Annotated in this window: 44 protein-coding genes (1 of these 44 only partly in view); 21 read left to right on the top strand and 23 right to left on the bottom strand. The window is 73.1% G+C overall.

The genetic code is table 11. The annotated features are described in order from the left end of the window. Positions 1 to 416 precede the first annotated feature (416 nt). From ACWEF6_RS17765 to ACWEF6_RS17745, 5 genes are all read right to left on the bottom strand, one after another. The gene (locus tag ACWEF6_RS17765) at positions 417 to 1,598 is read right to left on the bottom strand and encodes a phosphotransferase (RefSeq protein WP_449683926.1); all 1,182 of its coding nucleotides are present in this window, start codon (positions 1,596 to 1,598) and stop codon (positions 417 to 419) included. 79 nt (positions 1,599 to 1,677) lie between these two features. After that, entirely contained in the window at positions 1,678 to 2,625 is a 948-nt protein-coding gene (locus ACWEF6_RS17760; protein ID WP_449680298.1) for a DUF389 domain-containing protein, read from the bottom strand. After that, complete coding sequence (gene aspS / locus ACWEF6_RS17755) at positions 2,625 to 4,400, bottom strand: aspartate--tRNA ligase (RefSeq protein WP_449683925.1); 1,776 nt, start codon at positions 4,398 to 4,400, stop codon at positions 2,625 to 2,627. Before aspS ends, ACWEF6_RS17760 begins: the two co-directional genes overlap by 1 nt. 96 nt (positions 4,401 to 4,496) lie before the next feature. Next, complete coding sequence (gene merB / locus ACWEF6_RS17750; protein ID WP_449683924.1) at positions 4,497 to 5,099, bottom strand: organomercurial lyase; 603 nt, start codon at positions 5,097 to 5,099, stop codon at positions 4,497 to 4,499. Between the two features lie 146 nt (positions 5,100 to 5,245). Beyond that, the gene (locus tag ACWEF6_RS17745) at positions 5,246 to 7,135 is read right to left on the bottom strand and encodes an intein-containing Rv2578c family radical SAM protein (protein WP_449683923.1); all 1,890 of its coding nucleotides are present in this window, start codon (positions 7,133 to 7,135) and stop codon (positions 5,246 to 5,248) included. A gap of 200 nt (positions 7,136 to 7,335) precedes the next feature. Here ACWEF6_RS17745 and ACWEF6_RS17740 point away from each other — a divergent pair, with 200 nt between their 5' ends. Next, positions 7,336 to 7,659: a hypothetical protein gene (locus ACWEF6_RS17740; RefSeq protein ID WP_449683922.1), complete on the top strand. Its 324-nt coding sequence runs from the start codon at positions 7,336 to 7,338 to the stop codon at positions 7,657 to 7,659. 3 nt (positions 7,660 to 7,662) lie between these two features. Here the strand turns inward: ACWEF6_RS17740 and sthA are convergent, their stop codons facing one another. Then, entirely contained in the window at positions 7,663 to 9,075 is a 1,413-nt protein-coding gene (gene sthA, locus ACWEF6_RS17735) for a Si-specific NAD(P)(+) transhydrogenase (protein ID WP_449683921.1), read from the bottom strand. Positions 9,076 to 9,254: 179 nt separating this feature from the next. On the opposite strand from sthA, the gene ACWEF6_RS17730 reads away from it, so the two are divergent. Together ACWEF6_RS17730 and ACWEF6_RS17725 are read left to right on the top strand one after the other, a co-directional pair. After that, positions 9,255 to 12,239 carry an ATP-binding protein gene (locus ACWEF6_RS17730; RefSeq protein WP_449683920.1) on the top strand — a complete coding sequence of 995 codons (2,985 nt, stop codon included), beginning with the start codon at positions 9,255 to 9,257 and terminating at the stop codon, positions 12,237 to 12,239. A gap of 81 nt (positions 12,240 to 12,320) precedes the next feature. Next, positions 12,321 to 13,712, top strand: coding sequence for an FAD-binding oxidoreductase (locus ACWEF6_RS17725; RefSeq protein ID WP_449683919.1), 1,392 nt, complete (start codon positions 12,321 to 12,323; stop codon positions 13,710 to 13,712). Between the two features lie 113 nt (positions 13,713 to 13,825). On the opposite strand, the gene ACWEF6_RS17720 is transcribed toward ACWEF6_RS17725, so the two are convergent. The 4 genes from ACWEF6_RS17720 to ACWEF6_RS17705 are packed head-to-tail and all read right to left on the bottom strand — an operon-like array spanning position 13,826 to position 19,648. After that, positions 13,826 to 15,130 carry a glutamine synthetase gene (locus ACWEF6_RS17720; protein WP_449683918.1) on the bottom strand — a complete coding sequence of 435 codons (1,305 nt, stop codon included), beginning with the start codon at positions 15,128 to 15,130 and terminating at the stop codon, positions 13,826 to 13,828. Further along, complete coding sequence (locus ACWEF6_RS17715; protein ID WP_449683917.1) at positions 15,127 to 16,857, bottom strand: IucA/IucC family protein; 1,731 nt, start codon at positions 16,855 to 16,857, stop codon at positions 15,127 to 15,129. The genes ACWEF6_RS17720 and ACWEF6_RS17715 overlap by 4 nt, the downstream gene beginning before the upstream one ends. Continuing rightward, a complete protein-coding gene (locus ACWEF6_RS17710; protein WP_449683916.1) occupies positions 16,854 to 18,131 on the bottom strand; it encodes a lysine N(6)-hydroxylase/L-ornithine N(5)-oxygenase family protein in 1,278 nt (425 codons plus the stop codon). The genes ACWEF6_RS17715 and ACWEF6_RS17710 overlap by 4 nt, the downstream gene beginning before the upstream one ends. Beyond that, positions 18,128 to 19,648 (bottom strand): pyridoxal phosphate-dependent decarboxylase family protein, encoded by a 1,521-nt coding sequence (locus ACWEF6_RS17705; protein ID WP_449683915.1) that lies wholly within the window; start codon positions 19,646 to 19,648, stop codon positions 18,128 to 18,130. Before ACWEF6_RS17705 ends, ACWEF6_RS17710 begins: the two co-directional genes overlap by 4 nt. A gap of 146 nt (positions 19,649 to 19,794) precedes the next feature. On the opposite strand from ACWEF6_RS17705, the gene ACWEF6_RS17700 reads away from it, so the two are divergent. Both ACWEF6_RS17700 and crcB read left to right on the top strand, forming a co-directional pair. Next, entirely contained in the window at positions 19,795 to 20,202 is a 408-nt protein-coding gene (locus tag ACWEF6_RS17700) for a fluoride efflux transporter FluC (RefSeq protein ID WP_449683914.1), read from the top strand. Beyond that, positions 20,199 to 20,573 (top strand): fluoride efflux transporter CrcB, encoded by a 375-nt coding sequence (gene crcB / locus ACWEF6_RS17695; protein ID WP_449683913.1) that lies wholly within the window; start codon positions 20,199 to 20,201, stop codon positions 20,571 to 20,573. The genes ACWEF6_RS17700 and crcB overlap by 4 nt, the downstream gene beginning before the upstream one ends. Positions 20,574 to 20,576: 3 nt before the next feature. Here the strand turns inward: crcB and ACWEF6_RS17690 are convergent, their stop codons facing one another. Genes ACWEF6_RS17690 through ACWEF6_RS17670 form a run of 5 tightly spaced genes read right to left on the bottom strand, consistent with a single transcriptional unit; the run spans position 20,577 to position 25,294 of the window. Further along, complete coding sequence (locus ACWEF6_RS17690; RefSeq protein ID WP_449683912.1) at positions 20,577 to 21,527, bottom strand: LLM class F420-dependent oxidoreductase; 951 nt, start codon at positions 21,525 to 21,527, stop codon at positions 20,577 to 20,579. Next, positions 21,524 to 23,623 (bottom strand): prolyl oligopeptidase family serine peptidase, encoded by a 2,100-nt coding sequence (locus ACWEF6_RS17685; RefSeq protein WP_449683911.1) that lies wholly within the window; start codon positions 23,621 to 23,623, stop codon positions 21,524 to 21,526. The genes ACWEF6_RS17690 and ACWEF6_RS17685 overlap by 4 nt, the downstream gene beginning before the upstream one ends. After that, positions 23,620 to 24,483 carry a PPK2 family polyphosphate kinase gene (locus ACWEF6_RS17680; RefSeq protein WP_449683910.1) on the bottom strand — a complete coding sequence of 288 codons (864 nt, stop codon included), beginning with the start codon at positions 24,481 to 24,483 and terminating at the stop codon, positions 23,620 to 23,622. The genes ACWEF6_RS17685 and ACWEF6_RS17680 overlap by 4 nt, the downstream gene beginning before the upstream one ends. Before the next feature lie 17 nt (positions 24,484 to 24,500). Continuing rightward, positions 24,501 to 24,968 carry an SRPBCC family protein gene (locus tag ACWEF6_RS17675; protein WP_449683909.1) on the bottom strand — a complete coding sequence of 156 codons (468 nt, stop codon included), beginning with the start codon at positions 24,966 to 24,968 and terminating at the stop codon, positions 24,501 to 24,503. After that, positions 24,965 to 25,294: an ArsR/SmtB family transcription factor gene (locus ACWEF6_RS17670; RefSeq protein ID WP_449683908.1), complete on the bottom strand. Its 330-nt coding sequence runs from the start codon at positions 25,292 to 25,294 to the stop codon at positions 24,965 to 24,967. Before ACWEF6_RS17670 ends, ACWEF6_RS17675 begins: the two co-directional genes overlap by 4 nt. Positions 25,295 to 25,438: 144 nt before the next feature. Between ACWEF6_RS17670 and rocD the strand changes: the two genes are divergently transcribed. The 3 genes from rocD (at position 25,439) to ACWEF6_RS17655 (ending at position 29,603) form a co-directional block, all read left to right on the top strand. Then, the gene (gene rocD, locus ACWEF6_RS17665) at positions 25,439 to 26,671 is read left to right on the top strand and encodes an ornithine--oxo-acid transaminase (protein ID WP_449683907.1); all 1,233 of its coding nucleotides are present in this window, start codon (positions 25,439 to 25,441) and stop codon (positions 26,669 to 26,671) included. 201 nt (positions 26,672 to 26,872) lie between these two features. Beyond that, complete coding sequence (locus tag ACWEF6_RS17660) at positions 26,873 to 28,231, top strand: DUF2252 domain-containing protein (protein WP_449683906.1); 1,359 nt, start codon at positions 26,873 to 26,875, stop codon at positions 28,229 to 28,231. A 73-nt stretch (positions 28,232 to 28,304) separates the two neighbouring features. After that, the gene (locus ACWEF6_RS17655; RefSeq protein WP_449683905.1) at positions 28,305 to 29,603 is read left to right on the top strand and encodes a glycoside hydrolase 5 family protein; all 1,299 of its coding nucleotides are present in this window, start codon (positions 28,305 to 28,307) and stop codon (positions 29,601 to 29,603) included. On the opposite strand, the gene ACWEF6_RS17650 is transcribed toward ACWEF6_RS17655, so the two are convergent. Next, a complete protein-coding gene (locus ACWEF6_RS17650) occupies positions 29,593 to 30,468 on the bottom strand; it encodes an FAD-dependent oxidoreductase (protein ID WP_449683904.1) in 876 nt (291 codons plus the stop codon). The genes ACWEF6_RS17655 and ACWEF6_RS17650 overlap by 11 nt on opposite strands. A 66-nt stretch (positions 30,469 to 30,534) precedes the next feature. On the opposite strand from ACWEF6_RS17650, the gene ACWEF6_RS17645 reads away from it, so the two are divergent. Continuing rightward, positions 30,535 to 31,092 (top strand): phosphatase PAP2 family protein, encoded by a 558-nt coding sequence (locus ACWEF6_RS17645; protein ID WP_449683903.1) that lies wholly within the window; start codon positions 30,535 to 30,537, stop codon positions 31,090 to 31,092. Here ACWEF6_RS17645 and zapE read toward each other — a convergent pair. Continuing rightward, complete coding sequence (gene zapE, locus ACWEF6_RS17640; RefSeq protein WP_449683902.1) at positions 31,046 to 32,074, bottom strand: cell division protein ZapE; 1,029 nt, start codon at positions 32,072 to 32,074, stop codon at positions 31,046 to 31,048. The genes ACWEF6_RS17645 and zapE overlap by 47 nt on opposite strands. Before the next feature lie 89 nt (positions 32,075 to 32,163). Here zapE and ACWEF6_RS17635 point away from each other — a divergent pair, with 89 nt between their 5' ends. The 11 genes from ACWEF6_RS17635 (at position 32,164) to ACWEF6_RS17585 (ending at position 39,091) form a co-directional block, all read left to right on the top strand. Further along, on the top strand, positions 32,164 to 32,904 hold the full coding sequence (locus tag ACWEF6_RS17635; protein WP_449683901.1) for a pyrimidine reductase family protein: 741 nt from the start codon (positions 32,164 to 32,166) through the stop codon (positions 32,902 to 32,904). Further along, positions 32,901 to 33,455 (top strand): RNA polymerase sigma factor, encoded by a 555-nt coding sequence (locus ACWEF6_RS17630; protein ID WP_449683900.1) that lies wholly within the window; start codon positions 32,901 to 32,903, stop codon positions 33,453 to 33,455. Before ACWEF6_RS17635 ends, ACWEF6_RS17630 begins: the two co-directional genes overlap by 4 nt. Continuing rightward, a complete protein-coding gene (locus ACWEF6_RS17625) occupies positions 33,455 to 33,868 on the top strand; it encodes a hypothetical protein (protein WP_449683899.1) in 414 nt (137 codons plus the stop codon). Before ACWEF6_RS17630 ends, ACWEF6_RS17625 begins: the two co-directional genes overlap by 1 nt. Before the next feature lie 114 nt (positions 33,869 to 33,982). Then, positions 33,983 to 34,420 carry an Asp23/Gls24 family envelope stress response protein gene (locus ACWEF6_RS17620; RefSeq protein ID WP_310974946.1) on the top strand — a complete coding sequence of 146 codons (438 nt, stop codon included), beginning with the start codon at positions 33,983 to 33,985 and terminating at the stop codon, positions 34,418 to 34,420. After that, the gene (locus ACWEF6_RS17615) at positions 34,417 to 34,680 is read left to right on the top strand and encodes a hypothetical protein (RefSeq protein ID WP_449683898.1); all 264 of its coding nucleotides are present in this window, start codon (positions 34,417 to 34,419) and stop codon (positions 34,678 to 34,680) included. The genes ACWEF6_RS17620 and ACWEF6_RS17615 overlap by 4 nt, the downstream gene beginning before the upstream one ends. A gap of 26 nt (positions 34,681 to 34,706) precedes the next feature. Further along, positions 34,707 to 34,883, top strand: coding sequence for a hypothetical protein (locus ACWEF6_RS17610; RefSeq protein ID WP_013224542.1), 177 nt, complete (start codon positions 34,707 to 34,709; stop codon positions 34,881 to 34,883). Further along, positions 34,880 to 35,230, top strand: a complete 351-nt coding sequence (locus ACWEF6_RS17605; protein WP_449683897.1) for an Asp23/Gls24 family envelope stress response protein — start codon at positions 34,880 to 34,882, stop codon at positions 35,228 to 35,230. Before ACWEF6_RS17610 ends, ACWEF6_RS17605 begins: the two co-directional genes overlap by 4 nt. Before the next feature lie 2 nt (positions 35,231 to 35,232). Then, a complete protein-coding gene (locus tag ACWEF6_RS17600) occupies positions 35,233 to 35,769 on the top strand; it encodes a DUF6286 domain-containing protein (protein ID WP_449683896.1) in 537 nt (178 codons plus the stop codon). After that, on the top strand, positions 35,766 to 36,365 hold the full coding sequence (locus tag ACWEF6_RS17595) for an alkaline shock response membrane anchor protein AmaP (RefSeq protein WP_449683895.1): 600 nt from the start codon (positions 35,766 to 35,768) through the stop codon (positions 36,363 to 36,365). Before ACWEF6_RS17600 ends, ACWEF6_RS17595 begins: the two co-directional genes overlap by 4 nt. Positions 36,366 to 36,392: 27 nt before the next feature. Beyond that, positions 36,393 to 37,472 (top strand): ATP-dependent DNA ligase, encoded by a 1,080-nt coding sequence (locus ACWEF6_RS17590; RefSeq protein ID WP_449683894.1) that lies wholly within the window; start codon positions 36,393 to 36,395, stop codon positions 37,470 to 37,472. Positions 37,473 to 37,543: 71 nt separating this feature from the next. Continuing rightward, on the top strand, positions 37,544 to 39,091 hold the full coding sequence (locus ACWEF6_RS17585; protein WP_449683893.1) for an alpha/beta hydrolase: 1,548 nt from the start codon (positions 37,544 to 37,546) through the stop codon (positions 39,089 to 39,091). A gap of 129 nt (positions 39,092 to 39,220) precedes the next feature. On the opposite strand, the gene ACWEF6_RS17580 is transcribed toward ACWEF6_RS17585, so the two are convergent. The 4 genes from ACWEF6_RS17580 to ACWEF6_RS17565 all read right to left on the bottom strand — a co-directional run bounded on the left by ACWEF6_RS17580 (position 39,221) and on the right by ACWEF6_RS17565 (position 41,609). After that, positions 39,221 to 40,369 (bottom strand): RNA polymerase sigma factor, encoded by a 1,149-nt coding sequence (locus ACWEF6_RS17580; RefSeq protein ID WP_449683892.1) that lies wholly within the window; start codon positions 40,367 to 40,369, stop codon positions 39,221 to 39,223. Between the two features lie 4 nt (positions 40,370 to 40,373). Beyond that, positions 40,374 to 40,811: a VOC family protein gene (locus ACWEF6_RS17575; protein WP_449683933.1), complete on the bottom strand. Its 438-nt coding sequence runs from the start codon at positions 40,809 to 40,811 to the stop codon at positions 40,374 to 40,376. Positions 40,812 to 40,822: 11 nt separating this feature from the next. Continuing rightward, positions 40,823 to 41,233, bottom strand: coding sequence for a YciI family protein (locus ACWEF6_RS17570; RefSeq protein WP_310974938.1), 411 nt, complete (start codon positions 41,231 to 41,233; stop codon positions 40,823 to 40,825). Positions 41,234 to 41,366: 133 nt separating this feature from the next. Further along, on the bottom strand, positions 41,367 to 41,609 hold the full coding sequence (locus tag ACWEF6_RS17565; protein ID WP_310974937.1) for a DUF2630 family protein: 243 nt from the start codon (positions 41,607 to 41,609) through the stop codon (positions 41,367 to 41,369). An 85-nt stretch (positions 41,610 to 41,694) separates the two neighbouring features. On the opposite strand from ACWEF6_RS17565, the gene trxA reads away from it, so the two are divergent. After that, on the top strand, positions 41,695 to 42,066 hold the full coding sequence (gene trxA / locus ACWEF6_RS17560) for a thioredoxin (protein ID WP_072480358.1): 372 nt from the start codon (positions 41,695 to 41,697) through the stop codon (positions 42,064 to 42,066). 51 nt (positions 42,067 to 42,117) lie between these two features. Here trxA and ACWEF6_RS17555 read toward each other — a convergent pair whose 3' ends face one another. Beyond that, positions 42,118 to 43,047, bottom strand: a complete 930-nt coding sequence (locus ACWEF6_RS17555; RefSeq protein WP_449683891.1) for a proline dehydrogenase family protein — start codon at positions 43,045 to 43,047, stop codon at positions 42,118 to 42,120. Between the two features lie 13 nt (positions 43,048 to 43,060). Further along, positions 43,061 to 43,190: the 3' end of an L-glutamate gamma-semialdehyde dehydrogenase gene (gene pruA / locus ACWEF6_RS17550; RefSeq protein ID WP_449683890.1), read on the bottom strand. The gene runs 1,499 nt beyond the window's last position; only the last 130 of its 1,629 coding nucleotides appear in the window; its start codon lies beyond the right edge, outside the window; its stop codon occupies positions 43,061 to 43,063.

Genomic DNA, 43,190 nt, shown 5'->3' with positions numbered 1-43,190 from the left:
CGGCTCGGCTCGGCTCGGCTCGGCTCGGCTCGGCTCGGCTCGGCTCGGCTCGGCTCGGCTCGGCTCGGCTCGGCTCGGCTCGGCTCGGCTCGGCTCGGCTCGGAAAAGAATCGCACGCCGGCAACACCAACCCAAACCGAATCGCACGCCGGCAGCTCGAGCCTCACCCCTCCGGCCACACCCCCCTGCCGACCCGATACGCAGCCGCCTCAGCGGCCGGCAGGTCGTGTCAAGGCACGCTTTCCCGCCTTGACACGACCTGCCGGCCGTTGAACAATCCGGCGTTCGGGCCGGCGGGACCCGCCCTCCCTGGGGGCCCGCCCCGCTTCCAGCGTATCGGCCCCAGCCGACAAAACCGCCGGCTCAGCCGCCAATCCACCCGGCCATCAACACCGCGGCCAAGTTGTGGACAAACCTCACCGGAACGCCGGATAAAAAGCCAAATCGGCATGCGGCCCCAACCGGGCAGCCAAAGCCGCAGCAACCCGCGCCGCGAACTCCGAAACAGCCGTCATCCGGACATACCCGGCATGCTTCGCCAAATCCCGCCACCAGGTCACGAAAGCCGCCTCCCGGCTGACCGGGGCGGCGTGCCGGGACAGGTTCAACGCCCCCAGCTCCTCCCCCGTGATCAGCCAGACCCGCAGCAGCTCGCTCGACGTCAAATGCCCGGCCAGCGCCTCGTCATCGGCAAACGCCGGCCAGACCCCGACCACCTCGGCCCGCCATGCCGCGATCATCGCCTCGCTCATCCCCGCCGGCAGCGCCAGCGCGTCCGGCCAGCCGGCGAACGGCAACCGCAGGTGAGCCGCGTCGACCAGGGCCGATCGGACGCAGCCGTTCTCGAAGTCCAGGAAGCGGACGCCCTGCCCGGTGACCAGGTTGTTGTCCGGGCTCAGCTCGACCGGGCTGAACGCCCGGAATCCCGCCGCGCGCGACTGCTCCACCGCCGCCATCACCTGCGCGAGCACCTCGTCCGGCACCGGGATCCCGAGGCGCTTCTGAATCAGCGAAGGCACCTGCGCGCACAACGCGTCGACTCCGTCGGAATCACCCTTCGCCGGCCCGCCCAGGCGCCGCAGCAACGCGTTGAAGTCCGCCTCGCGGCCGGCCGTGCTCGCGTGCAAGCGGCCGAGGGAGCGGGCCCAGGACAGCAGCGCCCTCTCGGCCGCGCGGGAGTCGCGGGCGTAGAGCTTGTCCTCCAGCGTCGGCGTGCGGCCCAGGTCCTCCAGCACGAGCACGCGGTCGCGGCCGTCGTGGGCCACCAGTTCCGGGCACATCCGCTCGTCCGCGGCCAGCGCCGTGAACAGCTGGTAGCTGACCGCCTCCTGGGCGAACGGGTCGGCGCCGGACTCCGGCCGGTCCGGGTAGTGCTTGATGACGAGCGTGCGCGGGAGCGCGAACGACGACACCACTCGCGCGCGGACCACCGTGGCCGGCCCGCTCCCCGCGAGGTCCTCGGGCCCGACCAACGTGATCGCGCTGCCGAACCGGCGTGAGAGAACGGACTCGCCCGCCGCGACCGCCGCGGCGATGGCAAGCTGCTCGGCTCCTGCCCCGACTCCAGCGTCGCCGGCGGAGGAGGTGTCGACTGTCATTGTCACCGACCCTACTCGTGACTGAGCAACCATGACTACTGACATCCGGACAAAAAGGGGCATCCCGCGTGAAGACGGGTCACCCGCGTGAAAGCGGACGCGTTCCTACCCGTGAACGTTGCCCATTCCGGCGCACGATCAACACAATGGCCGCAGCTGCAACGATTCCGAGAAGGTTGACCAGCAGCTGCCCGACCGACTGGACGCACCGGCTCCACTCCCCCGCCACGGCCGCGACGACCGCGTACCCCGCGGCCGGCACCGTGGTCACGGAGATGAACACGCCCACCAGCGCGGCCGACTTCGCCGACGTCATCGCGAGCATCCCGGCGGCGCCGGCCAGCATCGCGACGACCAGGGAAGGCACGCCGACGGAGAACACGAAGTCGACCTCGTGGTTCTTGTCCAGCCGGAACGCGTCCGCGCCGAAGACGTCGGTCGCGCGCACGAGCAGCGCGCCGCCGAGCGTCACGACCATCGCCAGCGGGAAGCCCGCCCCCAGGGCGGCACCCGCCCGCCGGACGAGGTCCCAGCGGCGCAGCACCAGCCCGACCGCGAGCGCGGCCAGCGGGCCGAACTCCGGGCCGACCACCATCGCGCCGACGATCGTCACCGCCGAGTTCGTCAGCACGCCGACCGCGGCGAGCAGGCAGGCGATGGTGAGGAAGGCCAGGAACGTCACGTTCAGCCGGGATTCCTCACCGGTGCGCGCGACCAGTTCCTCCCACACGACGGCGTCCGCGGCTTCGCCCGGCGCGGCTTCTTCCGCCCGGTCGGCGGCGTCGGACAGCGCGGTGTCGAGCGCTTCGAGCGTGATCCCGCCGGTGTGATCGAGACCGAGGCCGCACAGCGCGTCGATGATCTCGTCCGCCGCCTCGCGGGCGATGTCGGCCTCGACCAGGTCGCCCTCGGGTTCCACGGCGGCGCCGCGGTGCACGACGAGGTGCGCGGTGCCGGCGTGGGCCCGCAGGATGTCGAGCGCCGAAGCGGTCTTCTCCTGCGGGCACACGGCCCTGAGGTGCAGCACTAGTTCTGCGAGGCGGCGGCCGGTTTCGCGTCGATCCCGGCTTCCTTGCGCTGCTGCGCGGTGATCGGCGCGGGCGCCGCGGTCAGCGGGTCGTACCCGCCGCCGGTCTTCGGGAACGCGATCACGTCACGCAGCGAGTCGGCCTTCGCCAGCAGCATGACGATGCGGTCCCAGCCGAACGCGATGCCGCCGTGCGGCGGGGGGCCGAACTGGAAGGCGTCGAGCAGGAAGCCGAACTTCTCCTGCGCCTCCTCCTCGCCGAGGCCCATCAGATTGAAGACGCGCTTCTGGACGTCGCCGCGGTGGATACGGATCGAGCCGCCGCCGATCTCGTTGCCGTTGCAGACGATGTCGTAGGCGTAGGCCAGGGCGTTGCCCGGGTCCTGCTCGAACTTGTCGATCCACTCCGGGGTCGGCGAGGTGAACGCGTGGTGCACCGCGGTCCACTTGCCGGAGCCGACGGCCACGTCGTCGCCGATGTCCTCGACCGGCGCGAACAGCGGCGCGTCGACGACCCACACGAACGACCAGGCGTTCTCGTCGATCAGGCCGAGGCGCTTGCCGATCTCGTCGCGCGCGGCGCCGAGCAGCGGCTGCGTCGAGGCGGCCTTGCCCGCGGAGAAGAAGATGCAGTCGCCGGGCTTGGCGCCCGCCGCGGCGGCGACGTTCTCGCGCTCGGTCTCCGACAGGTTCTTCGCGACCGGGCCGCCGAGCGTGCCGTCCTCGTTCACGAGGATGTACGCGAGGCCGCGCGCGCCGCGCTGCTTCGCCCACTCCTGCCACGCGTCGAGCTGGCGGCGCGGCTGGTCCGCCCCGCCGGCCATGACGACCGCACCGACGTACGGCGCCTGGAACACGCGGAACGGCGTGTCGGCGAAGAACTCCGTCATGTCGGTGATCTCGAGGTCGAAGCGCAGGTCCGGCTTGTCCGAGCCGTACTTGGCCATCGCCTCGTGGTAGGTGATGCGCGGGATCGGCCGCGGGATCTCGTGCCCGATCAGCTTCCACAGCGCGGAGACGATGTCCTCGCCGAGCGCGATGACGTCGTCCTGCTCGACGAAGCTCATCTCGATGTCGAGCTGCGTGAACTCGGGCTGGCGGTCGGCGCGGAAGTCTTCGTCGCGGTAGCAGCGGGCGATCTGGTAGTACCGCTCCATGCCGCCGACCATGAGCAGCTGCTTGAACAGCTGCGGCGACTGCGGCAGCGCGTACCAGGAGCCGGGCTTGAGCCGCGCGGGCACCAGGAAGTCGCGCGCGCCTTCGGGCGTCGAGCGGGTCATCGTCGGGGTTTCGATCTCGACGAAGTCCTGGGCGTGCAGCACCTCGCGCGCGGCGCGGCTGACCTCGCTGCGCAGCCGCATGGCCGCGGCCGGGCCGCTGCGGCGCAGGTCGAGGTAGCGGTGCTTGAGCCGGACCTCTTCGCCGACGTCGACCCGGTCGTCGATCGGGAACGGCAGCGGCGCGGCCTCGGACAGCACCTCGAGCTGGGTCGCGAGGACCTCGATCTCGCCGGTGGGGATCTCGGCGTTCGCGTTGCCCTCGGGGCGCTTCGCGACCTCGCCGACGATCTTCACGCAGAACTCGGAGCGCAGGGCGTGTGCGCGCTCGGCCATCTCGCCTTCGCGGAAGACGACCTGGGCGACCCCGCTGGCATCGCGGAGATCGATGAAGATGACGCCGCCGTGATCGCGCCGCCGGGCCACCCATCCGGTGAGGGTGACGGTCTGTCCGGCCTGTCCGGCACGCAGGGTGCCGGCGTTGTGAGTGCGGAGCACTGCGACTGCTCTCCTTCGACATGGGGTGGTTCGCCTGTTGAGAAGGCTAACGAACCACCCAGCGTACGACGTCGGCAGGCTCGGGAGACGAAGTGGTCAGAGGACGTACTTGGGCCGGGTCTCCAGCGCCGCGACCAGGCGGTGGGCCTGGGACAGGTAGGCGGCGACCTGGTAGATGCGCCCGCCCGGGTGCGCCACCAGCCAGCCGGCGGCCGCGGTGGCGGAGGCGAAGAACGGCTGCCCCGCGCAGGCGACCGCGTCGACGCCGGCGAGCCCGAAGCCGAGGTCGACCGCCGCGACCACCGCGGCGGGCGGGTCGACCAGGAGGATCCCGTGCGGCATCAGTTCGATGCGGATGCGCGTGCCGGTGACCGGGCAGATCGCCGCCGCGTGGACGCGCTCGCCGGTCGCGATGGCGAGCAGGAACATGTCGACCGTGCCGTCCGGGCCCGCGCCGAGGGTGCCCTCGGCCGGCTCGAGGCGGTGGTGGGCGCCGCGGGGGGCGGGGCCGGTCGAGACGAGGTCGCGGTGCAGGGTGAACCCGATCAGCTCGACCAGGCGGCGGGCCTCGGCCGGGGTGACGCCGACGGTCGCGGCGAGCCTGTCCACGCCCACCGGGTGCCGGCCGGCCCGGGTCAGCTTCAGGGCGGCCCAGGCGAGCCGGGCGGCCGCGACACGGTCGGTCTGCGAGGTCGTCATCGTCCGGCTCCTTCCGGGCTCGATCCCTTCGACGTTAGGCGCCGGTGAGGCGGGGCGACAACGACACGATCGGACATTTTGCCGCAAACCGAAGACACCGCCCCCGAACGGCCCAGTGCGTCACCCAGTCGGTCCGAAAAGGACCATCAGAGCAGCCGCAGCTGCTCCGCGGGAGCGGCCTCCGCCGCCGGCAGCTCGGGACCCCGCGCGTCGAACCCGGACTTGCGGTCCAGGCCGTGCCGCCGCAGCAGCGGCCCGACCCGCGCCACCAGCCCCTCGCGATAGGCCTTCCGCACGTAACTCCCCCGCGCGTACAGCTCGCGGTACCGCGGCACCAGTTCCGGGTGCGTGCCCGCCAGCCAGCGGCCGAACCACTCGCGCGCGCCGGGCCGCAGGTGCAGCGCGAACGCCGTCACGCTCGTCGCGCCCACGTCGGCGAGCTGGGCGAACAGCGCGTCCAGCGCCTCTTCCGAGTCGGTCAGCCACGGGAGCACGGGCGCCACCAGCACCGAGCACGGCAGCCCGGCCTCGCGGGCCTTGCGGACCAGCTCCAGCCGCGCCCGCGGGCTCGGCGTGCCGGGTTCGAGGCGGTGCTGCAGCTCTTCGTCGAGCAGGGCGATCGACACCGCGAGCCCGACCGGCACGTCGCGGGCGACGTCGCGCAGGAGCGGCAGGTCGCGGGCCAGGACCGTGCCCTTGGTGAGCACCGAAAGCGGCGTGCCGGAGCGCGCCAGGGCCGTGATGATGCCGGGCATCAGCCGGTAGCGGCCCTCGGCGCGCTGGTAGGGGTCGGTGTTGGTGCCCATCGCGACGTGCTCGCGCCGCCACGACGGCTTCTTCAACTGCGCGGCCAGCACCTGCGGGGCGTTGATCTTGACGACCACCTGGGTGTCGAAGTCGCGGCCGGCGTCGAAGTCGAGATAGGTGTGGGTGTTCCGGGCGAAGCAGTTGTGGGACACCATGCCGTCGGCCACGAAGTCGCCAGTGCCGGTGGTGATGTCGAACAGCGGGAGCTGCAGCCCGAGCGGCTCGATCGCCTCCACGCGGCGGCGGCTCGCGCCGATCACCGCGCCTTCGAGGGACCGTTTCCACGTCACGGCCGGGTTGCCGACGTGGAAGAACCGGAGCACCTCGCCGACGCCGCCGAGCAGCCGGATTTCCTGGCGCGTCGGAAACTTCGGCACCTCGTCCAGCTGGTGGGCGAACCCGAACCGGTCGAGCGCGGCGACGAAGGCTTCGGCGATCTCGGGCTCGTCGTGTGCCACCGCGAGCACGCCGCGGCCGTAGTCGCCCGCGATGTCGAAGACGCCGGCGAGGAACCCGCGCTGCCAGTGGGCGTCCGGATCCGGCGGCACCTTGAGAAAACCGACCGACGCACCGAAGTCCGGCAGGTAGCGCAGCGCGCGGGCGGCGGCGTCCGGCTCGGCGGCGAAGCCGCCGGAGCGCAGCATCCCGCAGAGGTAGCCGGCCCGGTAGCCGAGCGTCTCGTCCGGCGTCGGCGCGAACCGGCCGACGCCGATCAGCTCGGCGCCGGGCGTCAGGTGCGGCCGCTGCGCGGCGCCGAACTTGCTGCCGGTGACGTGCTTCCAGCCCTTGCTGGTGAGGAACCGGTGATCACCGCCGGCCACGAGCCGGGTGCCGTCGTCGAGGGTCACCCGGTAGGCGGCGCGCAAGGTGGTCCAGTGCGCTTCGACGCGGGTCGGCACCAGCCGCCGGGAGGCGCCGTGGCCGCGGGTGCCGTAGATCTCGTCGCCGACCTTCAAGTCGGACAACGCCTTCGTCCGGCCGTCGGCCATCAGGATCCGGGTGCCGCCTTCGAGGCAGTAGGTGCAGGCGTGCGAGCAGCCGCGGTAGGGGTTGACGGTCCACCCGAACGGCACCCCGGACCCGGCGGGCACCTTGTTCAGCACCGACCGCGCGTGCACCTCGTGAAAGGTGACGCCGTCGAATTCCGGTGACCGCACCGATCGCACCAGGCCCTCGAGCCCGGGCAGTGCCGGTTCACCCTCCCCTGTCCGCTGTCGATCCCATCGCACGGCGCCAGTCGAACATATGTTCTAGACGGGTGTCAAACCGGTTCGGGGCAAGCGGATCACGTGGTGCCGGTGGTGTTCGTGGGGCGGATGGGACGGCGCTGGGCCGACCGGGTGGTGTTCCGGACGGCCACTCAACCGGGCACGCCCGGCCGGCGTGGACGCCGTGCGAACCCATCCGTGACACCGGAAGGCAGGACCCGATGATCTCTCGAACCGCGAAGACCGTGCTCGCCGCGACAGTGGCGGCCGCCGGGTTGTCCGTTGCCCTCGCGTCACCCGCGGCCGCGGCGCCCGCCTACTGCACCGTATCGAAGTCCGGCAACGGGGCGACCGCCTACTGCTACGCCTCCGCTTCCGGCACCCAGTTCCGGGCCATGGCCTACTGCCGCTACCTGACCCCCAGCGGCAGCTTCGACTACTCCTACTTCTACGGCGCGTGGCGGACCCAGGGCGACCCCCTCTGGTCCACCGCGGCCTGCGGTGCCGGGTGGAGCTACGTCAGCCCCAACGCCCAGGTGCGGTGAGAGTCAGGACGAGAACCGCTCCAGGGCCCGGATCTTGTTGGTCGCGTCCAGCGCCGCCACCTTGTACGCCTCCGACAGCGTCGGGTAGTTGAACACCGCGTCCACCAGGTAGTCGACCGTGCCACCGCAACCCATCACCGCCTGTCCGATGTGGACCAGGTCGGTCGCGCCCGTGCCGAACACGTGGACGCCCAGGAGCTTGCGGTCCGTCGTGGACACCAGCAGCTTCAGCATCCCGTAGCTGTCGCCGGTGATCTGGCCGCGCGCCAGCTCGCGGTAGCGGGCGATGCCGACCTCGTACGGCACCGACGACGACGTCAGCTGGGCCTCGGTCGAGCCGACGTACGAGATCTCCGGGATCGTGTAGATGCCGATCGGCTGCAGCGCGCCCAGCTCGTGCGCCGGCTCGCCGAACGCGTGGTACGCCGCGAGCCGGCCCTGATCCATCGACGTCGCCGCCAGGGCCGGGAAGCCGATCACGTCGCCCACCGCGTAGATGTGCGGGACCGCCGTGCGGTAGTTCTCGTCGACCACCAGGCGGCCGCGCTCGTCCGCGCTCAGGCCCGCCGCCTCCAGGTTGAGCTCGCCGGTCATGCCCTGGCGGCCCGCCGAGTACATCACGCCGTCGGCCGGGATGCGCTTGCCGCTGACCAGCGTCGTGATCGTCGCGTGGTCGGAGACCGCCACGTCCGCGACCTTCTCGCCGAAGCGGAACGTGACGCCGAGGTCGCGCAGCTGGAACTTGAGCGACTCGACGATCTCCGGGTCGCAGAAGTCGAGCATGTGGTCGCGCTGCTCCACCACGGTGACCCGGGAGCCGAGCGCGGCGAACATCGACGCGTACTCGATCCCGATCACCCCGGCGCCCACCACGACCAGCGACGACGGGATCTGCTCCAGCCGGAGGATCTCGTCGGAGTCGAGCACGCGGGCGGCGTCGAAGTCGACCTGCTTCGGCCGCGCGGGCCGGGTGCCGGTGGCGATCACGACGTGGTCGGCCGACAGCGTCCGCCGGTCGCCGCGGTGACGGCCGTCGACCAGGACGGTGTGCGGGTCGGCGAAGGAGCCGGTGCCGTCGAGCAGGTCGATGTGGTTGCGCAGCAGCTGCGCGCGCACGACCTGGACCTCGCGCCCGACTACGTGCTGGGTGCGGGCGAGCAGGTCGGCGATGGTGATGTCCTGCTTGACGCGGTAGCTGGCGCCGTAGAGCTCGCGCTGGTTCATCCCGGTCAGGTAGAGGACGGCTTCGCGCAGCGTCTTGGACGGGATCGTGCCGGTGTTGACGCACACCCCGCCGACCATGTCGTGCCGGTCGACGACCGCCACCTTCTTGCCGAGCTTCGCCGCGGCGATCGCGGCCTTCTGCCCGCCCGGGCCCGAACCGATGACGATGAGGTCGTACTCGTGCTCGCTCACGACGTCGAGCCTGCGCACCCGGCGCGCCGCGCGCAACCCCCTGCCGGTGAAGATCCGCGCGCGAACGGGTCGCGGAGTTGCGCGCGCCGGTGCTGCCCGCGCGCGAACGACCCCGCCTCGCCGCGCACCCCGCCCCACAAGATCCGCGCGCGAACCGGCCTCGGGGTTAGCGTGTCCCGGTGCTGCGCGTCTCGCTGCTCGGCGAGCAGGTCATCGCCGACGACGCTTCCGGCGCCGTGCTGACCCGGTCGCCGCGGTCGGTGGCGCTCGTCGGGCACCTCGTCGTGCACGCCGGCCGGGCGCAGCCGCGGCGGCTGCTCGCCGGGCTGTTCTGGCCCGACTCCACCGACGCGCAGGCGCTGACCAACCTCCGCCGGGAGCTGCACCAGCTGCGGCGCGTGCTGGGCGACCCGCCCTCGCTGAGCGTCACCGGGCAGGACCTGTGCTGGCAGGACACCCCGTCGAGCCGGGTGGACGTGCGGGAGTTCGCCGTCGCGCACCGGGCCGCGCTGGCCGCCGAGGAACCCGGTGCCGCCGCGAGGCACGCCCGGGCCGGTCTCGAGGCCTACCGCGGCGAGCTGCTGCCCGGCCTGGCCGACGACTGGGTCCTGGCCGCCCGCGCCGAACTGGAACGCCAGTGCGTCGAGCTGTGCGACCTGCTCTGCCGGACGCCGTCGGGCGATCCCGCCGCCGCGCTCGCCGCGGCCCGCCGCCGGATCGCGCTGCGCCCGCTCGAAGAGACGGGCTACCGGACGCTGATGGCGCTGCAGGCGGCGGCCGGTGACCGGGCGGGCGCGGTGAGCACCTACCACCGGTGCGCATCGGTGCTCGAACGCGAACTCGGCGTCGTCCCGGCCGAGGCGACCCGCGCGGCCCTGCGCCGGCTGCTGGCCCGGCCGGACCCGGAGCCCCGGCGGACGGCCGCGCCCGGGCTCGTCGGCCGCGCCGCGGAGCTGGCCCGCCTCGGCGAGCTGTGGCGGACGGCCGCGGCGGGCCGCGCCGGGTTCGTCCTCGTGCGCGGTGACGCCGGAGTGGGCAAGACCCGGCTGGTCACCGAGCTCGCCGGGCTGGCCCGGGCCGAGGGCGCGATCGTGGCCGCCGGCCGGTGCTTCGCCGCGCCGGGCCGGCTCGCGCTCGCGCCGGTGGCCGACTGGCTGCGCACGCCGGCCGTGCAGCGGGCGGCGGCGTCGCTGGACCCGGTGTGGCGCGCGGAAGTCGACCGGTTGCTGCCGGCCACGCGAACGGCCGGCGGCGGGCACCCGACCGTCGACGCGTGGCAGCGCCTGCGGTTCTTCGAAGGGCTGGCCCGGGCGCTCACCGCGAGCGGGCGGCCGGTGCTGCTGGTGCTCGACAACGCGCAGTGGTGCGACGAAGAGACCGGCGCGTTCGTCACCTTCGGCCTCGGCCTGCTGCCGGACGCGCCGCTGCTGGTCGCCGCGACCCTGCGCGACGGCGACCCCGGCCCGGGCGTCGCGGCTTGGACGGCCCAGCTGCGTGACGACGGCAGGCTGACCGAGCTGCCGCTGCGCCCGTTCGACGCCGACGGCACGGCCCGCCTGGGCGAGGCGGTCGCCGGCCGTCCACTGTCCACTTCAGACCGTGAACTGCTGCACGCGGCCACCGGCGGCTACCCGCTCTACGTCGTCGAAGCCCTGCGGGCCAACGATTCCCCGCCCGCCGAGGGGTTGGCCGCGGTGCTGCGGACGCGGCTGGAGCAGCCCGGCCCGGCCGCGCGCGAAATCGCCGGGCTCGCCGCCGCGGCCGGCCGGGACGTCACCCTCGAACTGCTCACCGAGGCGAGCGACCTCGACGCGGACACCGTCGTCGACGCCGTCGACGAGCTGTGGCGGCGCCGGATCGTGCGCGAGTTCGGCGGCGCCTACGACTTCACCCACGACCTGCTGCGCGAGACGGCCTATCAGCAGGTCAGCCCGCCGCGGCGGTGGCTGCTGCACCGGCGGCTGGCCCAGGGCCTGGAGCTGCTGCACGCCGGGGACACCGACGCCGTGGCGGCGCAGCTGGCCGAGCAGTACGCCCGCGGCGGCCGCCCGGACCGCGCCGTCGCGCACTACCGCCGGGCGGCGGCCGTCGCCGCGGGGACGTTCGCCCACGCCGAAGCGATCCGGCTGCTGCGAGAGGCATTGGCGCTGGTGACGGCCCGGCCGGCGAGCGGCAACCGCGACCGGGACGAGCTGGCCGTCCTCGAAGCGCTCGCCGGGCCGCTCAACGCCCACCAGGGCTACTCGTCGCCCGAGCTGCAGCGCACGCTGGAGCGGTCGCTCGCGCTGGCGGAGTCGCTGGGCGACGCGGAGGCCGCGCTCACCGCGCTGCTGGAGCTGTGGTCGTCGCGCTTCGTCCAAGGCCGGACGGTCCAGGCCCACGAGGCGGCCGAACGCGCGCTGGGCCTGCTCGCCCCCGGGACGAGCGCCGAGCAGGACGGTTCGGCGCACTTCATCGTCGCGGGCTCGGCGCTGAGCCTCGGCCACGACCCGGCGGAGGCGCTGCGGCACTTCGAGCTGGGCGCCGAGCGGACGCGCGGCGCGTCGTCGTGGCCGATCGGCACCCGCCCGGACGTCCACGGCCCGGCCTGGGCGGCGCACGCCCACTGGCTGCTCGGGCAGGAGGACGAGGCCGTGGCGTGCGGCGCCGAGGCGATCGCGCTCGCCCGCCGGATCGACCACCCGTACAGCCTGGCCATCGCCCTGGCGTACGCGGGGATGACGCACCAGATGCGCCGCGACCGGCAGGCGCTCGGAGTGGTCGTCACGGAGCTGCGGGCCCTGTGCGAGCGGTACGGCTTCGCGTACTACCGGGAGTGGGCGCTGCTGCTGGGCGGCTGGGCCCGTGGCGGCCCGGCCGGCCTCGCCACGGCGCAGGAGGGCGTCGCGAACCTCAAGGCCGAGGGGTCGTTCGCGCGGATGCCGTACTGGTTGTCGCTGGTCGCCGAGCTGTCGCCACCGGACGCGGCCCGGGCCACGCTGGATGCGGCCCTGGCGGCCGGCGAAGCCCGTGACGACCGCTGGTGGCTGCCGGAGGTCCTGAGATTGCGGGCGGGCCACGACGCCGACCCGGTCCCCCGGCTCCGGGCGGCCGTGGAGCTGGCCCGCGGCCAGGGCAGCATCGCCCTGCGACGGCGGGCGGAGGCGGACCTGGAGCGATCCTGACCAGGCCCGAACGACCCGAACGCTGGGCGAACGCCGGCGGCCTACGTTCCCCTCCGGAACCGAAATCCGAGAGGGGCCACCATGACCACCACCGCCTTGCCGCACGAGGAACTGGCCGCTGCTCTGCGCGGCGACCTCGTCACGCCCGCCGACCCCGGTTACGACGAGGCCCGGGCCGTCTACAACGCCATGATCGACAAGCGCCCGGCGGCGATCGCCTACTGCCGCGACGCGGCCGACGTCGTCGCCTGCGTCCGCTACGGCCGAGCCCGCGGCCTGGACATCGCGGTGCGCGGCGGCGGCCACAACGCGGGCGGCCTGGGTGTCGCGGACGGGGCGCTGGTCATCGACCTGTCCCGGCTGCGCAGCACCACGGTCGACCCGGTGCGGAAGACGGTCCGCGCCGACGCGGGCTGCACCTGGGGCGACGTCGACCACGCCACGGTGGCGTTCGGCATGGCCACGCCGTCGGGCATCGTCGCGTCCACGGGGGTGGCGGGCCTGACCCTCGGAGGCGGCATCGGCTACCTGGCCCGCCGCTTCGGTTTGACGGTCGACAACCTCCTGGGAGCGGACGTCGTCCTCGCCGACGGTTCGTTCGTGCACGCCTCGGAGTCCGAGCACCCGGACCTGTTCTGGGCCTTGCGAGGAGGAGGCGGCAACTTCGGCGTGGTCACGTCGTTCACGTTCCGCTGCCACGACATCGGCGAGCACGGCGTGGTGATCGGCGGCCCGGTGCTGTACGACCTGGCGGACACGCCGGAGGTGCTGCGCTGGTACCGCGAGCTGCTCCCCGCGCTGCCGGAGGAGCTGAACGGCTGGTTCGGTTTGCTGACGGTCCCGCCGGCACCCCCGTTCCCGGAGCAGCTGTGGGGCCGCAAGGCCTGCGGAATCGTCTGGTGCTACACGGGCGCGCACGACAAGGCGGACGAAGTCCTGGAGCCGGTCCGCTCGTTCGGTGAGCCGCTGCTGGTCGGCCTCCACGACCTGCCGTACACGGCACTGCAGGGAGCGTTCGACGCGCTGTATCCCGCAGGCCTCCAGTGGTACTGGCGGGCGGACGTGTTCCATGAGATTTCGGACGAGGCCATCGAAATCCACCTGAAGAACGGCGAGAAGCTGCCGACAATGCATTCATCGATGCACCTGTACCCGATCGACGGAGCGGCGAGCAGAGTAGCCCCGGACGCAACGGCCTTCCCCCACCGCAAGGGCGGCTGGTCGGGCGTGATCGTGGGCGTCGACCCCGCACCGGAGAAGGCAGCGGAAATCGCGGAGTGGACCCGCACCTATTGGGACGAACTCCACCCGACATCGGCGGGAGGAGCGTATATCAACTTCATGATGGAGGAGGGCCAGGACCGAGTGAGGGCGTCATACCAGGGCAACTACGAAAGGCTGGCGGCGGTGAAGAGGAAGTACGACCCGGAGAACGTCTTCCACGTCAACCAGAACATCCGCCCGACCACCTGAACCGAACAACGCAACCGGCCACCCACGGAATCCAGACCCCCGCAACCCCGATCCGAAGCCAGAACCCGTCCGTAGTCACAATAACGGCTTCGGGGTGGCGGAGAACGAGCGAATCAAGACCGCAAACCACCTCGAGAACGTTGCCAGTCGGTCACCACACCCAACCCGGCATCAATCTCCTCCCCCAGCAAAGCCCCCAACAAAGCAGCAACATCCGCCCCGAGCAACTCCCCCACCCGATCCAGCAAAGACAAAGCCTCCCAAGGCGAACCAGCCAAAGACCCGGCACCAACCCCAGGCTCCGGCGGAACCAACCCCTCCTCCAACCCGAACCGCCCAGCAGCCAAGAGAGCAGCCACCACCAGATGAGGCTGAGCATCAGCCCCGGCGAACCGGAACTCCAGCCGAGGCCCGGAAGCCGGCCCGGCCACCCGAACCGAGGCGGTCCGGTCGTCATACCCCCACCGAACCTCCCGCGGCGAGAACGGCGCGGTCCGCAACCGGACATAGGAGTTCCAAGTAGGCGCCCAAACGGCAGTCAGCGCCCGCGCATCCCGAAGCACCCCGGCCAGGAAACCACCCAGCAGATCGGGCTCCGACCCATCCACAGCGGACAAAGACAGGTGAACGTGCCCGGAGTTCCCCTGCCCAACCGAAGGAGCGGCCAGATAATCGGCGGTAACCCCGTGCCGAGCCGCCACCCGGCGCACGATCAGCTGCTGCAGAAGAACATCATCACAAGCGGCCAGAGCATCCCGGTGCCGCAGCACGATCTCGTACTGCCCGGGATGACACTCGGCCCGCGCCGACTCGACGCCCAACCCGGCGTCGTCCAGCGCGGCCCGCAGATCACGCAACAACGGCGCAAGCCGCTCGGTCCCGCCCACCGCGTAGTCGGCCCCGTGCGAGGTGAGCGGCCCGGACGCATCCCGGAAAACGACCTCGTGCTCGATGCCCACCGAAGGCACCAACCCCAGCCCCTCCAGCGCGGTGAGCTGAGTACGGAGCACCTCCCGCGGCGCCAGCTCGGCCGCACCCCCGGACGGCCATTCGGCATCCCCCACGACGGCCCAGGTCCGGTCCCCCAGCGGGATCGCCGACGCCGCGTCCGGCCGCACCCGCAGGTCGCCGAACCCTTCGAGGTACCCGCCGAGCACCCCGGACGCCGGCAGCGGATCCCGGGACGGCGTCCACGCGAACACATAACTGCAAACGCCGTAACCATCATCGAGCACCGAGGCCGCGAACGGCGCGGCCAGCTCGACCGCGGCGAACCGGGCGTGCGGATCGGGCACCAGCAGGAGCAGCCGAGCACCGTCCTCGGCGAGCAGCCCCCGCAGCACCCCCTCCCCCGCCGCGGCCGCCGCACGCCGGTCGGCCAGCGACCGCGGGCCGACCGGCCGCGCGAACGCCGTCACCACGCGCCGCCCGGGTCCGGGGCGTGCAGCGGGTTCGGCACCCGCCCCCAGCGGACGTCGAACTCGTCGTCCCGTTCCACCTTGTCGAAGCCCTGCCCGGCGAAGTGCTCCCGGTTGAGCGTCACGCGCTCGACGTCCGGGGCGAACAGCCGGCAGGCGTCGAACCGCGCGGCCACGTCGGGGTTCTCGTCCCGGTAGCGGCCGACGATCTCCCGCACGGGCGCCCAGAACGCGGCCCGCTGCAGGCCGAGCTCGTCGAGCAGGACCTCGGCCCAGAACCGGAACTGACCGGAGAACACCGAACTGAACAGCGACTGCGCCAGCAGGTGCGCGGGCCAGCGCAGCATGTCCGCGGCCGCCTCCGGGGGCAGCGACTCGTAGCTCCCGAGCTGCTCGTCGAGCAGGTCGACCCCCTGGGCGAAGTCCTTGATCAGCACCCGCTGCGGAACCCCGGCGGCGTCGACGACCAGGACGAGGTTCTGGCCGTGCGGGCAGAACCCGACGCCGTGCCGCAGCAGCCACTGCAGCAACGGCGTGAGCAGCAGGTCGAACAGCCGGGTCAGCCACGCCGTCGCGTCCCCGCCGCCGATCAGGTGCGCCAGCACGGAGACACCGTCGGGACCCCGGTAAGGCAGCGCGGCGAAGGACAGCGCCCGCTCCCCTTCGGCCAGCCGGATCGGTTCGCGCCACAGCGCGCCCAGGGTTTCGTGGAACCGGTACGGCAGCTCCTCGAGGTGCCCGAACAGCGGGTGCTGCACCGACACGCTCGCCACCTCGCCGAGCAGCCCGAACCGGTACTGCTCCGTCAGCAGCGGGTCGGCCGCGCTGATCCGGCGCAGCCAGGTCGTCACCGACGGGCCGGCGAGCGTGGCCGCGGAGTTGAGCCCGCGGTAGACGAGCGTGTTCCGCACCGACACCGCGGTCTTGACGTCGTGCCGGCCGGGTGTGCTCACGTTGGCCAGGGTCCGGACCGTCTGGTGCGGCCGGTAGACGTCGGCGCTCTCCCCGAGGTCGATGACGACACCGGTGGCGAGCTCGGCGGCGTAGAGCGTGCCGAGGATTTCGTCGGCCTGCCACGGGTGCACCGGCACCCAGACGTAGTCCTCGGGCGCCTTCGCGGCGAACTCGTCGCGCAGCTCGCCGAGCTCGGCGGCCAGCAGCGCGTCCCGGCTCAACCCGTCGACGCACCGGAACTCGGCGTGGTCCGGGTGGACGGCGAACCAGCGCAGCCGGAGATCCTCGCCCGCCTCGGGCGCGTACCGGGCCCGGTCCCGCGCGGAGAACCCGACCCGCCCCTTGTTGAGCACGAGCCGCGGGTGGCCGGTGAGGTGCCCGTCGGCGACGTCGTAGTCCATGGTGGACAGCTCGGCCGCGGTCGGCGCGCGGCGCAGGCGGGCGGCTTCGTTGGCGGCCGTCGAGGTCAGCTCGGCGAGCACGTCGGCCAGCCTCAGCCCGCTCAGGCCCAGGACTTCGCGGGCGTCCACGACGAGCGTGCGCGGGTCGGTGACCGGTTCGCCGGAGCGGCGCGCGCTGCCGGGCTCGACCGTCCAGGCGTCGAACGCGCCCCGCCGGGCCCGGAACGTGTAAACCGCGCCCGGGAGCTCCAGCCGGTAGGCGTCGCCGTCGGCGACCGGCTCCAGCATGTGCTCGTAGGACAGCTCGCCGAGCATCTTGTGGGTGATCAGCGCGCCGGCCGCGCGCCAGGCGGCCGCCTCGTCCAGGGTCACTTGTCCTCCAGGCCGAACGTGGTGAACGCGGTGCGGTCGGGCAGCTCGTGCACGGTCTTGCCGCACACGGCGTTGAGGATCACGGCCGCCCGCCAGGCGCCGAGGCCGAGATCGGGCGCGCCGGGCCCGTGGGTGTGCCGCTCGGCGTTCTGCACGAACAGCGACCCCGGCAGGTCGAGGGCGACGCGGTAGTCGGTGCCGACGTCGAGGCGGCCCTGCCGGTCGCGGCGGACGGCATCGCCGAGCCCGGCCAGCAGCGGCCCGGTCGGCGCCTCCGCGTACCCGGTGGCCGCGACGACGGCGGCGGTGCGCAGGGTGGCGTCACGGCCCTGTTGCGCGTGCCGGACACCGAGCGCGAGCTCGCCGTCCACTGTGGACGCCGAGACGACTTCGACACCGGGGGTCAGCACGGCGCCGGGCGGGCCGGTGATGCTGCGGCGGTAGAGCTCGTCGTGGATCGCGCCGATCGTTTCGGTGTCGATACCCTTGTAGAGCTGCCATTGCGTGGGCAGCAGCCGGTCGCGGACGGCTTCGGGGAGAGCGTGGAAGTACGCGGTGTAGTCCGGTGTGAACTGTTCGAGGCCGAGCTTCGAGTACTCCATGGGCGCGAACGCGGGCGTCCGGGCGAGCCAGCGCAGTCCGTCCACAGTGGATCGGCTGCGCAGCAGGTCGAGCACGACTTCGGCGCCCGACTGCCCGGAGCCGACGACCGTGACGCTGCCGGCGGCGAGGAGTTCGTCCCGGTGCGTCAGGTAATCGGCCGAGTGCACCGCCAGCACCCCGGGATCGGCGACGAGCTCGCGCAGCGGTTCGGGCACCGAAGGGACCGAACCGACGCCGAGCACGACGTTGTCCGCGAGCACCGGCTCGCGCCCGGCGATGGTGAGCTCGAAGGCGTCGCCGGCCCAGCGGATGCCGGTCACTTCGTGCCCGAAGTGGCACGACGGCAGCCGGGCGGCGGCCCAGCGGCCGTAGTCGTCGTACTCGACGCGCGGCATGTGGAACCGCTCGGCGAAGTAGAACGGCAACAGGCGGCCGCGGTCGCGCAGGTAGTTGAGGAAGGAGAACGGGTTCGTCGGGTCGACGAGCGTGACGAGGTCGGCCAGGAAGGGCACCTGCAGCGTCGCGCCCTCGACGAGCAGGCCGGGGTGCCAGCGGAATTCTGGGCGGGCGTCGAAGAAGACGGCGTCGAGGCCGTCGACTCCGGCGGCGAGGGCCGCGAGCGAGAGGTTGAACGGCCCGATCCCGACCCCGGCGAGGTGGTGGCGCCTCACGAAGCGACCGGGCTTTCCCGGCCGGCGACGAGCTCGGCACCCGCGGTGGCGACGATCCGGTCGAGCAGCGGGAGGTAGTCGCCGGCGGTGGCGTGCGGGTGCAGCAGCGTCAGCTTGAGCCACAGCTGGTTCGCCCCGCCCGGCCCGGTCGGCAGCGCGGCCCGGCCGATGACGGCGGTGCCGGCCTCCAGGAGCGCCCGGCGGACGCGCGCGACGAGCTCGTCACCGCCCGCCTCGTCGGCGAGGACCGGCCGCAGGACCACTGTGGACAGTTCAGGCGGGCCCCAGAGCCGCAGGCCGGGGTGGTCCTCGACGCGGCGGGCGACCTCGGTGGCGAGGGCGCAGCAGCGTTCGACGAGGGCGCCGAGGCCGTCGGTGCCGAGCGCGTGCACGGTGACGGCCATCCGGAAGGCATCCGGCCGGCGCGACGTCCGGATCGAGCGGCCGAGCAGATCCGGCAGGCCGGCTTCGGTGTCGTCGTCGGCGTTGAGGTACTCGGCGCGGACGGTGAGCGCCCCCAGATCGGCGGCCTCCCGGGCGGCGAACAGCCCGGCGGCGACCGGCTGCCAGCCGAACTTGTGCAGGTCGAGGGCCACGGAGTCGGCACGGTCCAGCCCGGCGAGCTTCGGTTTGAGCGTGTCGCTGCAGAGGGCCATGCCGCCGTAGGCCGCGTCGACGTGCAGCCGGGCGTTGTGCCGGCGGCAGATTTCGGCGATTTCGGGCAGCGGGTCCAGGGTGCCGGTGTTGGTGGTCCCGGCGGTGGCGACGACCACGCAGCCGGGCGTGAGAACTTGGTCGAGCGCCTCGGGCCGCAGCCGATCGCCGTCGCAGGGGACGACGATCGGGGCGGGCAGCCCGAGCAGCCAGGCGGCGCGGGCGACGCTGTGGTGGGCGTTGGCGCCGCAGACGCTTTGGAGGACGCCGTTTTCGCGGGCGAGGAGAAGGCCGAGGAGGTTGGATTCGGTGCCCCCGGTGGTGACGACGGCGTCGGGGTCTTCGGCATCGGGGTAGCAGAGGCGGGCAATGCCGGTGGTGAATTCGCGCTCGAGCTCGCTGGCGACGGGGGCTTGGTCCCAGGAGTCCATGGAGGGGTTCAGGGAGCCGGCAACGACATCGGCGGCCACGGAGACGGCGAGGGGCGGGCAGTGGAGGTGGGCGGCACAGGTGGGATCGGCAGGATCGGCGGACCCGGCGGCGAGAAGCCGGCTGAGCTGTTCGAGCGCGGCTTCGGCTCCGACACCCCGGCGGGGCAGGAGGCCACTCCCGGCGGCCGCAGCAGCTTGCACGGATCCCGGGGCGGGCACAGCAGCATCAGCCGAGTCCGGACCATCGTCACTGTGTCCCCCCAGCTCGCCACGCTCTGCCACCAGGGCCGCCGCCACCGCCGCCGGGCCGCCGGCCGGGATGGGGCCTCCGCGTTCGGCCACCCCCGCCGCCATTGCGCGCAGGGCCAGCGGGATCAGCTCGCCGAGCCGGTCCGCGCCGCCGTGGCCTCCGGCCAGCCCGTCTGCCCGCATGTGCCCGCCTTCCTTAGGGTTGCCTTGCCTACGCTGAGCAACAGTACGGCGACCGAAGGCTGCCTGTCATCCGGCCCCGTCCAGCATGCTCGACCGGGTGGCGGCGACGCGTCGGCCATCGGGAGTAGGTTCAGCGCGAGGAGGAGGTGATCAGCGTGCCCCGGTGGGACGTCCTGGCGGCGATCGGCGCCGGCGGCGCGCTCGGCAGCCTCGCCCGCTACGGCCTGTCCGTGGCGATCCCGCACGCGCGCGGCGAGTTCGCCGTCGCGACGCTGCTCACCAACGTCCTCGGCTGCCTGCTCATCGGCGTCCTGATGGCCGTCCTGACCACCACCGCGCGCCCCCACCACCTCCTCCGGCCGTTCCTCGGCGTCGGGATCCTCGGCGGCTTCACGACGTTCTCGACGTTCGTGACCGACACCCTCGATGCGGCGACGACCGGGCGGCTTCTGGGTTCCGCGCTGTACGTGGCCGCGTCGGTGGTGCTCTGCCTGGCGGCGGTCGCGGCCGGCCTCTCGGCGACGCGCGCGGTGTCCCGGAGGCGGCCGGAGTGACACCGCTCCTGGTGGCCCTCGGCGGCGCGGCGGGCTCGATCCTGCGCTACCTGACCGACTGGAAGGTCCGGCAGTGGCGCGCCTCGCCGTTCCCGTTCGGGACGCTGACGGTGAACATCGCGGGTTCGTTCGTCCTGGGCTTCCTGAGCGGCTGGCTCCTGCACGGCGCGGAGCCGTCCTCGGTGCGCGCCCTGATGGCAGTGGGCTTCTGCGGCGGCCTGACGACGTTCTCGACGTTCGGCTACGAGACGGTCCGCCTGTTCCTGGAGAAGACGCGGCGGTACGCGGTGCTGAACGTGCTGGTGACGGTGGCCGCGGGGCTGACGGCCGGCGGGCTCGGGCTCGCGCTGGCCACCGTCACCTTCACGTGAGCGTCAGCGCGGCGCCAGCCCGCGCACCTGCTCGAACGGGTCCCCGCCCGTCGGCAGCAGGGCGATGATCGGCGTCGTCAGCCCGTTGTCCACATAGGCCTGGACCTGCTCGCGGCACGACGCCACGCTGCCGTGGATCACCAGTTCGTCCACCACCGCGTCCGGGATCACCTGGTTCGCCTTCTGCCGGTCCCCCGCCGCCCAGGCTTCGTGCATCGGGGCCAGTGCCTCGCCGCGGCCCAGCCAGTCGTGGAACGCCGCGTACACCGGCACCGTCAGGTAGCTCGAGATCAGCATCCGGCCCAGGCCGCGGGCCGCGTCGGCGTCCTCCGTGGGGCAGACGAAGATGCGGGCCGCCAGCTCGACGTCCGGGCCGACCACCGACCGCACCTGAGGCACGTCCGAAGCCGCCAGCCAGTTCGTGATCGCGCCGTCCGCCTCGCGCGCCGCCAGCTTGAGCATGCCCGGGCGGAGCGCCGCCAGCATGATCGACGGCGGTGGGTCCGCCGGGCGCTCCAAGCGGAACTTCGACACCGCGAACGTGTCGTACTTCTCGCTGACCTTCTCCCCCGCCAGCGCCGACCGCAGGAACCGCAGCGTGTCCCGGGAACGCGCGAAGGGCTCGTCGAAGGACGCCGCGTTCCAGGCCGAGACGATCACCGGGGAGGACGCGCCGATGCCGAGGACGAACCGGCCCGGGGCCAGCTCCGCGACCGTCGCCGCCTGCATCGCCAGCAGGCCGGGGCCGCGCGTGTACACCGGGACGATCGCCGTGCCCAGCCGCAGCTGCGGGGCCCACTGCGAAGCCAGCACCAGCGGCGTGAACGCGTCGGTGCCCGCCGTCTCGGCCGTCCACGCGTCGGTGTAGCCCAGGTCCGGCAGCTGCTCGACCAGTTCACGGTGCGCCGTCAGCGGCACCCCGGTCAGCGGAATCGTCAGGCCCCAGCGGCTCATGCAGTCTCCTTCTCGACGGCGGACAGCTCGCGCAGCAGCCAATCGACCTGCGTGCGCATCAGGTTCTCCGCGACCTCTTCGGCCTGCGGTGTCATGTGGGTCGCGCCCGCCAGCGGCAGGAAGACGTGCGGGCGCCCCTTCGCCAGCAGCGCCGACGACAGCCGCAGCGCGTGCGCGACGAACACGTTGTCGTCGGCCAGGCCGTGCACGATCAGCAGCGCGCGGCTCAGTTCGCCCGCGCTCTCGATCAGCGAGTTGTGCGCGTAGCTCTCGGCTTCGTCCTGCGGCTTCCCGAGGTACCGCTCGGTGTAGTGCGTGTCGTACAGCGACCAGTCGGTCACCGGCGCGCCCGCGACCGCCGCGTGGAAGACGTCCGGCCGGCGCAGCACCGCCAGCGCCGACAGGTAGCCACCGTACGACCAGCCGCGGATCGCCACCCGCTCCACGTCCAGCTCGGGGAACGCAGCGGCCGCCGCCTGCAGCGCGTCGACCTGGTCCTGCAGCGTGACGTCGGCAAGGCGCCCGTGGATCTCGCGCTCCCACACCGCCCCGCGGCCCGGCGTGCCGCGGCCGTCCGCGACGAGCACCGCGAAGCCCTGGTCCGCCAGCCACTGCGACGTGAGAAACGCGTTGCGGCTCTGCAGGACGCGCTGGGCGTGCGGCCCGCCGTACGGGTCGAGCAGTACCGGCAGCTTGCCCTCGCTCGGCTCGTACCCGCGCGGCAGGAGCAGCGCCGCGCGCAGGTTCCGCTCGCCCAGCGTCAGCCAGGTCAGGTTCGGTACGATGTCGGGGTCCACAGTGGACGAGGTGATCGTCGCGACCGGCGAGCCGTCCCGCAGCACCGACACGCGCGGGCCGCTGTACTCCAGGCTCCACGAGGAAAGCACGGTGACCGCGGCGGTTCCGGCGCCGACGTGCACGCCATCCACAGTGGACAGGCGGCGCACCGACGCACCCTCGGTGCGGAAGACGTGGATCTGCGTCGGGTCGTCCTCGGAGGCGCTGAACAGGATCTCGTCGCCGATGTCGAGCACGGCCCGCAGCTGCAGCCCGGCCGGGGTGACCGCCTCGCCGCCGACGAAGAGCCGGTGGTCGCCGTCGACCATGCCCTCGACGACCAGGCGGCCGTCGGGCGTCCAGGCCGGCACACCGCCGACGATGTCGATCCAGTGCTGGTCGGAAGCGCTGTGCACCACCGAGGTCGAGCCGTCGGCGACGTCCACCGCGAGGACGTCCATCCGCTTCTGGTCGCGCGGCTGCACGGCGAGCAGCGGCGCGCCGCCGGCCGACCAGTGCACCGAGGCCAGGTACTCCCACTCGCCCGGTTCGACGTCCACCCGCGAGCCGTCCAGGCCGAGCACCGCCAGGGACACCAGCGCGTTCGTGGTGCCCGCCGCCGGGTAGGCGACGACGTTCGCCGGGTTCTGCGGGTTGGCCGGGTCCGCGATGGTCCAGCGCGGGACCGGGCCGCGGTCGGAGCGTTCGGCCAGGATGCTGCGGCCGTCGGGGGCCCACCAGTAGCCGCGGGTGCGGTCCATCTCCTCGGCCGCGATGAACTCGGCCAGGCCCCAGGCGATGTCCTCGCCGTCCTCCTCGACCAGCACGCGGTCCTCGCCGGTGGCCAGCTCGAGGACGTGCAGCCGCCGGTTCTGGACGTAGGCGACGTGCGTGCCGGTGGGGTCCGGCCGCGGGTCGATGACCGAACCGTCGACGCGCAGCGTCACCTCGCCCGAGGCGAGGTCCAGGGTGTAGAGCTTGCCCGAGAGCGAGAACACCGCGACGGTGAAGGCCGCGTCGACGCCGTAGTGCACGACGCCGCCGCCGGTCTCGCGGGCCCGCTCGCGCCGCGCGCGCTCTTCGGCGGGCAGCTCCTCTTCGCCGGGCAGCAGCTCGGCGGCGTCGACGAGCTTGGTCTCGGCGCCGGTCGCCAGGTCGGCCGACCAGAGGCTGTGCCGGGGGTCGGTGCCCGACTCCGCGCGCAGGAACAGCACGCGGGAGCCGTCCGGGGCGACCCGGAACTCCTTCGGCGCGCCGAGGGTGAAGCGCTGGGTCCGGGCCTGTTTGCGGAGGAACGGGAGGTCGTCGACATCGGTCACGCCCGCACTCTTCCAGACTCCTCACGCGAGACGCCAACACCCTTCAGCTTGGCCAGCTCCGCGTCGACGTCGTAGTCCGGCGCCGGGAACTGCGGCTTCAGGTCGGCGAGGGTCTCGATCAGCAGCTCGGCGACGGCCCAGTTGCGGTACCACTTGTGGTCGGCGGGCACCGCGTACCAGCCCGGCGTCTTCTCGAAGATGTCGGCGTAGGCCTTCTCGTACGCGGGCCAGTGCGACCGCGCCTCCAGGTCGCCCGGGTTGTACTTCCAGCGCTTCTCGGGCGTGACGAGCCGGGCCTTGAGCCGCTTGAGCTGCTCCTCGGGCGAGATGTGCAGGAACACCTTGAGCACCGTGGTGCCCGCCTCGGCCAGCTCCGCTTCGAACGCGTTGATCTCGGCGTACCGGCGCCGGCGCTCGGCCGCGGTGAGCAGGCCGGACACGCGCGGGACCAGGATGTCCTCGTAGTGCGAGCGGTCGAAGACGCCGATCTGGCCGGCCGCGGGCAGCTGCTTGCGGATCCGCCAGAGGTAGTGGTGCCGCCGTTCGGCCGCGGTGGGCTTCTTGAACCCCGCGTACCGGACGCCCATCGGGTTCACCAGGCCGAGCACGTGCGAGACCGTGCCGCCCTTGCCGGAGGTGTCCATGCCCTGGAGCACGAGCAGCACCCGGCGGGTGCCGCCGCCGACACCCTCGGCGTAGAGCGCCTCCTGCAGCGCGGACAGCCGCTCACCCGCGCTGCCGAGCCGCTCGAGGGCCTTCGCCTTCTTGCCCGGCCCCACCGGGGCCGAGCCCGGGTCCGGAAGTGCGCCGTCGACGCGCAGCGCGTCCCGGACCCGGCTTCCGTCGTCCTTCTTGGCCATCCGCCGAAAGTACCCGCTCAGGCGGCGGCTTTCCCGGCGAAGAGTTCCAGCAGGGCGCCGTGCCCGCCGTCGCCCGAGACGCCCTCGCGGACCTTGGGACCGGTCTCGCCGTGCCGCTCGAAGTCGCGGTGCTCCAGCTCGACGCGGGTCGACTTCGGCCCCTCTTCGATGAAACTGACCTCGATTTCGCTGGCGTACGCCGGGTCGGGGTTGATCTTCCAGTCGCCGTCGATGCGCCAGGACAGGACCACCCGGGCGGGTGGCTCCCAGACCAGGACCTCGCCCCACTGGCACTCGGCGCCGTCGACCGTGCGTTCGTACCAGCGCCCGCCCGGCTTCGGCTCCAGGACGGCTTCGGCGAGCTCGCCCGCGCCGATGTGGTGCTGCCGCGGCCACCAGCTGTCGAAGGCCTCGGTGTAGGTCTTGAACGCGTGCTCGCGCGAGCACGCGACGGTGACGCTCCGGCGGATCGGCTCCAGAGTCATGGCTGCTCCTCTTCGGTGGGTTCGGTGGCTTCCGCCAGCTCGGCGAAGGCCTTCAGCGCGTCCGACCACATCCCGTCGAGCCAGGCGCGCAGGGCGGCGATCCCGGCCGGTTCCAGCCGGTAGAGCCGCTTGGTGCCGACGGCCCGGTCGGTGACCAGGCCGGCCTCCTTGAGGACCTTCAGGTGCTGGGACACGGCCGGGCGGCTGATCGGCAGGTCCGCGGCCAGCTCGCCGACCGCCCGCGGCCCGGCCCGCAGCGCTTCGAAGATCGCGCGGCGCGACGGGTCGGCGAGGGCGGCCAGCTGGTCGCTTCCGTAAGTCGCCACGAACCGTAAGTTACGACTTACTGATGTAACCGTCAACCGGCACGCAGTGTTTCGGGGGTGTGAACGCGATATTGCGCAACGAACAACGGGTGAAAGCAACGATTCCCGGCTGAACTCTGCGTCTGCTGCCTCTAACCTGAACACATGACGACGTTCGCCGGCCGGGAGACCGCCGCCCCCACCGCCGCGAGCTTCATCGAGCTCGACGAGCGGTGGAGCACGCACAACTACCACCCGCTGCCCGTCGTGATCGCCGAAGCCTCCGGCGCCTCGGTGACCGACGTCGAAGGCAAGCCCTACCTCGACTTCCTCTCCGGCTACTCGGCCCTGAACTTCGGCCACCGCCACCCGGACCTGGTCGCGGCCGCCGTCGAGCAGCTCGGGCGCGTCACGCTGACATCGCGGGCGTTCCACCACGACCAGCTGGGGCTGTTCTGCCGCGAGCTGGCCGAGCTGACCGGCACCGAACTGGTGCTGCCGATGAACTCCGGCGCCGAAGCCGTCGAGTCCGCGGTCAAGATCGCCCGCAAGTGGGCGCACCGGGTCAAGGGCGTGCCGGACGGCACCGCGGAGATCATCGTCGCCGGTTCGAACTTCCACGGCCGGACCACCACGATCGTCTCGTTCTCGACCGACGAGACCGCCCGCGCCGACTTCGGCCCGTTCACCCCGGGCTTCGTCACGGTGAAGTACGGCGACGCGGCCGCACTGCGCGACGCGATCACCCCGCGCACGGCGGCGGTACTGCTGGAGCCGGTCCAGGGCGAGGCCGGCGTCATCGTGCCGCCGGAGGGGTATTTCGCCGACGTCCGCCAGGCCTGCGACGAGCACGGCGTGCTGCTGATCGCCGACGAGATCCAGTCCGGCCTGGCCCGCACCGGCACGGTGCTGGCGCTGGACCACGAGGGCATCCGCGCGGACGTCTACACGCTGGGCAAGGCCCTCGGCGGCGGCATCCTGCCGGTGTCCGCGGTGGCCGGCCGCCGTGAGGTCCTCGGCGTCCTGCAGCCGGGCGAGCACGGTTCCACGTTCGGCGGCAACCCGCTGGCCTGCGCGGTCGGCCGGGCGGTCGTGCGCCTGCTGGGCACGGGCGAGTTCCAGCAGCGGGCGACGGAACTGGGCGCCCACCTGCACGCGCGGCTCGGCGAGCTGGTCGGGCAGGGCCTGTCGGAGGTCCGCGGCCGCGGCCTGTGGGCGGGCATCGACATCGCCCCGGGCGGCCCGTCGGGCCGGGCGGCCTCGGAGGCGCTGATGGCGCGGGGCGTGCTGTGCAAGGAGACGCACGAGCGCACCCTGCGGGTGGCCCCGCCGCTGGTGATCACCCGCGACGAGCTCGACCGCGGCATCGACGCGATCGCCGAGGTCATCCGCCCCTGAAACCACCCGGACGCCGCCGGGTGAGCCTCCCGCCCCGGCGGCGTCCGGGAACACACGCACCTCGGCTGACCTGCGGGCCACCTCGGCGGCCGGGGAGCGCCCGCCCGCCAGGTCCGCCGCGGCCCGCCCCCCAATGTCGCGATCACCGCCCCACCGCGCGCGCTCGGGAGCACAACGTCCCCTTCGGACGTTGTGCCCGGTATGGGATCAGGGGAATGGGGAGAACGGCCGCTGGTCGGCACCGGCAGCGTCACGCCGGCCGAGCTGTTCGAACAAGGGAAGCGGCTCCGCGAGAAGACGCCGGCCGCACTGCACGACCACGCGGCCGCGGCGAAGAACCGGCCGGCACCGCGCGAGTACTTCGACGCCACCAACGCCGGGCGGCTGCCCGAGCTGACCGACCTGCGGCGGGAACGGATGCGCGCCTCGCCGTTCACGTTCTTCCGCGGCGCCGCCGGCCTGATGGGTGCCGACCTCGCCGGGACACCCTCGTCCGGCGTCACCGCTCAGCTCTGCGGTGACGCGCACGCCGCCAACTTCGGGCTCTACGGCACCCCCGAAGGCAAGATCGTCATGGACATCAACGACTTCGACGAGACCGTCCCCGGCCCGTGGGAATGGGACCTCAAGCGGCTCGCGGCCAGCCTCGTGCTCGCCGGCCGCGAAGGTGGCATCCGCGAATCGGGGTGCCGCGAAGCCGCCGAAGACGCCGTGAAGTCCTACCGCCGGACCATCCGCGCGCTCGCCGAGCTGCCGTTCCTCCGGAGCTGGAACGCGCTGCCGGACTCCTCGGTGCTGTCGAAAGCACGGGCCGACGAGCTGATCGACGACTTCGCCGACGCGGCCGAGAAGGCCCGCAAGAACGACAGCGCGAAGGTCGCCGCGAAGTGGACCGAGCGCGTCGACGACCACGAGACCGGCCTGGCCCGCCACCGGTTCGTCGCGGACCCGCCGGTGCTCACCCACGTCGACGCGGGGACCGCCGAAGCCGTCGCCGCCGGCCTGGTGTCCTATGTGGACACGCTGCGGGAGTCCCGGCGCACGCTGATCGCGCGGTACCGGCTCGCCGACGTCGCCTTCCGGGTCGTCGGCACCGGCAGCGTCGGCCTGCGCAGCTACGTCGCCCTGCTGCACGGCAACGACGACGAAGACCTGGTGCTGCAGGTGAAACAGGCCCAGCGCCCGGCCCTCGCGCCGTACCTCGACCTGCCCCCGGCCGCACACGAGGGACAGCGCATCGTCGACGGCGCCCGGCTGGTGCAGGCGGAGACCGACATCCTGCTGGGCTGGACCACGATCGACGGCGTCCCGTTCATCGTCCGCCAGTTCCGGAACCTCAAGGGCGACATCGACCCGTCGGAGCTCGAGAAGGACCACCTAGACGACTACGGCAGGCTGGCCGGCGCCTTGCTGGCCCGCGCCCACACGCGGTCGCTGCACCCGAAGCTGCTCGCGGGGTACTTCGCCGACGAGTCGGAGCTCGACGAGGCGATGGGCGCATACGCCGTGCGGTATGCCGACCAAACGGAAGCCGATCACGCCGCCTTCTCCCGCAACTGACGGACAGGTTGCCGGTCAACACTGGAGATCCACTTCGCCGTCGTGTTAGACGTGCCCGGACGAAGGAGGCGGCGTGGCGGATCTCAAGCGGCGGTCGGTGCTCACCGGAGCGGTCGCGACGGCCCTGGCGGCGAGCGCGCTCCCCGCGGCCGCGGCGCCCCGGAAGCGGGCGTTCCGGCTGGGCGTCAACTACACGCCGTCGACGCGCTGGTTCCACATGTGGGAGGACTGGCGCGAGGACGACCTGCGCCGTGACCTCGACGACATCGCCGCGCTCGGGCTCGACCACCTGCGGCTCATGCTGCTGTGGTCGGCCTTCCAGCCGGAACCCGCGCTGGTGAGCGGCGAGAAGCTCGACCGGCTGCACCGGTTCCTCGACCTCGCGGGCGCGGCCGGGCTGGACGTCGAGGTCACGGTGTTCAACGGCCACATCTCGGCCCGCTACTGGACGCCGAACTGGCTGCAGACCAAGCCCCAGCCGGTCAACTGGTTCACCGACCCGGCGGCCCTCGACGCGCAGCGGACGCTGTTGCGGGCCCTCGCCGAGCGGATCGGGCGGCACCCGCGCTTCCTCGGCTTCGACCTGTCGAACGAGCCGTACTACTACTGGGACGACTTCGCCGGCCTGTTCGTGACGCAGGCGCAGGCGGACGCCTGGGCCCGCACGCTGTGCGCCACCGCCGAGGAGGTGGCGCCGGGCAGGGAGCACACGGTCGGCTGCGACCGGGCGCCGTGGGACAACGGCACCCACTTCACCCGCCGCGGGCTCGCGGACGCCGGCAACGTGGTGGCGATCCACCCGTGGACGTCGTTCTCCGGCACGCTCGAGACCGACCCGCTCGGCGCGGTCGCGACGCACAACGCGGAACGCCTGATCCAGGTGGCCCAGGCGTACGCGACGGACCCGGCCCGCCGCGTCTGGATCCAGGAGGACGGCGCCGCGCCGTCGATCCACTTCAGCGACGCGACCCGCCCCCAGTACGGCGAGTGGCTGTCCCGGTCGATCCGCAACGCGGCCGCCAGTGCCCACACTCTCGGCTTCACGTGGTGGTGCTCCCACGACGTGAACTCCGCGCTGGTCCCGAACCTCAACCCCCTGGAGTACGACCTCGGGCTGTACACGAACGACCGGAAGCTGAAGCCGGCCGGCCAGGCGTTGAAGGCGCTGGTGGCGGAGTTCGACCGGACACCCCCGAACCCGGCCCCGCGCCCGGCGGCGATCGTGCTCCCGGACCTCTTCCCGACGTGGGGCAACGACCGGTTCTTCAAACTGGCGGCGGAAGGGAAGCGGGTGGCGTTCGTGCTGCAGAGCCGCGCTTCGGACGCGAACTACCTGAAGCAGCGGGGAATCACCGAGCTCATCAGCCTGTGACCAGCGCGGCGACGTCCGCCGCACACCCCCACGCCAAGGTGATGCCCGCTCCCCCGTGCCCGTAGCAGTGCACCACGTCGCCGACCCGTTCCAGCCGCACCGCGGGCCGGAACGGGCGCAGCCCCACCCGGGACCGCAGCACGGCGGCGTCCGCCAGGCGCGGCTCCAGTTCCCGGCAGCGGCGCAGGATGTCCGCCGTCACGGCCGGGTTCGGGTCGGTGTCCGCGCGGCCCGGCTCCTCCGTTCCGCCGCACACCACGTGGGTGCCGTGCGGGATCACGTACGTCACGCCCGGGCCGGTCTCGTCGACCACGAACTCCGGCAGGCCCGGGTCGGTCACGTGCACGACCTGGCCGCCGACCGGGACCATCGTGCGGTCGCCCGCCAGCGGTCCCGCGCCCAGGCCCGCCGCGTTGACCACCGGCCCCACCCCGGAAAGGGACGGCAACGGCCGGTATTCGACCCGCACGCCCAGCGCGACCACCTGCGCCAGCAGCCACTCCAGGTACACCGGCGTGTCCACCAGCGCCGTCGTGAACAGCAGCCGGTCGCCGTCGCGGACCGGGTCGATCATCGACCGCAGCCATTGCGGCTCCGGCTCGCCCGGGGCCCGCAGGACCCGGCCGCGGCGGAACCGCACCCCCGGCGCCTCCTGTGCCCGCAGCACCGCCAAGGTCTCGGCCGTCCACCGCGCGATCCGCTTGTCCGGGACGCGCACCGGCGGGTACAGCACCCCGCCCGCCACCGCCGAAGTCGACTCGCCCGGGCCGGCCGTCGCGACGACCGTCACGTCGTGGCCCGCACCGGCCAGCCGGTACGCGCAGCTCAGGCCGATGATCCCGGCCCCCGCCACCGTGATGTGCATCCGATCCTCCTCTCCCCGCATCGTGGCAGACGGCCATCCCACGAGAGCACGGCTACCCTCGCGCGGGTGAGGACGATCGCCGCCGTCTGCGGGCTGTTCGCGCTGCTGCTGGGCCTGCCGTTCGCCGGCGGGAGCACCCCCGGCGCGGTCGACGCCGCCGCCGCCGCGGCCGTCGGGCACCTGAGCCCCGGCGTGCTGCGGGTGCTCGTCTTCCCGACCGAGCCGTACCTGGTGCTCGCGCTCGGCCTGCTCGCGGTCTTCCTGTGCCTGCGCGCCGGACGGCGGCTGGAAGCCGGGCTCGCCCTGGCCGTGCCGGTGCTGGCCATCCTGCTGACGAGCTGGCTGCTCAAGCCGCTCTACGACCGGTGGAAGAACGACACCCTGGTCTACCCGAGCGGCCACACGGTGAGCCTGGTGGCGGTGCTGACGGTGCTCGTCCTGGTGACCCGCCGGGTCGTCGTGGCCGTGCTGGCCGCGGTGGCGCTGCTCGCCGCGGCCGCCGGGCTGGTCGGCATGGGCTACCACTACCTGACCGACGTCGTCGGCGGAACGCTCTTCGCCGTGGCGGTCGTGCTGGTCAGCTGGCCGGCACGGCGTCACGAGCCAGCGCCGTCAACCGGCTGACCGCGCGCAGGTACTTCTTGCGGTAGCCGCCGTCGACCATTTCCTCGGTGAACAGCGACGGCAGCGGCTCACCCGACACGACCAGCGGGATGGCCCGGTCGTAGAGCCGGTCGGCGAAGGCGACCAGGCGCAGCGCCACGTTCTGGTCCGGCGCCGGGTGGATGCCGCGCAGGTGCACGCGGGTGACGTCGTCGAGCAGCCGCCCGTAGCGCGACGGGTGCAGCTCCGCGAGGTGGGTGCACAAACTGTCGAAGTCGTCCACAGTGGACCCTTCGTGCGCCGCGGCCGACGCTTCGAGCTCCTCCGGCGAGACCGGCGGCGGCGCGTCCGGCAGGCCGCGGTGGCGGTAGTCCGGGCCGTCGACGCGGACCACGCCGAAGCGCGCCGACAGCGTCTGGATCTCGCGCAGGAAGTCCTCGGCGGCGAACCGGCCCTCGCCCAGCTTCTCGGGCAGGGTGTTCGACGTCGCCGCGATGAACACCCCGGCGTCCATCAGCTCCTGCAGCAGCCGGGTGACCAGGGTGGTGTCGCCCGGGTCGTCCAGTTCGAACTCGTCGATGGCCAGGATCCGGTGCGCCGACAGCCGCCGGACGGCCTCGGGGAAGCCCAGCGCCCCCACCAGGTGGGTCAGCTCGACGAAGGTGCCGTACGCCTTCGGGGACGGCGCCGCGTGCCACGTCGAAGCGAGCAGGTGGGTCTTGCCGACGCCGAACCCGCCGTCGAGGTAGAGCCCCATCGGCCCGGACGGCTCCGAAGAACCGCGAGCCCCGCCGAACAGCTTGAACCGCTTCTTCTCCTTGCGCGCCCCGACCTTGGCGGCGAACGCCGAGCACGCCTCGACCGCGGCGGCCTGGCTGGGCTCGTCGGGATTCGGGAGGTAGGTGTCGAACCGGACGGCGTCGAAGCGCGGCGGCGGCACCAGGGCGCCGATCAGCTCGTCGGCGGACAGCTCGGGACGGCGGCCGGTCAGGTGCGCGGGCATGGTCGCAGAGCCTATCCGCGCCCGCGGTACCGATCACCGGGTATATCCCCCGGTAGAGACGTGATTCACGCTCATGCTGGGATGATCGGGTGCAGCGTGTGTGGCCCGATCGGACGGGCGAACTGAGCGGTTCGGACCTCGAACAGGTCTACGGCTACCCCGAAGACCTGGACCGGCCCTGGGTGCAGGTGAACTTCGTCGCGTCCGCCGACGGTGCCGTCGAGATCGACACGACGTCCGCGGGGCTCTCGCACGCCGCCGACCGGAAGGTCTTCCTGCTGGGCCGTGACCTCGCCGACGTCATCCTGGTCGGTGCCGGGACGGCCCGCGCCGAGAACTACCGCGGGGTCGTCGCGGGCCCGAAACGCCTCGAACGCCGGCGCCGGCTCGGGTTCGGAGGAGTGCCGCCGATCGCCGTCGTGACGCGCACGGCGGAGCTGGACCCCGCTTCCCGGCTGTTCACCGAAACGGCCGTCCCGCCGATCGTGATCACGACGGACACTGCCGACACGCAAGCCCTCGAAGCCGCCGGGGCCGAGATCCTGCGGGCCGGCACCGACGACGTCGACGTGCGCCGCGCTCTCGACCTGCTCGCCGCCCGCGGGTTGCGCCGCGTCGACTGCGAAGGCGGGCCCGGCCTGTTCGCCCGGCTCGTCGCCGCCGACCTCGTCGACCAGCTGTGCCTGACCGTCGCGCCGCTGCTGGTGGCCGGGACCGCGGGCCGGATCGCCGCGGGCGCCGCACCCGCCGTGCCGCGCCGGCTCGCCCTGGCCTCGATCCTCGTCGAGGACGGCTTCACGCTCCTGCGCTACCGCCGGGACGCCGGGTGAGCGACGACGCCGAGCTGCTCGCCCGGGCCGCGGGCGGCGACCACACCGCGTTCGGCGCGCTGGTGCGGGCGCACACGCCCCGGATGTACCGGGTCGCGCTGCGGATCACCGGCAGCGCGGCCGAGGCCGAGGACGTCGTGCAGGAGGCGTGGCTGGCCGCGTGGCGGTCGCTGTCCGGCTTCCGGCAGGAATCGGCGGTGTCGACGTGGCTCTACCGCGTCGTCACCAACAGCGCGCTCGCCGTCCTGCGCCGCCGCCGTCCGACGGTTTCGCTCGACGACCCGGATCCGCAGTCCACTGTGGACAGCGCACTGCTCGCCGCCGCGGTGCCCGGGCCCGAGGGCCGGGTCGTGCGGGCCGAAGAGGTCGACGCGGTGCTGCGCGCGGTCGGCCGGCTGGAGGTGTCCCAGCGCGTGCCACTCGTGCTGCGGGAACTGGAAGGGCTGAGCTACGAAGAGGTCGCCGAAGTGCTCGACGTGAACGTCGGCGCCTTGCGCTCCCGGCTGCACCGGGCCAGGGTGGCGCTGCTCGCCGAGTTGAGGGAGCGGTGATGGCCCAGAGCGAGGACCCCGAGTCCGACCCCCGGTGGGACGCGGTGCGCGCCGCGGCCCGGCGCCGGGTGCCGACCCCGCCGGGCCTGGTCGAACGCGTCCTGCGGGCGGTCGCCCGCGGCCGCCGGACGGCGGTGGAGGTCCCCGGCGGCGCGGGCCGGCTGCGCGTCACCGAAGGCGTCGTCGACCGGCTGGCCCGGACGATCGCCGCGGACCGGGCCCCGTTCGGCGTGCGGATCTCGGCCGTCGCCGTCGAGGAGGACGCCGTGCAGGTGCTGGTGTCGGTGCGGTTCGGCATCATCGCCGACGCGGCCGCCGAAGCGCTCCGGCGGGAGATCACCGCCGAGCTGTCCCGGCAACTGGGTGTCGCTTCGGTGGTGAACGTGCACGTCGTGGACGTCCACCCGGGCTGAGATTACCCCGTTCGGGGAACCGACTGACCATTACCCCGTTCGGGGGACCTTGCGTGAGGGTTTGGCGCCGCCGGGCATCGTATGGGCGAGAACAGCCGAGAGGAGCCCGAACGCATGCACCCGGAACGGACCGAAAGCCCCGGCACGGTGACCCCGCTCAACGAGGAGGGCGCCGCCGGCCGCACCACCATCTCGTCGCTGGTCGTGCAGAAGATCGCCGGCCTGGCCACCCGCGAAGTCGCCGGCGTCCACACGCTCGGCGGCGGCGGGGTGTCCCGCGCGCTCGGCGCGCTGCGCGAGCGGATCCCCGGCTCCGGCACGGTGACGACGACCGGCGTGTCGGTCGAGGTGGGCGAGAAGCAGACGGCGATCGACCTCGACGTCGTGGTGGAGTACGGCGCCCGCATCACCGATGTCGCCCGCGCCGTGCGGCGCAACGTGATCACCGCGGTCGAGCAGATCACCGGCCTCGAGGTGATCGAGGTGAACATCGCCGTCAACGACATCTTCCTGCCGGGCGAGGAAGAACCCGAATCCACGCGCGTGGAATGAGCGACCGCGCGGCGTTCCGGGCGTTCGTCCGGGCGAACCACCCGGACGTGGGTGGCGACCCGGCGGAGTTCGCCGCGGGGCTCGCGCGGTTCCGCCGGCCGGATGCCCGCCACGACGCGCCGGTCACCTTCGTGGCCCACCGCCGCTCGAGCCGCGCCCGCCGGCGCGGTGCGGTGCTTTCCCGGGTGGCGCTCTTCGCCCGCCGTGGGGCGGCGGCCCTCCTGCCCCGCTTCCGCCGCCGCCCCTCGCGCGTGCGGTGACCTTCCGTCCAGTCCAAGGAGGACATGTGAACGCAACGCAGACCGGGCTCCTGGCCGGGCTGATCCTCGGCCTCGCCGCGACCCAGGGGTTCACCGCGTTCCTGGTGACCCTGGCCGTCGGCATCATCGGCCTGGTCGCCGGCCGGGTCCTCGACGGCGAACTCGACCTGGGCGAGCTGTTCGGCAAGGGCCGCGACAAGTGAGCCCCGTCCTGGACGTGCCCCGCGAGCTCGCCGAACCGGCCGAGCGCGGCACTCTGACCATCGGGCACGCGGTGGTCCGCAAGGTCGCCCAGCACGCGGCCGGCCAGGTCCCCGGCACCGCGCGCGACGGCAAGAAGGGCCCGAAGGCCAAGGTCGGCGGCCACGACAACGACGTCGACCTCGCCCTGGACCTGGCCCTGCGCTACCCGGCGGCGGTCCGCGCGGTCGTCGGCGACGTGCGCGCGAAGGTGGCCGAAGAGGTCGAGCTGCTCACCGGCTACCGCGTGCGGAGCCTGGCCGTGACGGTGTCCGCGCTGCTGCCGAACGTCGCGCCGAGGGTGCGGTAGCCGTGCGCCCGTTCGTCCGCATCCTCGCCACGCTGCTGGGCCTGGCCTTCGCCGCGGCCGGCGCGCTGCTGGCCCTGGAGGTCGGCTGGCACTGGTGGCGTCCGGAGTCGGCGCCGCTGCTGGTCCCGTGGCCGCGGTGGCAGGCCGGTCTGGCGTCGCTGGGCTGGGACGCCTACGCGGTGCGCGTCGGCGCCGGGGTGGTCGTCGCCGCCGGCTTGGTGCTCATCGGCTGCGCCCTCGCCGCGGGCAACCGCGCGGTCCGGCTGACCGACCCGGCCGGCGACGTCAGCGTCTCGACGTCCCCGCGGTCGCTGGCCCGGCTGGTCGGGCTGACCGTGCGCGCGCAGGACAACGTCGCGGGCGCGTCGGTCACCGCGAGCGCCCGCCGCGTCCGCGTCCGCGCGAAGAGCACCCTCGAAACGGAAGCCGAGCTGCGGCCGCGCCTGCTGGCCACGGTGTCGGCCCTGCTGGACGAGCTCCCCCTGATGCGGCGGCCGAAGGTGACGGTCGTCGTCGACTCGCCGAAGGACCGCCGATGAGCCGCTCGATCGCCACCAAGGCCCTTTCCCGGTCGTACACCGGCGAACGCACGCTGACGTTCCTCATCGGACTGCTCGCGTTCCTGGGCGGCGCGCTGGCCCTGGTGGTCGGCTTCGGCGCGCTGGGCGAGTTCCGCGGCCGCCGCCCGCTGCTCGACCCGCTCGCGCTCGAGTGGCTCGGTGCGCACGCGACCCCGGCCCGCATCGCCGCGATCGTGCTCGGCGTGCTGCTGCTGGTGCTCGGGCTGACCTGGGCCCTGCGCTCGCTGCGCCCGGAACCGCGTCCGGACCTGGACCTCGACCGCACGGAGGGAGCGGAACTGGTGGTCACGGCGGCCGCGATCGCCGGCGCGGTCCAGACGGACGCCGAGCACCTCGACGGCGTCAGCCGCGCCCGGGTCCGCGCGGTCGGTTCGCGGACGGCCCCGGCGTTGCGCATCACGCTGTGGCTGCACGAAGGCACCGACCTCAAGGCGGTGTGGTCGGGCCTGGACACCCGGGTGCTGACCCGGGCCCGCGAATCCCTGGGCCTGGAGTCACTGCCGGCCGCGGTCCGCCTGGAACTCGACACGAGCCCGGCCAAACGCGTGCGCTGAGCCGGGGTTTTCCGCAGAATGCGGGGCATGCCCCTACCGCTGCAGCCGCCGCTGAAGCCGATGCTCGCCAAGCCCGCCAAGGCCATCCCGGACGCCGGGGGCCTGCTCTTCGAACCGAAGTGGGACGGCTTCCGCTGCATCGTCTTCCGCGACGGCGACGAGCTGTACCTGCAGTCGCGCGCCGAGAAACCGCTCAACCGGTACTTCCCCGAGGCCGTCGCGAAGCTGCTGGACACCCTGCCGCCGCGGGTGGTCCTCGACGGCGAACTCGTCGTCGCGCGGGACGGGCGGCTCAACTTCGACGCGCTCACCGAACGGATCCACCCCGCCGAAAGCCGGATCACGCTGCTGGCCGGCGAGCAGCCCGCCGAGTTCGTCGCCTTCGACGTCCTCGCCCTCGGCGACGAGCTGCTGCTCGACGAACCGACGTCGGTGCGCCGGGAGCGCCTCACCGACCTGGCCGGCGACCGGTTCCCGCTCACTCCGGCCACCACCGACTCCGACACCGCGCGGCACTGGTTCGAGCTGTTCGAAGGCGCCGGCCTCGACGGCGTCATCGGGAAGCCGCTCGACGAGCCGTACACCCCCGGCAAGCGCGTCATGCTCAAGTACAAGCACGTCCGCACCGCCGACTGCGTGCTCGCCGGGCTGCGCTGGCACGTCGACGGCGGCCCCGGCGAACTCGTCGGCTCCTTCCTGCTCGGCCTGCACGACGAGAAGGGCGTGCTGCACCACGTCGGCACCGTCGGGTCGTTCCCCAAGGACCGCCGCCGCGAGCTCGCCGAAGAGCTCGCGCCGCTGATCACCGACGGCGAGGACCACCCCTGGGGCGGCCGGGCCACCGGCGAGGCCCAGCGCATCCCCGGCGGCGTCACCCGCTGGCGCGCCACCGAGCACGAGTGGGTGCCCCTGCGGCCCGAACGGGTCGTCGAGGTCGCCTACGAGAACACCGAGGGCGGCATGCCGTCGCGGTTCCGGCACAACGCGCGGTTCAAGCGCTGGCGGCCCGACCGCGAACCCGCTTCGTGCGATTACAGCCAGCTGGAGGAGCCGGCCCGCTACGACCTCGACGCCGTCTTCCGGGGCCAGGTGGTGCGGACCCGCTAACCCGCGTCCCACACCGGCCGTGCGAAGCTCGGCCTGCCCGTTGATCGACGTCCGACGTGAGGATCCCGCCCGTGCGCCGCCGCCGTACCCGTCTCCTGGCCGCGCTGCTCGCCCTGACCGCGGCCGCGGGCTGCGCCGCGGGTCCGTCGGTCCGCCCGGCGCTGGTCGAGAACGACGGGAAGACGACCGGCAGCACCCCCACCCGCACGCCCGGGGTCCCGCTGCCGCCGCTGGGCGAGCCGCAGTCGCCGACGTTGAAGTGGGCCGACTGCGACGACGACACCCGCCAGCGCATCGGCACCCCCGGCGTGCCGGACAGCCTGCACTTCACCTGCGCGCGCGTCACCGCGCCGCTCGACTCCCCCGGCGAGCCCCGGCGGTCGGTGGTGCGGCTGCTGGCGCTGAAGGTCGGCAGCGGGCCGGTGCCGCTGGTCGTGGTCAACGACGTCGACGGCGATCCGGGCACCGTGTACGCCGCGCGGTTGGCCGCGACGCTGCCGCCCGCGTTCCTGGAGAAGTTCTCCCTGATCGGCCTGGACCGGCGCGGCACCGGGCTCTCCGGCGCGGCGCAGTGCATCCCCGCCGACATCCGGCCCGACCTCATCGCCGTCGACCCGGCGCAGGGCGGCCTGGGCGACGTCCTGGACGCGGCCCGCAAGGCCGGCCAGCAGTGCGCCATCGAGCTGGACGACACCCAGACCGCGCTGGACAGCTGGCGCGGCGCGGGCGACCTCGACGAGCTGCGCAAGCAGCTGGGCATGGAGCGGCTGAACGCGCTCGGCCACGGCGACGGCTCGAAGGTGCTGGCCGAGTACGCGGTGCGGTTCCCCGGCCAGGTCGGGCGCGTGGTCCTCGACGGCGTGCCGGACCCGGGCGCCGACACGGCCGCGGTCCTCGACGCCGTCGCCGCCGGTGCTCAGTCCACATTGGACGCCTTCGCGGCGGACTGCGCGGCGCGGCGCTGCGCCCTCGGCGACCCGAAGGCGGCGCTTTCGGCGGTCACCGACCAGCTGCGGCGCACGCCGGGGTCGACCGGCGAGGGGGTCACGTTCGGTCCGGGCATCGCGCTGTTCGCCGTCTACTCGGGACTTTCGCAGCGGTCGCGGTGGCCGGAACTGGCCGACGCGATCGCCGCGGCACGCTCGGGCGACGTCGGCCCGCTCTCGGCGTTCGCGGCGCCGGTGCTGCGCGACACGCGCGCCCAGCCGTCCCGGATCGACGCGACGATCGCGACCCGCTGCAATGACAGCCAGACCCGCCTCTCGGCCGACCAGCTCGACCAGGTCGTGGCCGGGATGCGCGGCAAGTACCCGCAGTTCGGCGCGGTCGTCGCCCAGCAGCTGGCCTGGTGCGGCCCGTGGCCGGTGCGCACCGAGCCGCTGCCGGCGCCGGGCGCGCCGGGCGCCCCGCCCATCCTGGTCGCGGCGACGGCGACCGACCCGGTCACGCCCCAGGTCGGCAGCACCCGCGCGGCCGACCAGATGCCGTCCGCGGTGACGATCACCTGGCAGGGCGCGGGCCACGGCGCCCTCGGCGTCTCCCCCTGCGTCACGGACGCGGCCCGCGCGTTCCTCATCGACGGCAAGATCCCCGCCGACGGCACCCTCTGCCCCGCCTGACCCCGTAACTCACGTGATCAGACCCGGATCCCGCGTGATCAGAGCCGTAACTCGCGTGATTGAAGCCGGATCTCACGAGTTACGGGCTCAATCACGCGAATTCCGGCTTCAATCACGCGGGTTACGGGCTCAATCACGCGGGTTGCGGGTGTTGAGGCGGGCGGCTTGGCGGGTCAGGTGGTCGACTTCGGCGAGGCTGGCCGCCTTGGCGGCGGCCTCGGCGTACAGCTTGGCCGCCGTTTCCAGGTCGCCGTCGCGCTCGTGGAGGTAGGCCGACACCGCCGTGTGGCGCGGGACCGTGGCGTCCACCTCGGCGAGTGCCGCGAGGCCGGCGCGCGGGCCGTCCGCTTCGCCGACGGCGACCGCGCGGTTGAGCCGCACGACCGGGCTGCCGGTGAGGCGCACCAGCTCGTCGTACCACTCGACGATCTGCACCCAGTCCGTCTCCGCCGCGTCCTGCGCGTCGGCGTGCAGGGCCGCGATGGCGGCCTGGGCCTGGAACTCGCCCAGCCGGTCACGGGACAGCGCCCGCTGCAGGATCGCCACGCCCTCCGCGATCAACGTCGTGTCCCAGCGGGACCGGTCCTGCTCGGCCAGCGGGACCAGGGCGCCGTCGCCGGTCGTGCGGGAGGCCCGCCGGGCGTGGTGCAGCAGCATCAGCGCCAGCAGCCCGGCCACCTCCGGGTGGTCGATCGACGCCGCGAGCTGCCGGGTGAGCCGGATGGCCTCGGCGGCGAGGTCGACGTCCCCGGAGTAGCCCTCGTTGAACACCAGGTAGAGCACCCGCAGCACGGTCGCGACGTCGCCGGGCTGGTCGAACCGCACCCCGGACACGGTCCGCTTGGCGCGGCTGATGCGCTGCGCCATGGTCGCCTCGGGCACCAGGTACGCCTGCGCGATCTGCCGCGTGGTCAGCCCGCCGACGGCCCGCAGCGTGAGCGCGACCGCGGACGACGGCGTCAGCGACGGATGCGCGCACAGGAAGTACAGCTGCAGCGTGTCGTCCACGGCCGCCGCGGGCCCGGGCGCCACCTCGGCGTCGACGACGTCCTCGCGCTTGCGGCGGGCGACCTCCGCCCTGGTCGCGTCGAGGAACTTCCGCCACGCCACGGTGACCAGCCAGCCCTTGGCGTCCCGGGGCGGGTCGGCCGGCCAGACGCGCAGCGCCTCGACCAGGGCTTCCTGGACGGCGTCCTCGGCCGCCGCGAACTCGGCGCCGCGGCGGACGAGGACGGCCAGGACACCCGGGGTGAGGCTGCGGAGCAGGGCTTCGTCCACGAGCTCAGCCGGTCCGCTCGGCCAGCTCGACGATGATCCCCTCGGGGCCGCGGACGTAGCAGAGCTTGAAGCTGTCCTCGTACCGCACCAGCTCGCCGACGAGCTCGGCGCCGTGCGCCTTCAGCCGCTCCAGGACGTCTTCGATGCCCGCCACCTCGAACAGGATGTGCCGCAGGCCGGGCACGTTCGCCGGCGCCTGCGGATCGCCCGCCGCCCCCTCGGGCGTGCGGTACCGGATCAGCTCCAGCTTCCCGTGGCCGTCCGGCGTCCGCAGCATCGCCATGTCCGACCGGACGCCGTCCAGCCCGACGATCCGGTCGACCGCCCGGCCCTCGGTCGTCATCTCCGCCTCCACCTCGAGGCCGAGCTCGGCGAAGAACGCCTTCGCGGCCTCGAGGTCCCCGACGACGATGCCGACGTGCTCCAGCCGTGGCAGCACCATGGTGTCCCCCGTCATTCCGTGATGGTGGGCGGCGCGGTCATGAACGGCCGCAGCTCGAGCCACTCGTGGATCGGCTCCCCGTTCGGGCCCGGCGCGGCCGACAGCTCCGCGGCCAGTTCGAGGGCCCGCTCGTAGCTGTCGACGTCGATCACCGTCCAGCCGGCGATGAGGTCCTTGGTCTCGGGGAACGGGCCGTCGGTGACCGGCGGCTTCCCCTCGCCGTCGTAGCGGACGAACGTCCCCTCCGGGGAGAGGGCCTGGTGCTCGACGAACTCGCCGGTGGCCACCAGCTTGTCCCCGAAGTCCTGCATGTACTTGATGTGCGCGGAGACCTCCTCCGGCGTCCACTGGTCGATCGTCGTGTCGCAGTTGGCCGGGGCCGGCGCGCCGCGGTAGTGCTTCAGCAACAGGTACTTGGCCATCGTGGTGCTCCCTCGGTGTCGGACGGCCCATTCTGGCCGCTTCCACCCCGGGGACGGAGCCGGTTCCGGGTTCTCGACATCGCCGGCGAGAAAATTCGCGGCCGCCTCCTTGAAGGGGGCGGCCGCGAACGGATCACTGCCGGTAGGACTCCACCTCGGAGACCGGCCGGGCCGTGGCGTCGTCCGGGTTCTCGTGGAACTCCGTCTTCGCGCGCCGCTGGCGCAGCAGGTCCCAGCACTGGTCGAGCTGCTGCTCGACCGCGGTGAGGCGGTCCTTGTCGCCGCCGCTCAGCCCCACGCCGACCGAGCGCGACCGGAGCTCGTGCTCCTCCGCGATCAGCTCGTCGATCCGGCCCAGGATTTCGCCGTCGGCCATCTGTTCCTCCTCTTCGCGGGTGCGCTCGTGCAGACGCTACCCCGGCCCCGGGAATTCCCGCCGGGTGCGGATCGTTGACCAGGGCATGAGCACCGTTGAGCTGACCGCCGAGAACTTCGACCAGACGGTAACCGACAACGAGTTCGTCCTGATCGACTTCTGGGCGAGCTGGTGCGGGCCGTGCCGCCAGTTCGCGCCGGTCTACGAGAAGGCCTCCGAGAAGCACGACGACATCGTGTTCGCGAGCGTCGACACCGAAGCGCAGCAGCAGCTCGCGGCCGCCTTCGACGTCCGCTCCATCCCGACGCTGGCCATCATCCGGGACAAGACGCTCATCTACGCCCAGCCCGGCGCGCTGCCCGAAGCCGCCCTCGAAGACCTGATCAAGCAGGCCCGCGAGGTCGACATGGACGAGGTCAAGCGCAAGGCCGCCGAAGCCGAGGCCGAACAGGCCTGACCACCACCACACGGCGAAGGCCGCCCCCGCGGGGGCGGCCTTCGCCGTGTCTCAGGAGCGGGTGGCGAGCCCGCGCAGGAAGAACGCCAGGTTCGCCGGGCGCTCGGCCAGCCGCCGCATGAAATAGCCGTACCACTCGTCGCCGTAGGGCACGTAGACGCGCATGCGCGCCCCCGAGGCCGCGATCCGGGCCTGCTCCTCCGGCCGGATGCCATAGAGCATCTGGAACTCGTGGTCGTCGTCGGTCCGGCCGTTCTCTTCGGCCAGCGCGGCGGCGATTCCGATCATCCGCGGGTCGTGCGAGGCCACCATCGGGTAGCCCTCGCCGGCCATCAGGACACGCAGGCAGCGGACGTAGGACTTGTCCACTTCGGACTTCTCCGGGAACGCCACCGACTCCGGTTCGGCGTAGGCGCCCTTGCACAGCCGCACCCGGGAACCCGGACCCGACAACGAGCGGCAGTCCTGCTCGGTGCGCCGCAGGTAGGCCTGCAGCACCGCGCCCACCCACGGATACTCGCCGCGCAGCTCCTTCAGGATGCCGAGCGTCGAGTCCGTGGTGGTGTGGTCCTCCATGTCGAGCGTCACGGTGGCCCCGACCGCCTCGGCCGCCGCACAGATCTTCCGCGCGTTCTCGAGAGCGACGTCCTCGCCGTTCGCCGGCAGGAACTGCCCGACCGCCGACAGCTTCACCGAGACGTCCGCGCCCTCGGCCAGGCCTTCCGCGGCCAGCGCGGTCAGCACCGACTCGTAGGCCGCCACCGTCGCCGCCGCCTGCGCGGCGTCGGTGGTGTCCTCGCCCAGGTGGTCGAGGGTGATCCGGCGGCCGTCGGCGGCCAGTTCCCGGGCCACGCGGACGGCGTCGGCGGTCTCGGACCCGGCGACGAACCGGCGCACCACGGAGCGCGTGGCGGGCACGGCCTCGACGAGCTTCCGGATGCCCTTCGAGCGGGCGGCGGCGAGCAGCGGGGCACGCAGCATGACGGTCTCCCTCTCAGCCCTGGTGCGGGTAGCGCACGCTGGTCGGCGGCACGAACGTCTCCTTGACCGAGCGGGGGCTCGTCCAGCGGAGCAGGTTGAAGATCGAGCCGGCCTTGTCGTTGGTGCCCGAGGCCCGCGCGCCG

The sequence above is a fragment of the Amycolatopsis sp. NPDC004772 genome (assembly GCF_053601215.1).
This window is presented reverse-complemented; position numbering and strand designations above follow the sequence as displayed.

What these genes read in the sequence shown, in the direction of transcription:
- trxA (WP_072480358.1), top strand. Translation starts at nt 41,695, where the DNA reads ATGAGCACCGTTGAGCTGACCGCCGAGAACTTCGACCAGACGGTAACC.
- merB (WP_449683924.1), bottom strand. Translation starts at nt 5,099, where the DNA reads ATGACGACCTCGCAGACCGACCGTGTCGCGGCCGCCCGGCTCGCCTGG.
- ACWEF6_RS17565 (WP_310974937.1), bottom strand. Translation starts at nt 41,609, where the DNA reads ATGGCCGACGGCGAAATCCTGGGCCGGATCGACGAGCTGATCGCGGAG.
- ACWEF6_RS17660 (WP_449683906.1), top strand. Translation starts at nt 26,873, where the DNA reads ATGGGATCAGGGGAATGGGGAGAACGGCCGCTGGTCGGCACCGGCAGC.
- ACWEF6_RS17675 (WP_449683909.1), bottom strand. Translation starts at nt 24,968, where the DNA reads ATGACTCTGGAGCCGATCCGCCGGAGCGTCACCGTCGCGTGCTCGCGC.
- ACWEF6_RS17570 (WP_310974938.1), bottom strand. Translation starts at nt 41,233, where the DNA reads ATGGCCAAGTACCTGTTGCTGAAGCACTACCGCGGCGCGCCGGCCCCG.
- ACWEF6_RS17765 (WP_449683926.1), bottom strand. Translation starts at nt 1,598, where the DNA reads ATGACAGTCGACACCTCCTCCGCCGGCGACGCTGGAGTCGGGGCAGGA.
- ACWEF6_RS17740 (WP_449683922.1), top strand. Translation starts at nt 7,336, where the DNA reads ATGATCTCTCGAACCGCGAAGACCGTGCTCGCCGCGACAGTGGCGGCC.
- zapE (WP_449683902.1), bottom strand. Translation starts at nt 32,074, where the DNA reads ATGCCCGCGCACCTGACCGGCCGCCGTCCCGAGCTGTCCGCCGACGAG.
- ACWEF6_RS17595 (WP_449683895.1), top strand. Translation starts at nt 35,766, where the DNA reads ATGAGCCGCTCGATCGCCACCAAGGCCCTTTCCCGGTCGTACACCGGC.
- ACWEF6_RS17590 (WP_449683894.1), top strand. Translation starts at nt 36,393, where the DNA reads ATGCCCCTACCGCTGCAGCCGCCGCTGAAGCCGATGCTCGCCAAGCCC.
- ACWEF6_RS17575 (WP_449683933.1), bottom strand. Translation starts at nt 40,811, where the DNA reads ATGGTGCTGCCACGGCTGGAGCACGTCGGCATCGTCGTCGGGGACCTC.
- ACWEF6_RS17680 (WP_449683910.1), bottom strand. Translation starts at nt 24,483, where the DNA reads ATGGCCAAGAAGGACGACGGAAGCCGGGTCCGGGACGCGCTGCGCGTC.
- ACWEF6_RS17650 (WP_449683904.1), bottom strand. Translation starts at nt 30,468, where the DNA reads ATGCACATCACGGTGGCGGGGGCCGGGATCATCGGCCTGAGCTGCGCG.
- rocD (WP_449683907.1), top strand. Translation starts at nt 25,439, where the DNA reads ATGACGACGTTCGCCGGCCGGGAGACCGCCGCCCCCACCGCCGCGAGC.
- ACWEF6_RS17615 (WP_449683898.1), top strand. Translation starts at nt 34,417, where the DNA reads ATGAGCGACCGCGCGGCGTTCCGGGCGTTCGTCCGGGCGAACCACCCG.
- ACWEF6_RS17555 (WP_449683891.1), bottom strand. Translation starts at nt 43,047, where the DNA reads ATGCTGCGTGCCCCGCTGCTCGCCGCCGCCCGCTCGAAGGGCATCCGG.
- ACWEF6_RS17625 (WP_449683899.1), top strand. Translation starts at nt 33,455, where the DNA reads ATGGCCCAGAGCGAGGACCCCGAGTCCGACCCCCGGTGGGACGCGGTG.
- ACWEF6_RS17725 (WP_449683919.1), top strand. Translation starts at nt 12,321, where the DNA reads ATGACCACCACCGCCTTGCCGCACGAGGAACTGGCCGCTGCTCTGCGC.
- ACWEF6_RS17705 (WP_449683915.1), bottom strand. Translation starts at nt 19,648, where the DNA reads ATGCGGGCAGACGGGCTGGCCGGAGGCCACGGCGGCGCGGACCGGCTC.
- ACWEF6_RS17690 (WP_449683912.1), bottom strand. Translation starts at nt 21,527, where the DNA reads ATGAGCCGCTGGGGCCTGACGATTCCGCTGACCGGGGTGCCGCTGACG.
- ACWEF6_RS17620 (WP_310974946.1), top strand. Translation starts at nt 33,983, where the DNA reads ATGCACCCGGAACGGACCGAAAGCCCCGGCACGGTGACCCCGCTCAAC.